Annotated in this window: 34 protein-coding genes and 2 pseudogenes (2 of these 36 running past the window's edge); 18 read left to right on the top strand and 18 right to left on the bottom strand. The window is 59.2% G+C overall.

All coding sequences use genetic code 11. The annotated features are described in order from the left end of the window. From xylA to ACIOYV_RS15295, 5 genes are all read left to right on the top strand, one after another. Nucleotides 1-941, top strand: the 3' portion of a protein-coding gene (gene xylA / locus ACIOYV_RS15315) for a xylose isomerase (RefSeq protein WP_401324728.1). 376 nt of this gene lie to the left of the window's left edge; 941 of the gene's 1,317 nt are visible here — the last part of the coding sequence; its start codon lies off the left edge, out of view; it ends in the stop codon at nt 939-941. Between the two features lie 149 nt (nt 942-1,090). Beyond that, nucleotides 1,091-2,092, top strand: a complete 1,002-nt coding sequence (xylF, locus tag ACIOYV_RS15310; protein WP_054055029.1) for a D-xylose ABC transporter substrate-binding protein — start codon at nt 1,091-1,093, stop codon at nt 2,090-2,092. 166 nt (nt 2,093-2,258) lie between these two features. Further along, nucleotides 2,259-3,815, top strand: coding sequence for a D-xylose ABC transporter ATP-binding protein (xylG, locus tag ACIOYV_RS15305; RefSeq protein ID WP_401324726.1), 1,557 nt, complete (start codon nt 2,259-2,261; stop codon nt 3,813-3,815). Beyond that, nucleotides 3,816-4,952, top strand: a complete 1,137-nt coding sequence (locus tag ACIOYV_RS15300) for a sugar ABC transporter permease (protein ID WP_163909527.1) — start codon at nt 3,816-3,818, stop codon at nt 4,950-4,952. Between the two features lie 105 nt (nt 4,953-5,057). After that, nucleotides 5,058-5,594 carry an AAA family ATPase gene (locus tag ACIOYV_RS15295; RefSeq protein WP_401324725.1) on the top strand — a complete coding sequence of 179 codons (537 nt, stop codon included), beginning with the start codon at nt 5,058-5,060 and terminating at the stop codon, nt 5,592-5,594. Nucleotides 5,595-5,756: 162 nt separating this feature from the next. Here the strand turns inward: ACIOYV_RS15295 and ACIOYV_RS15290 are convergent, their stop codons facing one another. Then, nucleotides 5,757-17,639, bottom strand: a complete 11,883-nt coding sequence (locus tag ACIOYV_RS15290) for a peroxidase family protein (RefSeq protein WP_401324723.1) — start codon at nt 17,637-17,639, stop codon at nt 5,757-5,759. Nucleotides 17,640-18,332: 693 nt separating this feature from the next. Here ACIOYV_RS15290 and ACIOYV_RS15285 point away from each other — a divergent pair. From ACIOYV_RS15285 to ACIOYV_RS15270, 4 genes are all read left to right on the top strand, one after another. After that, nucleotides 18,333-20,069: a type I secretion system permease/ATPase gene (locus ACIOYV_RS15285; protein ID WP_401324721.1), complete on the top strand. Its 1,737-nt coding sequence runs from the start codon at nt 18,333-18,335 to the stop codon at nt 20,067-20,069. A gap of 6 nt (nt 20,070-20,075) precedes the next feature. Next, complete coding sequence (locus ACIOYV_RS15280) at nt 20,076-21,416, top strand: HlyD family type I secretion periplasmic adaptor subunit (RefSeq protein ID WP_163909523.1); 1,341 nt, start codon at nt 20,076-20,078, stop codon at nt 21,414-21,416. A 1-nt stretch (nt 21,417) separates the two neighbouring features. Continuing rightward, complete coding sequence (locus ACIOYV_RS15275) at nt 21,418-22,746, top strand: TolC family outer membrane protein (RefSeq protein WP_401324719.1); 1,329 nt, start codon at nt 21,418-21,420, stop codon at nt 22,744-22,746. A gap of 488 nt (nt 22,747-23,234) precedes the next feature. Then, nucleotides 23,235-26,258 (top strand): Ig-like domain-containing protein, encoded by a 3,024-nt coding sequence (locus ACIOYV_RS15270; protein WP_401324783.1) that lies wholly within the window; start codon nt 23,235-23,237, stop codon nt 26,256-26,258. Nucleotides 26,259-26,992: 734 nt separating this feature from the next. Here ACIOYV_RS15270 and ACIOYV_RS15265 read toward each other — a convergent pair. The 3 genes and pseudogenes from ACIOYV_RS15265 to ACIOYV_RS15255 form a co-directional block, all read right to left on the bottom strand. Then, nucleotides 26,993-27,460: a hypothetical protein gene (locus ACIOYV_RS15265; protein WP_401324718.1), complete on the bottom strand. Its 468-nt coding sequence runs from the start codon at nt 27,458-27,460 to the stop codon at nt 26,993-26,995. Nucleotides 27,461-27,733: 273 nt separating this feature from the next. Beyond that, nucleotides 27,734-29,269, bottom strand: coding sequence for a diguanylate cyclase (locus ACIOYV_RS15260; protein ID WP_401324717.1), 1,536 nt, complete (start codon nt 29,267-29,269; stop codon nt 27,734-27,736). Nucleotides 29,270-29,522: 253 nt separating this feature from the next. Then, nucleotides 29,523-29,740 (bottom strand): annotated as a pseudogene (locus ACIOYV_RS15255) (transposase); the annotation flags it as partial. 140 nt (nt 29,741-29,880) lie between these two features. Here ACIOYV_RS15255 and ACIOYV_RS15250 point away from each other — a divergent pair. Beyond that, nucleotides 29,881-30,363, top strand: coding sequence for a GNAT family N-acetyltransferase (locus ACIOYV_RS15250; protein ID WP_401324716.1), 483 nt, complete (start codon nt 29,881-29,883; stop codon nt 30,361-30,363). A 321-nt stretch (nt 30,364-30,684) separates the two neighbouring features. Then, a complete protein-coding gene (locus tag ACIOYV_RS15245) occupies nt 30,685-31,701 on the top strand; it encodes a LecA/PA-IL family lectin (protein ID WP_401324714.1) in 1,017 nt (338 codons plus the stop codon). Nucleotides 31,702-31,892: 191 nt separating this feature from the next. Here ACIOYV_RS15245 and ACIOYV_RS15240 read toward each other — a convergent pair whose 3' ends face one another. The 4 genes from ACIOYV_RS15240 to ACIOYV_RS15225 all read right to left on the bottom strand — a co-directional run bounded on the left by ACIOYV_RS15240 (nt 31,893) and on the right by ACIOYV_RS15225 (nt 34,471). After that, nucleotides 31,893-32,321 carry an ester cyclase gene (locus ACIOYV_RS15240; RefSeq protein ID WP_401324712.1) on the bottom strand — a complete coding sequence of 143 codons (429 nt, stop codon included), beginning with the start codon at nt 32,319-32,321 and terminating at the stop codon, nt 31,893-31,895. A 49-nt stretch (nt 32,322-32,370) separates the two neighbouring features. Further along, on the bottom strand, nt 32,371-32,781 hold the full coding sequence (locus tag ACIOYV_RS15235; protein WP_401324710.1) for a nuclear transport factor 2 family protein: 411 nt from the start codon (nt 32,779-32,781) through the stop codon (nt 32,371-32,373). Nucleotides 32,782-32,844: 63 nt separating this feature from the next. Then, nucleotides 32,845-33,465 carry an NADPH-dependent F420 reductase gene (locus tag ACIOYV_RS15230; RefSeq protein ID WP_401324708.1) on the bottom strand — a complete coding sequence of 207 codons (621 nt, stop codon included), beginning with the start codon at nt 33,463-33,465 and terminating at the stop codon, nt 32,845-32,847. A 67-nt stretch (nt 33,466-33,532) separates the two neighbouring features. Beyond that, the gene (locus ACIOYV_RS15225) at nt 33,533-34,471 is read right to left on the bottom strand and encodes an SDR family oxidoreductase (protein ID WP_401324706.1); all 939 of its coding nucleotides are present in this window, start codon (nt 34,469-34,471) and stop codon (nt 33,533-33,535) included. A gap of 171 nt (nt 34,472-34,642) precedes the next feature. Here ACIOYV_RS15225 and ACIOYV_RS15220 point away from each other — a divergent pair, with 171 nt between their 5' ends. Next, nucleotides 34,643-35,095, top strand: a complete 453-nt coding sequence (locus tag ACIOYV_RS15220) for a winged helix-turn-helix transcriptional regulator (RefSeq protein WP_401324704.1) — start codon at nt 34,643-34,645, stop codon at nt 35,093-35,095. 161 nt (nt 35,096-35,256) lie between these two features. Further along, on the top strand, nt 35,257-36,087 hold the full coding sequence (locus ACIOYV_RS15215) for an alpha/beta fold hydrolase (RefSeq protein WP_401324703.1): 831 nt from the start codon (nt 35,257-35,259) through the stop codon (nt 36,085-36,087). Nucleotides 36,088-36,186: 99 nt separating this feature from the next. Here ACIOYV_RS15215 and ACIOYV_RS15210 read toward each other — a convergent pair whose 3' ends face one another. Then, a complete protein-coding gene (locus ACIOYV_RS15210) occupies nt 36,187-39,276 on the bottom strand; it encodes an efflux RND transporter permease subunit (protein WP_401324701.1) in 3,090 nt (1,029 codons plus the stop codon). Beyond that, nucleotides 39,273-40,382 (bottom strand): efflux RND transporter periplasmic adaptor subunit, encoded by a 1,110-nt coding sequence (locus ACIOYV_RS15205; protein WP_401324700.1) that lies wholly within the window; start codon nt 40,380-40,382, stop codon nt 39,273-39,275. Before ACIOYV_RS15205 ends, ACIOYV_RS15210 begins: the two co-directional genes overlap by 4 nt. Nucleotides 40,383-40,597: 215 nt before the next feature. Between ACIOYV_RS15205 and ACIOYV_RS15200 the strand changes: the two genes are divergently transcribed. Beyond that, complete coding sequence (locus ACIOYV_RS15200) at nt 40,598-42,055, top strand: efflux transporter outer membrane subunit (RefSeq protein WP_401324698.1); 1,458 nt, start codon at nt 40,598-40,600, stop codon at nt 42,053-42,055. Between the two features lie 91 nt (nt 42,056-42,146). On the opposite strand, the pseudogene ACIOYV_RS15195 reads toward ACIOYV_RS15200, so the two are convergent. From ACIOYV_RS15195 to ACIOYV_RS15185, 3 genes and pseudogenes are all read right to left on the bottom strand, one after another. Continuing rightward, nucleotides 42,147-43,417 (bottom strand): annotated as a pseudogene (locus ACIOYV_RS15195) (OmpP1/FadL family transporter). A 193-nt stretch (nt 43,418-43,610) separates the two neighbouring features. Then, the gene (locus tag ACIOYV_RS15190) at nt 43,611-44,237 is read right to left on the bottom strand and encodes a TetR/AcrR family transcriptional regulator (RefSeq protein ID WP_163909508.1); all 627 of its coding nucleotides are present in this window, start codon (nt 44,235-44,237) and stop codon (nt 43,611-43,613) included. A gap of 135 nt (nt 44,238-44,372) precedes the next feature. Beyond that, nucleotides 44,373-45,299, bottom strand: a complete 927-nt coding sequence (locus ACIOYV_RS15185) for a Gfo/Idh/MocA family protein (protein WP_401324696.1) — start codon at nt 45,297-45,299, stop codon at nt 44,373-44,375. A 153-nt stretch (nt 45,300-45,452) separates the two neighbouring features. On the opposite strand from ACIOYV_RS15185, the gene ACIOYV_RS15180 reads away from it, so the two are divergent. Both ACIOYV_RS15180 and proP read left to right on the top strand, forming a co-directional pair. Then, entirely contained in the window at nt 45,453-46,358 is a 906-nt protein-coding gene (locus tag ACIOYV_RS15180; protein WP_401324781.1) for a bestrophin family protein, read from the top strand. Between the two features lie 116 nt (nt 46,359-46,474). After that, nucleotides 46,475-47,977 (top strand): glycine betaine/L-proline transporter ProP, encoded by a 1,503-nt coding sequence (proP, locus tag ACIOYV_RS15175; protein WP_401324695.1) that lies wholly within the window; start codon nt 46,475-46,477, stop codon nt 47,975-47,977. A gap of 125 nt (nt 47,978-48,102) precedes the next feature. Here proP and ACIOYV_RS15170 read toward each other — a convergent pair whose 3' ends face one another. Beyond that, a complete protein-coding gene (locus tag ACIOYV_RS15170; protein ID WP_401324780.1) occupies nt 48,103-48,558 on the bottom strand; it encodes a hypothetical protein in 456 nt (151 codons plus the stop codon). Between the two features lie 293 nt (nt 48,559-48,851). Then, complete coding sequence (locus ACIOYV_RS15165; RefSeq protein ID WP_401324694.1) at nt 48,852-51,755, bottom strand: EAL domain-containing protein; 2,904 nt, start codon at nt 51,753-51,755, stop codon at nt 48,852-48,854. Between the two features lie 230 nt (nt 51,756-51,985). Here ACIOYV_RS15165 and ACIOYV_RS15160 point away from each other — a divergent pair, with 230 nt between their 5' ends. Then, complete coding sequence (locus ACIOYV_RS15160) at nt 51,986-52,657, top strand: class I SAM-dependent methyltransferase (RefSeq protein ID WP_401324693.1); 672 nt, start codon at nt 51,986-51,988, stop codon at nt 52,655-52,657. 10 nt (nt 52,658-52,667) lie between these two features. On the opposite strand, the gene ACIOYV_RS15155 is transcribed toward ACIOYV_RS15160, so the two are convergent. Next, nucleotides 52,668-53,705 carry a GGDEF domain-containing protein gene (locus tag ACIOYV_RS15155; RefSeq protein ID WP_401324692.1) on the bottom strand — a complete coding sequence of 346 codons (1,038 nt, stop codon included), beginning with the start codon at nt 53,703-53,705 and terminating at the stop codon, nt 52,668-52,670. 313 nt (nt 53,706-54,018) lie between these two features. Here ACIOYV_RS15155 and ACIOYV_RS15150 point away from each other — a divergent pair, with 313 nt between their 5' ends. Continuing rightward, the gene (locus tag ACIOYV_RS15150) at nt 54,019-55,524 is read left to right on the top strand and encodes a methyl-accepting chemotaxis protein (protein ID WP_401324779.1); all 1,506 of its coding nucleotides are present in this window, start codon (nt 54,019-54,021) and stop codon (nt 55,522-55,524) included. A gap of 129 nt (nt 55,525-55,653) precedes the next feature. On the opposite strand, the gene ACIOYV_RS15145 is transcribed toward ACIOYV_RS15150, so the two are convergent. Then, a complete protein-coding gene (locus ACIOYV_RS15145) occupies nt 55,654-56,667 on the bottom strand; it encodes a GlxA family transcriptional regulator (protein ID WP_401324690.1) in 1,014 nt (337 codons plus the stop codon). 427 nt (nt 56,668-57,094) lie between these two features. Continuing rightward, nucleotides 57,095-57,671, bottom strand: partial view of an MFS transporter gene (locus ACIOYV_RS15140; protein ID WP_401324688.1) — the final stretch only. The gene runs 827 nt beyond the window's last position; 577 of the gene's 1,404 nt are visible here — the last part of the coding sequence; its start codon lies off the right edge, out of view — the gene reads right to left on this strand; it ends in the stop codon at nt 57,095-57,097.

Raw genomic sequence — 57,671 nt, 5'->3', positions numbered from 1 at the left:
AGCGACACCAGGAAGAAAGCGGGATCAAGTTGCTGTGGGGCACCGCCAACTGCTTCAGCAATCCGCGCTTTGCCGCCGGCGCCGCCAGCAACCCGGACCCGGAAGTGTTTGCCTTCGCCGCTGCCCAGGTCTTCAGCGCGATGAACGCGACCCAACGCCTGAAAGGCTCCAACTACGTGTTGTGGGGCGGTCGCGAAGGCTACGAAACCCTGCTCAATACCGACTTGAAACGTGAACGCGAACAACTGGGCCGCTTCATGCGCATGGTGGTCGAGCACAAGCACAAGATCGGTTTCAAAGGCGACCTGCTGATCGAACCCAAGCCGCAGGAGCCGACCAAGCACCAATACGATTACGACAGCGCCACCGTGTTTGGCTTTCTCCAGCAGTTCGGCCTGGAAAAGGAAATCAAGGTCAACATCGAAGCCAACCACGCGACCCTGGCCGGTCATAGCTTTCATCACGAGATTGCGACGGCGGTCTCGCTGGGGATTTTCGGCAGCATCGACGCCAACCGTGGCGATCCGCAAAACGGCTGGGACACCGATCAATTCCCCAACAGCGTCGAAGAAATGACCCTGGCCACCTATGAAATTCTCAAGGCCGGCGGGTTCAAGAATGGCGGGTACAACTTCGACTCCAAGGTGCGCCGCCAGAGCCTCGACGAGATCGATCTGTTCCATGGTCATGTCGGCGCAATGGACGTCCTCGCCCTGTCTCTGGAGCGGGCTGCCGCCATGGTCCAGAACGATCAGCTTCAACTGCTCAAGGATCAACGCTACGCCGGCTGGCAGCAGCCATTCGGGCAAGCGGTGCTGACGGGTGAGTTCAATCTCCAGTCATTGGCCGAACATGCCTTCGCCAACGAACTGAATCCGCAGGCCGTCAGCGGCAGGCAGGAAATGCTAGAAAACGTCGTCAACCGGTTCATCTATCGCTAATCGCCAACGGAGTCTGCGGGCGCAACAACGCTGTGACATTCGCACGACAAATCTGTGTCCGCTGCGTCTGCCGATTCTCTACAGTTCTACCAGCCCGAGACTCATCGTCAGGCAGTGTCTTTCAAACAAAAATAAAAGGACGCACCACCATGAAGAATGTAAAACGCGCGCTATTGGCCAGCGCCCTGGCGCTGCTGTCGCTGCCAGTAATGGCCGATGCTGCCCACCCGAAAATCGGCTTCTCCATTGATGACCTGCGGCTGGAACGCTGGTCGCGTGACCGCGATTACTTCGTTGCGGCGGCGGAGAAAATGGACGCCAAGGTCTTCGTACAGTCGGCCGATGCCAACGAGCAAAAGCAGATCTCGCAAATCGAAAACCTCATCTCCCGTGGCGTCGATGTGATCGTCATCGTGCCGTTCAACGCCACGGTCCTGACCAACGCGGTGGCCGAAGCGAAGAAAGCCGGGATCAAGGTCGTGTCCTATGACCGCCTGATACTCAACGCGGATATCGACGCCTACATTTCCTTCGATAACGAAAAGGTCGGCGAGATGCAGGCCAGCGGCGTGCTGCACGCAGCGCCCAAGGGTAATTACTTTCTGCTCGGCGGTGCGCCCACCGACAACAACGCAAAAGTCCTGCGCGAAGGTCAGATGAAAGTGCTGCAACCGGCCATCGACAAGGGCGATATCAAGATCGTCGGCCAACAATGGGTGAAGGAATGGAACCCTACCGAAGCGCTGAGCATTGTTGAAAACGCCTTGACCCGCAACGACAACAAAATCGACGGTATCGTCGCCTCCAACGACGCCACCGCAGGCGGCGCCATCCAGGCACTGGCGGCTCAGCAACTGGCCGGCAAGGTGCCGATTTCCGGGCAGGACGCAGACCTGGCAGCGGTCAAGCGAGTGATCGCCGGCACGCAAACCATGACCGTGTACAAACCGCTCAAACTCATCGCCTCCGAAGCCGCCAAGCTCTCGGTGCAACTGGCGCGTAACGAGAAACCCGCCTACAGCTCGCAGTACGACAACGGCAGCAAAAAAGTCGACACCATCCTGCTCACTCCGACTCCGTTGACCAAGGACAACATCGACTTGCTGGAACAGGACGGGTTCTACACCAAGGCGCAGATTGCCGGGCAGTGACCAAGGCATCAATCCCTGGTTATTCGTAACCCCTTGTGGGAGCGAGCCTGCTCGCGAAGACGGTGGTTCAGCCTGCATCGCGATTGAATGTGCTGACGCCTTCGCGAGCAGGCTCGCTCCCACAAAGATTAGTGCCATGTGAGTCTTTGTTATACGAGCCCTCTCCATGTCCGACTATCTGCTGCAAATGAACGGTATCGTCAAAACCTTCGGCGGTGTCAAAGCGCTCAATGGCATCGACATCAAGGTCAAGCCGGGTGAGTGCGTCGGGCTGTGCGGCGAGAATGGCGCCGGCAAGTCCACGCTGATGAAAATCCTCTCTGCGGTCTACCCCTATGGCACCTGGGACGGTGAAATTCTCTGGGAAGGTCAACCGCTCAAGGCGCAATCGATCAGCGAAACGGAAGCTGCCGGTATCGTCATCATTCACCAGGAACTGACGCTGGTTCCCGACCTGTCGGTGGCCGAGAACATTTTCATGGGCCATGAACTGACGCTGCCCGGCGGGCGGATGAATTACCCGGCGATGATCCACCACGCCGAAGCCCTGATGCGTGAATTGAAAGTGCCGGACATGAACGTATCGCTGCCGGTTTCGCAGTACGGCGGCGGCTATCAGCAACTGGTGGAAATCGCCAAGGCCCTGAACAAACACGCGCGCCTGCTGATCCTCGACGAGCCTTCATCGGCCCTCACCCGTTCGGAAATCGAGGTGCTGCTGGACATCATCCGCGACCTCAAAGCCAAGGGCGTTGCGTGTGTCTACATCTCCCACAAGCTCGATGAAGTGGCCGCCGTGTGCGACACCATTTCGGTGATCCGTGACGGCAAACACATCGCCACGACCGCCATGGCCGACATGGATATTCCACAGATCATCACCCAGATGGTCGGACGGGAAATGAGCAACCTCTACCCCACCGAGCCGCACGACATTGGCGAGGTGATTTTCGAGGCGCGTCACATCACCTGCTACGACGTCGACAACCCCCGACGCAAACGGGTCGACGATATTTCGTTCAGCCTCAAGCGCGGGGAAATCCTCGGCATCGCCGGGCTGGTCGGTGCAGGCCGCACCGAACTGGTGACAGCGCTGTTCGGCGCCTACCCCGGCCGCCACGAAGGCGAAGTCTGGCTGGACGGCCAACTCATCGACACCCGCACGCCGCTCAAGTCAATCCGTGCCGGCCTGTGCCTGGTGCCCGAGGACCGCAAGCGCCAGGGCATCATTCCAGACCTGGGCGTCGGCCAGAACATCACCCTGGCCGTGCTCGACAGTTACTCGAAACTGACCCGCATCGATGCCGAAGCCGAACTGGGCAGCATCGGTCGAGAAATTTCGCGCCTGCACCTCAAGACAGCGAGTCCGTTCCTGCCGATCACCAGTCTGTCCGGGGGCAATCAACAAAAAGCTGTATTGGCGAAGATGCTGCTGACCAAACCCCGGGTGCTGATTCTGGATGAGCCCACCCGAGGCGTGGATGTCGGCGCCAAGTACGAGATCTACAAGCTCATGGGGGCGCTAGCGGCCGAAGGCGTGTCGATCATCATGGTGTCATCGGAGCTGGCCGAAGTGCTCGGCGTTTCCGACCGCGTACTGGTGATCGGCGAAGGCCAGTTGCGTGGCGACTTCATCAACCACGGACTCACCCAGGAACAGCTACTCGCCGCCGCACTCAGCCAGCCTGATGGCCATAACAATAATGATCGGAAATCCGCGTAAATGAATCAGGTCAAACAACTCTTCACCCGATACAAAATGCTCGCGCTGGTGTTTGCCGTGGCGTTTATCTGGCTGTTCTTCAGTTGGCAGACCGAGGGCGGATTCCTCACACCGCGCAACCTCTCCAACCTGCTGCGCCAGATGTCCATTACCGGAATTCTCGCCTGCGGCATGGTGCTGGTCATCATCAGCGGCGAGATCGATTTGTCGGTCGGCTCATTGCTGGGCCTGCTCGGTGGCCTCGCGGCTATTCTCGACGTTGTCTACCACATACCGCTGCTGGCGAACCTGAGCCTTGTCGCCCTTTGCGGACTGCTGATCGGCCTCGCCAACGGCTACATGGCCGCCTACCTGCGCATTCCGTCGTTCATCGTCGGGCTGGGAGGCATGCTGGCTTTCCGGGGCATTTTGCTGGGGATTACCGGCGGCACGACCATCGCCCCGGTGTCGCCGGAACTCGTCTACATCGGCCAGGGTTATTTGCCCCACACGATCGGCACGGGCCTGGGCGTTCTGCTGTTTGCACTGACGCTGTTCCTGACTTGGAAACAACGGCGCAATCGCGCCCTTCACGGCCTGGCGGCACATTCACTGGTGCGTGACGTTGTACGCGTGCTGTTGATCGGCGCAGTACTGGCCGGCTTCGTCCAGACCCTCAACAGCTATGACGGCATTCCCGTGCCGGTCCTGCTTCTGCTGGTTCTACTGGGCGGTTTCAGCTACGTGACCAGCCAGACCGTCTTCGGCCGACGCGTGTATTCCGTGGGCAGCAACATGGAAGCGACACGCCTGTCCGGTATCAACGTGCAGGCCGTAAAGCTGTGGATTTTCGGGATCATGGGCGTGATGTGCGCCCTCGCCGGCGTGGTCAACACCGCGCGCCTGGCCGCCGGTTCACCCTCGGCCGGCAGCATGGGCGAACTCGATGCCATCGCCGCCTGCTTCATCGGCGGCACCTCCATGCGCGGCGGCTCCGGCACCGTCTACGGCGCCCTCCTCGGCGCGCTGGTCATCACCAGCCTGGACAACGGCATGTCCATGCTCGACGTCGACAGTTACTGGCAGATGATCGTCAAGGGCAGCATTCTGGTGTTGGCCGTGTGGGTGGATGTGAGCACTCGGACCGGGAGACGTTGATGCGCTGAGGATGAAGTGATCCGCGGCAGTTTGCTTCTGGTCAAACTTTAATTGCCCATGCAAAACCTGCACAATCGCCGGCTTTTTCTGTGACAGGACGTCCCCATGCAACGGATTGTTATTCTGGGCAATGCCGGTAGCGGCAAATCTACCCTCGCCCGCGCCTTGGGCAAGCGCCTCGACCTTCCCGTTGTGCACCTGGACACCCTATTCTGGGAGCCCGGCTGGGTCGAGCCCGATGCCGGGCAATTTCGCTTACGCGTCAGCGAAGCGATCGCCACGGATGCCTGGATTTGTGAGGGCAACTATGCCCGGCGCACATTCGACCTCCGCCTGCCCCGTGCCGACCTGATCATTTGGCTCGATACACCACGGCTCACCTGTTTCCCCCGGGTGATCATGCGCAGCATCATGAACCGCCCTCGCTCAGACCTTCCAGCAGGCTGCACAGAAAAGCTCGACCGGGCGTTCCTGACCTTCCTGAACTTCGTCTGGAATTTCGATCGCGGCTACCGCCCAGGTATCGATGCAGTGCGCCAAGCCATTGGCCCGCAGATTCCTACGGTGCATTTGCGGGGCAGGCGTCAGATTGATGCATTTCTAGGTAGCTTGCCTGCGGTGCCTGAGGCCTGCTTTGAATAGATGGCCCATCTCGGCCGGGCGCTCATTTGGCGGCCTCAGCGCATCGGGCCAGGAAATACGTGACAACCTTATTCAGGACGAGACAGGCAGATAAAAAAAGGGAGGGCATCCATTGCCCCCCCTCCTCTATGCACGCTCCCTGCAGTAATACCGATCAGAACCTCAACTAGCCAAAATGAAGTCCGAAGCAGTAACTGTCGTTGCGTCGGCCACCCCTATCAGGCGGATGGACTCAGCACCTGCGGAGCTGATCAAGGTATCCGCACCGACATCGGTGATGATGACGGTGGCGGCAAAGGTCCCAGCTGTGACGCCGAACGCGGAAATATCGAGCAGGTCCTGGCCACCCGCCGCGTTGGCATCGAAGTTGAAGATCTGATCGGCTCCGAAGCCCGCTGCGAACAGGAAGATATCGTTGCCATTGCCGGCGTCCATGAGGTCGTTGCCGGCACCACCCGTGACTGTATCGCTGCCAGCACCGCCATCGATCGAGTCATTGCCGATGCCACCCAACAAGGTGTCGTTACCGACACCACCGAGCAGCGTGTCGTTGCCATCGCCACCCTGAAGCAGGTCGGTGCCGAGGCCGCCATCCAGAACGTCATTACCCAGCCCGCCCAGCAGCGTGTCGTTGCCAATGTCACCATTCAAGGTATCGATCCCGTCACCGCCGTCGAGGCTATCATCGCCACTTCCGCCGTTCAGGGTATCGGTGCCAATGCCACCCAGCAGTTGGTCGTCACCGGCGTCGCCATTGAGCGTGTCGTTGCCGGCGTTGCCCGTGAGGATGTCGTTGCCGCTGTCGCCACTGAGGGTGTCATTACCGGCCCCACCGGTGATGACGTTGTTCAACACGTTGCCGTTGCCGACGAAGTTGCCGACGCCGGTAAAGGTCAGGTTTTCGACGTTGGCGCTGAGTGTGTAGCTGGCCTGCGATGCCTGCACGGTATCCGTACCGCCACCGGCCGCTTCTACCACCGCGTCTGCGGTTGCATCGACGATGTAGGTGTCGTTGCCGGCGCCCCCAACCAACTGGTCGGTGCCTGCACCGCCATTGAGGACGTCGTTGCCGGCCCCGCCGGTGAGGGTGTTGGCCAGCGCATTACCGGTGCCGGTGAAGTTGCCGACGCCGGTGAAGGTCAGGTTCTCGACGTTGGCACCCAGCAGGTAGCTGGCCAGACTGGTTTGCACCAGATCGGTACCGCCTCCCACCGCCTCGATGACGCTGTCACCGACGTTGTCGACCACAAAGGTGTCGTTGCCGACACCGCCGTTCATGACATCCGCGCCGAGCCCGCCATTGAGGATGTCGTTGCCGCTATCGCCATTGAGGGTGTCATTGCCGGCACCGCCGATGATGACGTTGTTCAACGCGTTGCCGTTGCCGACGAAGTTGCCGACGCCGGTAAAGGTCAGGTTTTCGAGGTTGGCACCCAGCGTGTAGCTGGCCAGCGCCGTCTGCACGGTATCCGTACCGCCACCCGCCGCTTCAACCACCACGTCCGCTACAACATCGACGACGTAGGTATCGTTGCCGGTTCCCCCAACCATCTGGTCTGCACCCGCACCGCCATTGAGCACGTCGTTACCGGCTCCGCCGGTGAGGGTGTTGGCCAGCGCATTACCGGTACCGGTGAAGTTGCCGGCGCCGGTATAGGTCAGGTTTTCGACGTTGGCACCCAGTACGTAGCTGGCCAGGCTGGTTTGCACCAGATCGGTCCCGCCACCCAGCGCCTCGGTGACCGTGTCACCCGCGTTATCGACCACAAAGGTGTCATTGCCGGTACCACCGTTCATGGCATCGGCGCCGAGCCCACCGTTAAGGATGTCGTTGCCGTCCCCGCCACTGAGCACGTCGTTACCGACCCCGCCGATAATGGTGTTGGCCAGCGCATTACCGGTACCGGTGAAGTTGCCGGTTCCGGTGTAGGTGAGGTTTTCGACGTTGGCACCGAGCACGTAGCTGGCCAGGCTGGTTTGCACCAGATCGGTCCCGCCATTCAGCGCCTCGGTGACCGTGTCACCGACGTTGTCGACCACAAAGGTGTCGTTGCCGGCACCGCCGTTCATGGCATCTGCGCCGAGCCCACCGTTGAGGGTATCGTTGCCGTCCCCGCCACTGAGGACGTCGTTACCGACCCCGCCGGTGAGGGTGTTGTCCAGCGCATTACCGGTACCGGTGAAACTGGCGACTCCGGTATAGGTCAGGTTTTCGACGGCGGCACCGAGGGCGTAGCTGGCCAGACTGGTTTGCACCAGATCGGTCCCGCCACCCACCGCTTCGATGACCGTGTCACCGACGTTGTCGACCACAAAGGTGTCGTTGCCGGCACCGCCGTTCATGGCGTCCGCGCCGAGCCCACCGTTGAGGGTGTCGTTGCCGTCCTCGCCATTGAGGATGTCGTTGCCGTCTCCGCCGTTGAGAGTGTCGTTGCCTGTGCCGCCAAACAACTGGTCAATGCCGCCCAGACCATTGAGCGTATCGTTCCCGCCCAGGCCACTCAGCACATCGGCACCCGCGCCACCGGTGAGCGTTTCCCCCAGAGCGGTACCCACTAGCACCACGCCAGGCGGCAGCGTAACGGCGGCGGTTGCCGCAGAGGTCACCGTCTCCAGCGTGCCGAAGCCATCGGTATAGCGCACGATCACCCGCAGTTGCAGATTGTTCTGCGCCACACCCGGGGTGAACGTCGCAGCGGTCGCTCCGGTGATGCTGGTGAAGGACGTGCCGGTCCCTTGCTGCCATTGGAAGGTGAAGGTGCCCAACCCATCCGCATCGGCAATCCCGGCCGTCAGCGCGGTCAGCACCTGCCCTTCTTCAGGCGTCGTGTCGCTGATCAGCAACGCGCCTGTCGGTGCATCGTTGACGTTGGCCACCGGGTCCGAAGGGTCGGACGCGATGCTTTCGGCCACACCGAAGTCATCCACGTAACTGACCACCACGCGCACCTGATCGCCGACCTGATCCTGGCCAAGCGTGAACGTGCTCCCGGTGGCGCCGGCGATGTTGACGAAGCTGACCCCATTGGTCGCCTGCCACTGGTAGGTGAACTGCGGATTGTTGAGGCCATCAAGGTCGATGATGCTCGACGGGTCAGCGGTCAACAGTTGGTTCTGCACCAAAAGCCCGTTGATGGTCGGCCCTGCGGTCGGCGTGCTGTTCCCCGACGAGTCGATGATCTCCAGTGTGCCCTTGGCATCCTGATACACCGCCCTGACGCGGATGTTCAGGCCCGCCACATCGTCCGCCACCCGGTAGGTGGTGCCAGTTGCACGCGAAGCTTCGCCGGCGGCAACCACGGTGATGTCTTCATAGATGCCGGTGCCAGGAATGTTTTCGACCTGCCAGTAGTAAGCCACCGCACCGGTTACCGCGCCGGTTGGATTGGCCAGGCTCTGGTTGTCCGCATCGTGTACCGCCCGATTGCTGACGCGCAGCAACTGGCCGGCGACAGGCGTATCGTCACGCAGACCGGTAGCATCGTCGAGAATCGCCAGATGACCCGATGGGCCTTCGTTCAAGGCGGTACCCACTCCGGACTCTTGCGCCAGGTCAGAGAACTGCAGACGCTCGATGCCCGTCAGTCGATCGACGCCATCACGCCCCGCCACCAGGTCGGTCACGATAACGGTGTCGCCCTGGACTTCGACAAGGTATTCCGTCGAATTACCGGAGAACAACGCGGTGTCGTAGCGGTCATTGCCGGTCAGAATCTCCCGCACGATGACCAACTGGCCTGGGTTGTAAGTACCGTTCAGCATGAACGGCACCATCGGCTCCATGCTGTCGAACGTGGCGATTTCCGGGCCGGTGCCATCGTTGTTCGCCCGCACGCTGATGCGCACGTTCAGCCACTTGTCACCATCGATGATGTCGTCACCACCGCGACCTTCGATAAGGTCGCTGCCGCTGCCACCGAGGATGATGTTGCCGCCGTCGAAGAACGTCGCTCCGGCAGGCAACAGATCAGCCAGGCCGTTGATCAGGTTGATGTTGGTCAGCACACTGCCGGTCGCTCCTGCGCCGGGTAGCGAGGTTGCGTCTTCGTTATCGCCGCGCAGGAAGTCACCGTGCGCCGAACCCGACAGACCTTCCATGATGTCGAAACGCACGAGCGCCGAGGCACCCGATCCCGGCACCGGAGGTACATCGAAAAAACGGTCGGTGAAATCGATGGAAACGCCTTGGGCGAGGCCTTTGAAGGTTGCCCAGTCATAGCCGGAACCGCCAATATAGCGATCGCCGAGGCCGAGACTGCCGACCATGATGTCGTCGCCGCCTTCGCCGTTGAACTTGTCGTTCTCGTTACCGCCGATGAACACATCGTGGCCGATGACAGGGTCGTTGCCGAGCGGGTCGAAGTTGTCGCCAGGTGCACCGTCCGAGGTGCCCTTCTCGATCCAGTCGTCGCCTTCGTTACCCATGTCCTGTTCGTTGGCTTTGCTGCCCAGGATGAAGTCGTTGCCCTGGCCACCAATGGCCTCGGAAGCGTCCTCGCCAGTCACGATGAAGTCATTGCCAAAGCCGCCAATGATCAGGTTGATGCCGTTACCACCGTGCAGCACATCGTTGCCGTCGCCGCCCTGGATGTTATCGTCGCCGCCACGGTCGCTGATGATGTCGTCGCCGGCGCCACCGCGTAGCTGGTCATTACCGTCACCGCCTTCGATGCGATCGTTGCCGCCGTCACCCCAGACCGTGTCATCGCCCTCACTGGCGATGAGGATGTCTGCGCTGTTGGTGCCGCCCAGCACGATGTGCTCGCCACCCGAGTACCGGATGTAGTTGGCGTCCGGTCCTGCGGTCAGCGGGTTGTCGCGGAACACCACCTGCTCGCCGTGCTCACCCAGTGGATCGGCGCTGCCCAGGCCATCGTTGAACTGCTTGCTCTGGTCCCTTTCCAGATAGAACCCCGGGTCCGAGAACACCAGGCCTGGCAAGTGCGTGGCCGAGGTGTTGGCCATGATCAACTTGGCGAACGAGTTGCTTTCCAGCTCGGCATTCATCGACAGGCCGGAGGTACGCTCCAGATAATAGAAACGGTCGCCGTCCTGCAGTTTTTCCATCTGGTTCTCGAACACGAAATTGAAGGTCGAGCCGAGCATGCCGCCGAACGGCGTTTTCTCTTCGGCCAGGCCGCCAATCCAGAGGTCGATGGCATCGACACCCGTCACAGTCACACCCTTCAGATCGTCGACAGTCCCCAGCACACCGTCCTTGCCGGCACGCGTCACGTTGGCCCAAGTGCCAGTGCCGTTGAGGAAGTCCATGCGGTCAACCGGCGCACCCGTACCGCCGAAAACCAGCGCCATGGCAGCATCGCGTTTGGCTTCCAGGGTGGTCGCGGCCGTGATCGTGCCATGCGTGCCATAGGCCGCGATGAAGTTGATCAACGACTCCGGATGCTTGAGGTGTTGGACCAGGTCGACCCAGCTGGTGTAAGGCTTGAGTTGGGTATCACCGGTCTGGCTGTAGATGTCGCGGCGGATCGCGTTGAGTGAGGGAATCCCCACGTCGCGGCCACGGGCAATGTTGATCGCCGGCAGGTCGAGTGGCAGGCCGAGCAGGTTATTGCGCAGCGCCTCGGTCACGAACTCGTCGATTTCGTTACCGGCTTGCCGAGTCACCCCTCGGATGATCGCACTGGTCGCATCCTCTGGCGTCACGCCACTGGCGGCGTACGCCAACGGGTTGAGGAACGCCGCGATCAAGCCCAGTTGCTGATCGGGATCAGCGCTGCTCGGATCGCCCACCACGTTGAAATCGACATCGTAGCGATCGACGGTCTCGGTCAGCATCGAGTGGCCAAACCGGTACACGGTGTGGGCGAACTCGGCGACGATCGAGGCATCGAGGTCGACGTCATAGACCTGGGTCGGTGCAAAGAACAGGTCGACTCTGGGCTGGATGGTTCGTGCAAACTCCTCGAACACCAGGTGCTGATATTGCATCTCGGTGCCGAACTTGGCCGCCTGGAACAAGCGCTCGCCATTCCACACCAACGCATCGATTTCAGCCTGGTTGGCTGGCAACACGCTCACCGGATTGATCAGCCACTCGTTGAGGAAGGCCACGTCATGCGAATCGAGCACGGTGTCCTTGGTCTGCGCAACCAGCCGATTGTGCTCGGCGTGGAAGATCGCATGCACGGCGGTCAGGCCGATGTTCTCGTTGACCCGGCCGTCGCCGGCGATGTAGTGCGCATCCAGCAGTTCGTTGTCGTAAGCCAGGTTAGCCCCGGTCTGCGGATTGAACGGCACTGCATTGCCAGCGACATTATCCGCGTCAGGAACAAGTACGCCACCGCTGAACACCGGCGCCGCATTGTTGTTGATGTCAACGAGGAACTGATGCCCGGTGCGCACAGCATTGGTCAGGCTGATGGGGGCCAGCGGATTGCCTTCGACGAGAACGTCATCCGCGGTGCCGCCAAGACCGTCGAGCCCCTTCATCACGACCATCGGGAAGCCGTTTGGCCCCTTGATGAAATTGCCATAGGCGTCGGTCGCCAACAGCGGTGCGTTATCGACATCGGCATCGGTAAGGCGGATACCCAGGATGTCGTTGGCTTGCGCCTTGACCACCTTCCAGGTCGCCATGCCACCGATTTCAGTGTCGTCCGCAGTTCCGTACTTGCCATCCGCCCCCAGGTCACGGTTGGTGATCAGCCTGCCGGTCGCGATGGGGCCGTCGTCGGTCAGTACATAACCGCGCAGGAACACCTGGTGCGAAGGATGCGAGCTGTAGGTCTGGTTCTGGTCCACGAACGGCGTGGTGGTGTTGGTGTGTTCATGGATGTCGTCGGCCGTGCCGAGCACGCCATCCGCCCCTGGCTGGTTTGTCGCGCGAGTCAGCACCATGAAATTGGTGTGGCCGCCGGGTACATACAGCGGATCATCCGGTTGCAGCGGAATGTAGACGGTGCCCGAACCACCCTTGGTGAGCAGGTCCAGACCATGGTCGAAGAACTGCCCGAAGAAGGTCATCCAGGCGTTGAACGGCGCGGACAACCCCGCATCCGCGGCGGTGTTCTCGAACAGGTACACATCGTGGTCATCGGCAGTACCGAATTGACCATCCATGCCAGGGCTGGCGACGATTCGTACGCCATCCTTGAGCACATCGTCGTTACCGCTCCCCACTACGCCGTAGTTGAGCACACCGTCCGCGCCCGGGTCGTAAGCCGTGGCATAGGCCGCCGGGTTGTTCGACGTCTGGTCGACGATCAGGTTACTGATGGTGCGCGGCTGCGAGTCAAACACAGCGCCGCTGTTCTGCGCATACGACGATCCCGGGATGGCCGGCGAGCCGGGGCCGAAGAAGCCGGCAGGAGCACCCTCTGCCGGATTGAAGACCGGATCGGTCAAGCGCGGGAAGGTGTTATCGGCGGCACCAAACTCGGTGTGGTTGTTGCCGTTGAGGTTCATCAGGTTGTTGTTCGATCCATCGACCGACCGCAGACCCAACGGTGCGCGGATATTCGGGATCAGCGAAAGGATGTCCTGTCCGGCCGCGTCAGCCTCGGCAATCTTGATCTGATCAAGAATGAAGTTGAGGTCGGAGCGGACCATGTGAAGGCCCTCGCCACCCGCGGTTGCATCGACGACAGGTGCCTGCGCCACCGGCACGACCGGCGCGCCGGGAACCACCACGGACGTCGGTTGCGAGAACACCACTTCCGTCGTGCCATGACCGTCCTGGTAGATCGCCTTGACCCGCAATGACAACCCGGCGAGATCCGGAGAGACCTTGAACGAAGTGCCGTCAGCACTCTGGAACGCCAGGTCACCGGCAGGCAGCAGGATGATGTCCTCGAACACGCCAGTGCCTGGATCGGCCTCGAACTGCCAGTAGTAGGACACCGAGGAATTGTTCAGAGTCCCCCCGACGTTGTTGGCATCGGTCACCCCGGCCACGCTGACGGTCAGCATGTCGCCCACCGTAATCGCCCCGCCGTTTGCATCGGCAATGGTCGGTCTGCCAACCGGTTGCGCATTAAGCCCCGGCACCAGCACTCGCTGGCCATCGGCGAATTGCAGACGTTCGATATGCAGCAGGGTATCGGTGCCGTCGCGAGCCACGTCGGTATCCGTCACCGTCCAGACATCGTCCGACAGATCCGCCGTGCCGCGGGTGTTCTGAGTCACCACATACTCGGACTGAAGCCCGGAGAAAATCGCGGTGTCGAAAGCCGCCCCGCCCGTCGAGGTACCGGGCAGGATTTCCCGCACGGCCTTGAGCTGACCCGGGTTATAGGTGCGGTCCAGCATGAACGGAATCATGTCGACCATGCTGTCGAAGCTGGCGATCTCGGGCCCGGTATGGTTGACATCACCAGGGGCATAGACCGCAATTCTGACGTTGATCCATTTGTCGCCGTCGATCAGATCATCGCCACCGCGGCCCTCGATCAGGTCGCTGCCATTGCCACCGAGGATGATGTTACCCGTGGCAAAGCCTGTGGTCGGCAGCCCGGCATCGGACAGGAACTGCGCCAGTCCGCGGATCAACGCGACATTGGTCAGCGCGCTGCCCGTGGTGCCACCGTGGTTGATGATCGTGTCGGCATCGACATTATCGCCTCTGAGCACATCGGCGAACTTCGAACCGGACAAGCCTTCGACCTCGGCAAACCGGTCGAGGATCGAGGCCGGCGATGCGCCGACCGGATTGAACACCCCGGTGTTCTGGTTTGGCGCATTGCCGTGTGGCTGGGCCAGCGCGGCCAGGGCCAGGTCAGCGGTGACACCGACCTTGTCATTTTTGTAGGTTATCCAGTCGAAGCCGGACATGCCTTCCATCTTGTCCTGGGCATCGCTGCCGACAAAGATGTCATCGCCACCCTCGCCGATCATTTCGTCGAAGCCACCGCCACCGACAAAGATGTCGTTGCCGATCGTATCGTCAGCGAGCAACGGCGCAGCGTTATCGCCAGGCGCACCGTCCTGGGTTCCCTTCTCGATCCAGTCATCACCTTCGTTGCCGGTCGGTGGCAGGTTGGTCTTGGCTCCGAGGATGAAGTCGTCGCCCTGGCCGCCAAACGTGGTGCTGATATCTTCGGTGGTGATGATGAAGTCCTGCCCATCGCCACCCAGGATCAGGTTGCCTGCAACCCCCATGCTACCGGCCACGATCACGTCGTTGCCGGCATTACCTTCCAGACGGTTGTCGCCGAACGAGTCGGTGATGATGTCATCGCCCGCGCCACCCAGTACCGCATCGTTCCCGGCGCCACCTTCGAGACGGTCGTTGCCGCCGTCGCCGTAAAGGGTGTCATCGCCGTCACCGGAGATGATGATGTCATTGCCGGCGGTGCCGCCGAGGACGACATGGTCTTCACCGGTGTATTGCAGATAATTGCTGTCCGCGCCAACGGTGTCGGGGTTGTTGCGGATCACCAGCGGCACGATTTCCACGCCGTTGATCATGAGTCCGCCAGTCGGGTCGGCCTTGCCGTCCAATCCAAGGTTGGTGAACTGATCGGCCTGATTCACTTCAAGGGTGAACGTCGGCGTCAGGAACACGGTGTTCGACAGGTGGGTGACATCGGTGTTGAGCATCATCAACTTGGCAAAGGAGTTGTTCTCCAGCTCGGTGCCGAAGTTCAGGCCCGCGGTACGCGACAGGTAGTAGAAGCGGTCGCCGTTCTGCAACGCCTCCATCTGGGTTTCGAACACGAAGTTGAACGTCGAGCCGAGCATGCCGCCGAACGGCATTTTCTGCTCGGCGAGGCCACCGACCCAGAAGTCGACATCGTCGAGCCCCGTGATCGTCACACCCGTCACGTCGTCGGCAGTCCCCATCAGCCCGTCCTTGCCGGCCAGCGTTACGTTCGCATAGGCACCGGTGCTGTTGAGGAAGCTCAGGCGGTCAGCCGGTGAACCGGCACCACCGAATACCAGCGCCAAGGCCGCAGCGCGTTTGTCGGCCAGTGTGGTCGCCGCTGTAATCGTGTCATGCGTGCCATAGGCCGCGATGAAGTTGACCAGCGACTCGGGGTGCTTGAGGTGGTCCGCAAAGTCAGCCCAACTGATGTACGGTTTGAGTTGGCTGTCGCCGGTTGATGCGTACATCTCACGACGCGCTTCATTCAACGTGGGGATGCCCGTGTCGCGGCCACGCGCCATGTTCAGGGCCGGCAAATCGAGCGGCAGACCGAGCAGATTGTTACGCAAGGCTTCGGTGACGAACTCGTCGATCTCGTTGCCGAGCTGGCGGGTCACACCGCGAATGATTGCCCCTGCCGCTTCGTCCGGTGTCGCCCCGCTGCCGGCGAACGCCAGCGGGTTGAGGAAGGCCGCGATCAATCCCATTTGCGAGTCCGGGTTGTTCGGGTCAGTGAGCAGCGGATTGAATTCGGGGTCGAAGCGATCGACGGTCTCGGTCAACATCGAGTGACCGAAGCGATACACCACGTGGGCGAACTCGGCGAGGATGGCCGGGTTGATCGAGGTGTCATACCCGTTGGGTGCAAGGAATTCGTCGATCTGCGGTTGAATGGTCCGCGCGAACTCCTCGAACACCAGGTGTTGGTACTGCATCTCGGTGCCGAACTTGGCGGCCTGGAACAGGCGTTCGCCGTCCCACACCAACGCCGCGATGCCGGCGGGTGTAGTCGGAATCGCGGTCACGTCAACCGCCAGCCACTCATTGAGGAAGGCCAGATCGCCAGCGGCAAGGAGGGTGTCCTTGGTTTGCTGGACCAGGCGGTTGTGTTCGGAGTGGAACACATGGTGCACGGAGGTCAGGCCGATGTTCTCGTTCACCCGGCCGTCGCCGGCAATGTAGTGAGCGTCGAGCAGTTCGTTGTCGTAGGTCAGGTTGTTGCCGCCCGCGCCAACCGGCTGCGCATTGCCGATATCGTCGTCAGCATCCGCCTGCAGAACCCCGCCAACGACTACCGGCGCGGCATTGTGGGCGATGTCGTCGAGGAAGCCATGCCCGGCGCTCACTGCGCTGGCCAGACTGATCGGCGCATCCCGGTTGCCTTCGACCAGTTGCGTGACGTCATCAGCTGTCCCGGCGATACCGTCAGCACCGTTACTGACGCGCATCACCACCTGCGGCATGCCGCTCGGCCCCCGGATGAAGTTGCCATACGCATCGGTTGCCAGCAGCGGCACGCTGTGCACATCGGCGTCGGTCAGGTTGATGCCAAGAATGTCACGGGCCTGGGCCTTGACCACGGCCCAGGTCGCCATGCCGCCATTGGTGCCATCGCCATCATCGGCCGTGCCGAACTTGCCATCGGCGCCGAGATCGCGGTTGGTAATCAAGCGTCCCGTTGCAATAGGGTCACCTGCCGCGTTCAGGGCGTATTCGCGCAGGAACACCTGATGCGAAGGGTGCGAGCTGTAAGTCTGGCTTTGGTCCACGAACGGCGAGGTGGTGTTGGGCTGGCCATCATCGGCAGTGCCGAGTATTCCGTCCGCGCCGGGGGTATGCACTGCACGTGGCAACACCATGAAATTGGTCGGGCTGCCCGGCACGTACAACGGATCGTCCGGCAGCAGCGGAATAAACACGAAGTCGGTGCTGCTCTTGGTGACCAGGTCGAGGCCGTGATCGAAGAACTGGCCGAAGAAGGTCATCCACGAGTTGAAGCCGGCGGTCAGACCCGCGTCCGGCGATTCGTTGGGGATGAAGAACACTTCCTTGTCATCGGCTGTGCCAAACACGCCATCCAGACCGGGACTGATCACCGGGTCGGCGCCGCCGTTCGCCGCAACCGCGGCCGGGTTGTTGGCTGTCTGGTCGTTGATCAGGTTACTGATGATCCGTGGCTGTGGGTCGACCACATTCCCCGGCGCGGCATAGGCCGCTCGATACTGGGCATCCAGCACGCGCAGGAAGGAGTTGTCCGCCGCGCCAAACTCGCTTTGCCCGGCGACCAGGTTGTTGTAGCTGCCATCGACGGTTCGCAGGCCGAAAGGCACCTGACTATTGGGGAGCAAATCACTGAGGCTGGCGCCGTTGGAATGCGCTTCTGCGATGAAAATTTGCTTGAGGATAAATTCCAGGTCTGTCTTGTTGAAATTGGCCATTGCGGTGTCCTCGATCGATTGGGAGAAAAGCACGGGACGATGAAACCCTCCCACGCCCAGTCAGGTGCTGGCTTGCGCAGTTCGTTGGTTCGGTTGTTTGGCGAGAGCAGGCGTGGATCAGGCAAAGCCGTCCCCAGCGCCCGGCAAGGCGCGCCTGGAATTCGCGAAATGTAAGGTCGCTGAGCGATTAGGCAGAGCGATTCCGGGCCGCTGGTGGGCCATGGAATCGGGAAGTCGAGGCGAACTTCCTGAACAGCTCCGTCACGGTGCTACAGAACGAAATGATCAACATGCCGTGCTCCTTCAGGACAACCGTGCCTTGCACTTTCGAAGCGATGGCAAGCTTCAGACGGGCGCCCTTGAAGATGACTAAAGTTCCATAGCCATACGATGTCAATATTACGACGTAAAAAAAGTCTATTGGTATTTGGTGCCACAACTTACTGTTCTTTAAAGAGTTATAGAAATTCAGAAGAACAGCTAGAGCGAAATGTTATTTCAAACTGTATCGCTAGAGAAACAAACGCCACCTACGCTGCTGCATGTGAACATAAAAATTTATGGAACTTTTTCAAGAACGCTATCGCTTGTGTCCACGAGAAGCATTCGCAACTACATCTATGGTTAGCGACGACATTTGCTGCTGCTTTTTTGCCGCAAGCACAACCGACTTTTTCGGTGAGGGTCTTTCAAATGCACAAACTCTCGAGTACCCGATCCGAACTGGCTGAAGCTATTTTTCGCCTGCGTCGCAGTTTTTATTCGCTGGCAGGGTTCAGCGGCATCATCAACGTCATGATGTTGACGCCTGCCGTGTACATGCTTCAGGTGTATGACCGGGCCTTGGTGAGTCGCAACGTCACGACATTGACGATGTTGACCTTGCTGGTGATAGGGCTGTTCTTGCTGATGTCCACGCTGGAGATGGTCCGCACACGCGTGTTGATCCGGGTCGGCAACTGCCTGGACATGGACCTCAACCGACGCATCTTCACGGCTGCGTTCGAGCGCAACCTGAGCCGTGCCGGAGGCAATCCGGCCCAGGCCCTGCAAGATCTCGCGCAAGTTCGTCAGTTCCTCGCCGGCAATTCCCTGTTCGCTTTTTTCGATGCGCCCTGGACGCCGATGTACCTGCTGGTCGCCTATCTGATCCACCCGCTGCTCGGACTGGTCACCCTGATCGGCTCGCTGATCCTGGTGTTTCTGGCCTACCTCACCGAAAAGGCGACGCAAAAGCCGCTGGCTGAAGCCAATCAGGCCGCCCTCTCCTCAGCCTGCTACGCCAACAACAATCTGCGCAACGCCGAGGTCATCGAGGCCATGGGCATGCTGCCGTCGATTGGCAAGCGCTGGTACCAAAGCCATTTGCGCATCCTGGAAATGCAGACCCTGGCCTCCGACCGTGCCGCACTGATCAGCAGCACCGGGCGCTTCGTGCGTATCACGTTGCAGTCGCTGATCCTCGGCGCCGGCGCACTGCTGGCGATCGAAGGCAAGATCACCCCCGGGATGATGATTGCTTGCTCGATCCTCACCGGTCGGGCGCTGGCCCCGGTGGAACAAGTCATCGCGTCGTGGAAGCAACTGCTCGGTTGCCGTTCGGCCTGGGGCCGGCTCAACGAGATGCTTGAAGACTATCCGCGCCGGCCACCCAGCATGTCGCTGCAGCGGCCGCTTGGCATGCTGGCGGTGGAGAATGTGTATGCCGGCGCCCCGGGCACCGGCAACACGATTCTGCGCGGGGTGAGCTTCAACATCTCGCCCGGCGAAAGTCTTGGCATTATCGGCCCATCCGCCTCGGGCAAATCCACCCTCGCCCGCCTGCTGGTCGGCGTCTGGCCAGCGCAGGCCGGCAAGGTGCGCCTGGACGGCGCGGACATCTTCACCTGGAACAAGGGCGAACTTGGCCCCTGGCTCGGTTACCTGCCACAGGATGTGGAGCTGTTCGAGGGCACCATCGCCGATAACATCGCGCGCTTTGGCGAAGTGGACAGCGACGCGGTCATCCGCGCTGCAAGAGCGACGGGAGTGCACGAGATGATCCTGCGTTTTGCGCAAGGTTATGAGACCCGTCTGGGCACCGACGGCAGCCCGCTTTCCGGTGGCCAGAAGCAACGCATCGCCTTGGCCCGCGCGCTGTATGGAGAGCCCAATCTGATTGTGCTGGATGAGCCGAACGCCAACCTCGACGACGTCGGTGAAAAGGCCCTGGTCGATGCGCTGGCCCAACTCAAGGGCCGTGGCGCCACCGTCATCCTGATTTCCCACCGCCCCAACGTGCTTTGCGCCGTCGACAAGGTGCTGATGCTGCGCGACGGCGGCGTTCAGATGCTGGGCACACGTGAAGAAGTATTCGCAGCGCTGCGCAAGACCCATGTGATGCCTGCAGGCGCATCGACTCCGCTGGCCTCCGTCAAAGCACGGGAGTGACCGATCATGCAAATGACCCAACACATCGAAATGATTCACACCGACCCCAGAAACGTGGTGGATCTGGACGTCGGCAAACCCATGCGCAGAGGCATGTGGCTGGTACTCGCCGGCTTCGGCGGCTTCCTCCTGTGGTCCTGGCTGGCGCCGCTGGATGCCGGCGTGGTAGCGACAGGCACGGTGAAAGTCACCAGCAACCGCAAGGCCGTGCAGCATCTGAGCGGCGGCACGGTGGAGGCCATTTTTGTACGCGAAGGCGATACCGTGAAAAAAGGCCAGGAGCTGGTCCGCCTCGACTCGCTGCGTGCCGTTGCCGAACTGGGTGCGATCAGCGCTCAGTACATCGTCAGCAAGACGGTGGAAAACCGCCTGGAAGCGGAACGCGACGGCCGCAACGTGGTGAACTACGATCCCGAATTGCTCAAGCATTTCGGCAACGACCACCGCCTGGTCGCCGCCATGGATCTGCAACAACGTTTGCTCGATACCCGGCGCGCCGGCCTCGCTGGCGAAATCAGCATTCTGCAGGAAAACCTCGCAGCGTCGGCGGTGCAGCTCAAGGGTCTGCAGCAGGTCTATGGCGCCCGCGCCTCGCAGATCAACTTCCTCAGCCAGGAACTGCAAGGCACCCGCATGCTGGCAGCCGAAGGCTATGTGCCGCGCAACCGGCTGCTTGAGCTGGAACGCAGCAATGCCGACCTCTCCGCAGGCCAGGCCGAAAACCTCAATAACATCGCTCGCATACGCAGCCAGGCCACCGAAATAAAACTGCGCATCCTGCAGCGCCAGCATGATTACCAGAAGGAAGTCGAATCGCAGCTCACCGACACCGCCAAGGAAAACACCACCCTGGCCGACCGCTTGCGTGCGCTGGATTATGAAGTGACCCACACGGTGATTCGCTCGCCCATCGATGGCATGGTCCAGTCCCTGAGCATTGCGACCATCGGCGGGATCATTCAGCCCGGTTTCAAGATCATGGAAATCGTACCGGACAACGAACCGCTGCAGGTCGACGCGATGATTCCCGTACAGGCCATCGACAAGATGGTCCCCGGCCTGGCCGTGGACATTTCCTTCCCTGCCTTCAACCATGCCCGGACGCCCAACATTCCAGGCCGCGTGAAGACCATTTCCGCCGACCGCCTGCTCGATGAGGAAAGCAAGCAACCGTTCTATCTGGCCCAGGTAGAAGTCACGCCCGACGGCATGAGCCTGCTTGGCAGCAACCACATTCGTCCCGGCATGCCCGCCAGCGTCACCATCAAGACCGGCGAGCGCAACTTGATGAGCTATCTCCTCAAACCCATGCTCGAGCGAGTCGACAGCTCGTTCAAGGAGCAATGAAATGGACCGTCATTGCCTGATCTTCTGCCTGCTGGGGCTGTCCTTCCCGGCCAGCGCCATGGACCTCAAACAAGCCTGGGACCTGCTGCAATACCAAGGCCCCGTCTACCGCGCCGCCGTGCATGAAAAAGAGGCCGGCCTGGAAAATCGCGCCATTGGCCAGGCTGGCCTGCTACCGCAGATCAGCGCCTCGGCCTACGACAACAAGGTCAATGGCACCCAGCGCCAGAACGGCATCGAAAGGGATCTGGACTACGACTCCAAGGGCGCGAATGTGCGCTTGCGCCAGCCGCTGTTCAACAAACAGAAAATGGCCGAGTACCGCCAAGGTAAACAGCGTGCCGACTACAGCGTCGCAGTGTTCGATGCCAAGAGTCAGGACGCCGCGGTGCGCCTGGCCGAAAGCTATTTCGACGTACTCCTGGCCAGCGAAACCATCGTCCTCGCCAAGTCCAAACTGAGCGCCTTCGATGAACAACTCGCCTCGGCGAAACGGCGCATGGAACTGGGGGCCGGTACTGTCACCGACATCGACGAATCGGTCGCTCGCCGCGACCTCGCCGAAGCCGAGCTGATCGAAGCTCAGGACAACCTGATCAATGCGCGTCGCAAGCTTGAGGAACACATCGGAGAAACACCCGAATCGCTGACCACCTTGCGTCCGGGCTTCGACACCCCACCGCTGCTACCGAGCAACCTGCAGGACTGGCTGATCAAGGCTCAGACCGATAGCCCGCTGATCCATGCGCGCCGCCATAGCAGCGACCTCGCTGAAGAAGAAGTGAAGCGCGCCAAGGCGGGACACTGGCCGACACTGGATTTCGTTGCCGGCTACACGGCAGGCGACAGCCAATCAATCTCCGAACTCAATCAACGCAACCGCTACGGCTCAATCGGACTGGAAGTCAATATCCCGCTGTACAACGGTGGCGGCACCAGCGCACTGACACGCCAAGCCAGCGCCAATAGTTACAAGGCCCTGGACGAACTCGACGCCACGCGACAAGAAGTCATCTCCGGAACCACCCGCGAGTATGCCGGCATCCACAGCGGCGCCAAACGTATTCATGCGCTGGAGCGGGCCGTGGAGTCCAACGAACGCTCACTGACGTCGACACGCAAGGGTTTCAAGGAAGGCGGCACCAGCACCAATTCGGACGTCCTCAATGCTCAGGAGCTGCTCTTCGTTGCGCAACACGATCTGTTCGAGGCCAAGTTGCGCTACTTGATGTCGCGTCTGCGCCTGGCCTCTTCGGTGGGCAGTCTGGGCGACGACGATATCGACCAGATCAACAACTACCTTGGCCCGGAACTGCTGGTCACGAACTGACATTCGCCTGTCGACCGGTCGAGCCAAATGAGGGCCGACCGGCGCCCCCACTTTTGGGTAACTTTGATTCATCAAATCCCGCCGCTCATCACCCTCCCCCCTAAACCACTCTCTACGTTCTGGCACTGATGAAATAGCACTCACAGTGGTTGAAAGGCTGATTTTTTACTGTCGAAAACGGGCAATTACCCTTCCCACAAACGGGGCACTACACCCACCACAAATGGGGAGTTTCAACCGTATTTGAGGAACCTCACCCACCCTATATTTCGATCACTTGTCACACTCATAGCCGCCGGTCAATGAAACTGAACTTTTCCGTCTCGCTGCTGTAATGGCTCGTTTGTTGCTCCACCCCTTGTACCCGCATTAGCTGTCGCCCCGAACATGGAGACGGCGGGGCATCACGCGAGGGGTGAAAAATGAAACGCGCAAAAACACCATGCACTTCAATCGTCTTGTTGCGCAGGTCCAGCCTGCCCTATGCGATGCTCCTTACGCTCAACACCGCCAATGCCGTGCCGCTCGACGATGTCAGCCAGCCGCCCCCGACGGACCCCTCGGCGTATACCAACCCGCCCGCCGACCCTGCGGCAGCGCTGGAAGCCTTGAAAACAATGCCGCCGACCAACCAGGGCGCGATTGCCCTGCCCAACGGCGCATTCGGTGACCGCAACACCCCACGCGCGGACAACGCGCTGCCGCCGGCCCTGCAAACCTCGTTCAAAATTCCCACCAACGGCAAACCCAGCCCGTTGTTCGGGGCGCAGCCCTACACCCAGCAACTGTTGCTGATGGAGGAGTTCGGCACGGAAAAACTCGACCCGACCCTGCCCGCACCGACACTGACCTTCCCTGTGCCCCTTGCCGGCCCGGCACCACAGCAGGACCCGGACAGCATCGCTCGCAGCGGCCCGTCGAGTGCGGCACTGGAAGCTTTCATGCGCCAGCCCGGGCTGTATCCGTTTCCAGCGCAATTCTCCAACGTGCTGGATCGCAACCCCTGGAAATCGCAGATTGAAGCCTTCCTCAACCGCCACCCGGTAGGTTCGCCGGCCGAAGGTCGTCCGCCAGGAAAAGGCTGGTCGCATCAGCGCTGGAACGAGTTCTACCCGCAGGTTGCCTTCAAAACCGTGCAAGCCGGTGCCAAACTCAACGGTGGCATGCGCGACCGCCGACAAATGCACAACTACGCCGTCGGTGAGTTCGGGCCTGGCGGGCTCTACTACCAGACCTCGGACATCCCGACCACCACGGGCACCACCAAAGGCATCGACACCCGTTTTCACCCCAAAATGCCGATTCAGAACCACAAGGCGCTATGGACCTTCGACGGCACCTTTCCAACAAAACTGCTGATGGTGCGCTATGGCCAACCGGTGTTGATGCGTCACTACAACGCGCTGCCGATCGACCCTTCCGCCAACATGGGTTTCGGCCTGCACACCCTCAGCACCCACGAACACAACGGCCACAACCCGGCCGAAAGCGACGGCTATACCAACGCGTTTTTCTTTCCGGGGCAGTACTACGACTATCGCTGGCCAATGCAACTGGCCGGCTACGACACCATCAACACCAAGGCTGAAGATCCTCGCGCGGCGTTCCCCTGCGCGCCGGGCGAAACCCTGTTCGTCAACGACGCCACCCCGGGCCTGAAGACCTGCAACAACGGCACCATCAAGATTCGAGGCGACTGGCGCGAGACCATGAGCACTCACTGGTTCCACGACCACATGCTCGATTTCACCGCGCAGAACGTCTACAAGGGCAACGCGGTGATGATGAATTACTACAGCGCCCTCGATCGCGGCAACGAGGCGGTCGAGGACGGCGTCAACCTGCGCCTGCCCAGCGGTTCGGCGCTGCCCTGGGGCAACCGCGACTATGACGTCAACATCATGGTGGCCGACAAGGCTTGGGATAAGAACGGCCAACTGTGGTTCAACCCGTTCAACACCGACGGCTTTCTCGGTGATCAGATCCTGGTCAACTGGCAGTATCAGCCGCGCCTGAACGTGCGTGCTCGCAGCTATCGTTTCCGCATCCTCAACGGCTCGGTGTCGCGCTACTTCAGGATCGCGCTGGTGCGTGAAATCGCCGGCACCGGCGGCGAATTCCCCGGACCGGCAGGCTCCGGCGTGTCTTATGCGCGCGTGCCCTTCCACATGATCGGCAACGACGGAAACCTCATGGAACACGCCGTGCCGTTCGACGGCAGCATGGACCTGGACGGCGACGGCGACCTGCAGGACCACAACGCTATCCTGCCGACCCAAGGCATTGCCGAGCGTTACGACATCATCGTCAACTTCGCGAAAAACGGGATCAAGACTGGCGACAAACTGTACTTCGTCAATCTGATGGTGCACCAGGGCGGGAGGGGGCCGGAGATGGATCCGATAAGCCTGGCCGACGTACTGTCCGGGAAGTACAAAGCGGTGCTCAAGCTGGGGAGCAAAGGACTGGAATGGGACAACGGCGACCCGGTGGTGGGCAAATTCATGCAAATGGTGGTGCAGCCTTACAGCGGCACGGATGTGAGCATGAACCCTGCCGAATACGAGCCGGCCAAACCGGGCAAGGTGGCGGGTAAAATCATGATTCCGCTGACCCTCAACCGTGACGATCCGACGGTGCAGGCCAAACTCAAACTGGCGCGGCATCGCGAGTTCATCTTCGGTCGCTCCGATGGCACCGACGAAGCACCCTGGACCATCAAGACCGACGGCGGTTTTGGCTATCAGATGGACTCACGGCGAATCAGCGCCGCTCCGCAACTGGCCAACGGTCCGACGGATGCCGGGTACTCCGGCGACGGCACCCTCGAGGTGTGGAAAATCAGGAACGGCGGCAACGGCTGGAACCACCCGGTGCACGTGCACTTCGAAGAAGGCATCGTCCTCAACCGCGACGGCAAGGCGCCGCCGGAATGGGAAAAATGGGCGCGCAAGGACGTCTATCGCATTGGCGAGGGCATCGACAGTTCAGTGGATGTCGAAATGGCGATCCGCTTCCGCGAGTTCGCCGGGACCTACATGGAGCACTGCCACAACACCCAGCATGAGGACACTTCGATGCTGCTGCGCTGGGATATCGAAAGGCCCGGCCAGTTCCAGTTGATGCCAACACCCCTGCCCGGCTGGGACGGCGTCACCTATGTGAACTCGGCGGCGTTGCCGACCTTCCGCACGGGCGAAGGCGAAAACAAAAAACCGGTCGCCAAACCCGACAGCGCCACCAACAGAGACGGCAAACCGCTGACCATCAATATCCTGGCCAACGACTCCGACCCTGACGGTAATGTGCCACTTAAAGTGGTGGGTCTGACGCAACCGAGCGCCGGCAAGGGCACGGTCACAGTCAGCACCGACGGCCTACGTGTGATCTACACGCCACCGTCCACAATCGCTGCGTCGTTCGTCGCCAGCTTTACCTATCAAGCCAGCGATACCAAGGGCGCGCTATCGACACCGGCGACGGTGACCGTGGCGGTCTCGGCACCCCGGTAACACGCTGACATGACCGCAACGCCGCAGCCCTGCTCAGGAATTGCCTGAAGGGCTGTTCGCGGCGTGGCAGGTTGTGTTCCTGAACGGAAATCTCAATCGCTCGATAGCTGCCTTTCATGGGGCAGCTATCGATTCTTGCCATTCGCGATCGGCAGCATTCAGTCCGGAATTTCAAGAACGGTCAGCTCAGGCTTATCGTTCATCACCGGGACGAAAATTCGGAGAGCGCCTCCTGAACCAACTTGAAAATGCTTCCCCCACGTCAGAGGAAACATCCCCTTAAACGGGCTTTATTTACCCCAACTTTATAGCGAAAGAGGCCCATAAAATGGGTTACAACGGCAGAACTTATAAGCTTTTAAAATTTGGCATAGAGCTTGCTGAATGTTAACCAAGCACATTAATCAAGAACGTCAAGTTGATTGAGCCGGGTCAGCGGTACTCCCAAGCCACCTGCATTCAATGGTTAATAAAATGCTAAGCCCCAAGTCCGCCGCTCATAGTACTTTGCTACTTTATGGAGTGACCATCATGCCCCATGAGTCGATAACGCTTACGTCTTTGCTCATACTTCTCATTTTTACTCTTGGGGTAGGCTGGAATCTCATCATTTTTTTATTCGATTAGGAATAAGCGGTAAGTACTGAACCCTTCCGACTGCCTTGATGCCCTCTATGGCCGTTTGCTTCCCATCGTGGAAGACAGCAATCGGGCAGAAGCGGACGCTCGTTCAGTTAATTCCAAACACCCATCGATAGTGCGCCGCAGTACATGGCGGTGGTGCACACGATAACTTGGGCAATCATGAAACCGAAGCCGGCTCCCAGAAACGCAACGCCCGCGACTATCCATGGCAAGCTCGTATTTACACGGAACCTCAACAACCAAGCCGAAACACTTGTGCCGACGACCATCCCTGGGACAGAAAATAAATGACCCAACCCAACGAGACCGCCATCACGACCCGCGCTGGATACGATCGCCATGTAGACCAGAAGAGTGACAACCGCTGCGGCTGTTGTTCCAGTTAGAAACAGGGCCCGAGAACGTAGAATCAAGCCTGGAAGCAACATTACCACTGGCATTCCAATGAGATACCAGAAGCCTAAGTAGAGCGTGCTGCCAGCACTGTATGCGTAAACGAGAACGAGAGTGATCAGAACCATTGAACAGACTAGATCATCCCTAAATCCCATTTTCATTCCCTTGCCTCGCTTTCAGCGTCGTTATTGTTGAAATAGATTAGCTGACGGCGAGGTCTTCGTTCCGTTGCCCGCTATGGGTCGATGACGCCTGTCGTCACCGGCAGCAATGGGTCGATTTCAGCCCTTACCCAAAGGGCTGATTTGGGTTGTCTTCTGCCGGTCATTACCAGGGGACGTGCTGGACAACGGGATGATGACCTGAAGGCAGAGCGTGGCTGCGAAGCTGTCGAGTTTTGGCTTTTGCGCAGTGACATCCGGGTAGCCGATCTGCTACCTATCTGCAAGTTGGACTTGATCTCTACCACTTGATTTTGCACTGTACATCGCGGTATCGGCACGCCGAATGAAGGCGTCGAACGATTCTGATGGAATCCACGTTGCAACGCCGAAGCTACAAGTCGCCTGTCCAATATCATCAAATGGTTCGGTGCTTATTAGAGCTCGAAGTTTTTCTGCCAGCAGCCTTGTATCGTTCAGTTCGCTATCCGGGCAGATCAATGCAAACTCTTCTCCGCCTGTTCTGCACAGCAGATCGGTTTTGCGTGTTGCCGAACGTATTCGTGCGCACAACGACTTCAGAACGTTATCACCACACTGATGGCCCCAGCGGTCGTTGATGTGTTTGAAGTGATCGACATCAAACATGATCAGCGACAGAGGGCGGTATTGCACGTTAGCCTCGATGAGCAGGCGCTCCATCAACTCTTCGAAGTATCGACGGTTATAGACTCCGGTCAGGTGATCGGTAATGTTCAACAAACGCAAATCTTGCGTGCGTTCATCAACCAGCGAGAGCGCGCGGGCGCGCTGCGTAATCAGCAAGTACACCATCAAGGTCAGCAGCAGTGTCAACCCTGCTCCGAACACGATAATCAGGCCGATGGACAGTGCGTAGCTGTTGGCGACCAGAAATGTTGAGCTGGGTCTAAACTGGATCAAGTAATTTTGGTCGGCTACTTTCAGCAACCGCTGCGTGTGCAGCGCTGAAGGGGCAGCAGGGGCCAAGCTCTGATAAATGTTTTCCGCTTGATGCTGCGTGCCGATCAATGAAAGCGTCACGTTCAGTCGTTGCAGACTTGGTAATGGAATGCCTTGTTCCATCAAAGAAGCCAAGCGTACGCTGGAGACAACGAACCCCTGCAAATTATCACCGTTCAATGGAACCTCAGGGGACTCGTGGAATACAGGAGCAACAAAGAAAACCCCCGACTGCCCATTGGTCATTTTCAACGGTTCCGACACAACTATTTGACGTGTTTCTCGTGCCTTGCTCATCAAGGCTTGGCGACCCGGGCGAGCCATAACATCCATGCCGGGTATGATCTTTACGTCATCGCGCTTCAATAAGTAGAGCAATATCCAGTGTTCCGGCCGGCTGGCGAGGGGGACTCTTTCGCCGGTGACGGGATTAATTTCATGATATGAAAAATCACTGGTGCCGTTGAGAAGCGCCTTGGCGCGAAATGCTTGTAGATCCTTCTCTAAAATCTTTGGCACCCAGCTATAGGCTTCGTCCTCTCCAACCAGTGGCGTAACGAATCCCAGAAACTCCTTTTCAGTGACATCGTCGGCGTTGATAAAGAAACGCCTCACAACGTCTAATTTCAAGACCTGAGTATTAAAGCGCCGTTGCAGGCGACTAAATCTTTCGTCGACCTCAAGTTGAAAAGCAACGCTAACGGTACGCTGCTCTGACCCTAAGAACAGAATCAGCACCAGGAACGTGACGGCCACCCCAGCCAGGCACACCAAACCGCAAAGAGTCACGTCTGATGCTTTGAGTACGCTCTGACGAGTAGACATCATTTTGTGTTCCTTGCTCATCGCCAAAAACAGTGTGCAGTGACCTGGAGTACTTTTGGAGTATCGGCACGCTTGTCGTTATCTTTATGAATCAGGCGGTAGAGAAAGGGGCTTATATGAACGATTCCAACCAGTTAACGGCTCAAATCTCGAGCGGTCGTGGCAAATGGGATTGCGAACAGTTATAGGCACGTTCGCCGCCCCTGCGCAGTCTTCGGGCCGATGGGTTACGTCAGCCAATCGCCATCTGCACGTTGTAACCGACGACTCCCGTACCGCGCAGGATCGCGGGATGGTAAGCAGGTCGGCCAGTATCGGCTGGAATGACACCTTCAAAACCCAGATGCATTAGGTCGAGTTCGTCGACGAAGACGTCGACTACGCGCACCGGATTGGTATCGCTCACGTGGTCGTCGAGGCTCTCGGGAAGTAAGGTACTTTGACTCGATGTTCACCTTGAATGAAGCGTTTCACTGGCTTCCCCTGTAAATGAATGAGACAGCCCTTCATTCATATTTGAGATGGATGTCTGAGTTCGACGGTGAAGCCAAACTGGGAACCACATATCAGGCTCTCTATACTGGCCTCCCAGGATGGTAGTTGGAGCGCCAAATATGCCCGTCACACCCAATCAAAATTCCCCAATCATTTTGGTCCTAGCTCAACAAAGCGACTTGGATAATCTTGTAGCCATTCGAATTGAGGCCATGCGCGAAAGTCTGGAGCGTGTTGGGCGATTTGATCCAGTGCGCGCGCGCGAGCGGTTTCTTAGCGGTTTTGAAGCTCGCAACACACGCTATATCGAGGTATCTGGAGAGAGGGTTGGTTTTGTAGTGGTCAAGCATCACCACAATGAACTCTTGCTCGACCACTTGTATGTTAGACCGACCGCGCAAGGATCAGGTGTAGGGTCTGCTGTTCTCACTCAGATTTTCAAAGAGGCGGATGCGGCTGCGCTCCCTATTAAAGTTGGTGCACTCAAAGAAAGCGCTTCGAATCGCTTTTATACCCGCCATGGCTTCCAATTCATCGAAAGCAGTGAATTCGACAATTATTATGTTCGTCAGAGTGTTCCGGCGATCGGCCCGGCTTGCTAGCTGGATGTGATGCACCTCGACGTACGTTTTTACACACTCTGGGCCGAAAGGGACCGCTCATGAACGACCTCTTTCGGCCAAGAGCGGTCAGTCATGGACGGTTGCTTTCGGTAATTTTTTGACAGATTACTCTCACCCTCTATAGTCAGTCCGCGACCTGCGGGAAGGAATCCCAAGCCGTCAGAATGAGCATGGAGCTAGGCCGGTTCGTATCTTTTAACGTGGGTTCCTTCACTAGTGAGTACGCAGGTCACAACGTGGCGAACGTTGTTGCATCCCCGCAATTGGCAGGGAAATCACTTTTGAAAAAGGAGCTTCACAATGTCTCAATCCGATACCTGGTCCGGCACAGTCGATGCAAAGCTGGAGAGCGGCAAAAAGACAGGTTTCAAGGTTAAGAAGGGAGACGTAATTACGATCATCGCCTCGGGGTGGGTAGAGCGTGGCTCAGGAAGGGCCTACGGTCCTCAAGGGGATGAGAGTCTCGTTGGTTCGTACAAGCCTGCCGGGTTGGTCTATCCGGACGGACTTGTCGGTGCACTGCTGATGAAGATCGGCGATGACTATCTCACTCCGGTCAATACCGGCGTGTTCCGCTGGACAGTACCGACCGACGGAGAACTCACCTTTCTCATCAATGATTTGGCTGGAGATTACGGGAACAACAGCGGCTCATTCAACGTCAGCGTAGAGAAGAAAACGCTCACCACTGAGCCGACAGCTGATGTGCTCAAATACGGCGACAAAGTCCGCTTTCTAAACGGTTATGCCAATTGGAACGGCGGCTATCTCTCTGTCTATGACAGCTCCAAAGAGGTGGGCGCCAAGTATGATGTTGTGTCCGTTCTCTCACCAGAAAAAGAAGGCCCCATCGACACCTGGTTGGTCGGATCCGCAACGGGCAAGCCAGACGGTGACAGGGTGCGCTCTGGCGATACCATCAGGCTATTGAATCTGTACGGAGACGGCCCGGGATACAGCGACAAAAACGGTGGCGGCTATCTCGATACGAACAATCACGCCACTTCACCAGAGCTTTACAATGTCTCCACAGCGGAAAAGGCGAACCGCGGCGTTGAAAAAACCGGTCATAAAACTCTCGATTGGGTCGTAATGTACGGTGCTGTCGGCTCACAGATCTATATCGGAGACCCGATCAGCCTCCGGAACGAATACAACAATTCTCAAGGTGGATATCTAGATACCTGTAATCATTTCGCCGGAAGAAAGACCATTGGTTATCACGTCTATACAAACCGCTCGCCGAACAGGGCCGGCGTCGGCACCGGAAGCTGGAAGGTACTGCGGGCCATAACATCTGGCCCGACAGCTCGATAGGCGGTGGTCTAGTCTCCACAAAACGTTTATTACCATCCACAACTGATTCAAGCGACCCCTTGGTGACAAGGGGTCAACCAACTTCGGGCCGCTACTAATCATCGAATTCGTGGAGATCAGACCGCACCGCACGCCGAGCGCGCCCTCGCCTCCATAGAAGCAAAACCTGATGCGCCCCCCAACTCCACTCATCAGCCGCCAACAAGCCCAAGTTGCTGCTGCATGACGGAAGCCGCGTTGTAGCAATTAAACGAGATGACCTTGCCACCCTCCAGGTGAAAAACGTCACAGCACGGAACATCGATTGTCTTGCCCGTTGGAGCGACAGGCCCTGAGGGAAGTGTCAGCTCTCCTTTATGCGTGCCCCGAATGGCGAGTTCGACGACTACGACATTCTCCGCGACGTAGATGTTGAATAGCTCGCGGTGAACATCAGGGAATGCACTTGCGAAGGCGTCGATAGCGTCGCCAATCGCCTGCCCGCGCAACGTCATGCCGGTAGGAATGTCGCGCATGTATCCTTCTTTCGAGAAGAAGGAGACGAACTTCGCGATGTCTTTTCCGCTTCCCTCCCCGGCGGCGTACAGTTCTGTGACGATTTGTTTATTGTTAAACATCATCAATCCTCCACGTAGTGGTTACAGACTAAGTTGGCGCTGTAGCCGCTGTTCAACGGCTGGCGTTCGCCTCGGAAGCGCGGGCCAGTGCTTGCGTATCGATATATTCCCGGATGTGCGTCAGCTTTCCATTGCGCACGGTAATGGCGAAGACCCAGTCGTCCTCCCATGTCTTGTTCGTCGCTTTAATTTTCCCGCTGGCGAAACCGAGGACCAAGACTCGGTCGCCCTGAGCTACGAATTCGCGGGGCTCCAGGAGTGATGTTTCCATCGTTTCGGATTGGGTCTTGAACAAATTCGCCAATCCGGCGTGCCCGCGGTGTGTGCCGGCCAGCGGCCATTTCTCGCCGGGAATGACCCACTCGATATCTTCGGCAAACAACGCCAGCAAACCTTGCCCGTCGCCGCGGCCGATGGCTGCAAACGCATCCTTCACAATCTGGACATTCTCTTGCTCGTTCATCGAAATCTCTCCGTTTCTCTGACGTCTGATCACGACGTCATGGACCTGAGGGGTGTCGGCGATTCAGCCGATATCGACGTTCAAGGCGATGTCCCAACTGCCGGCACCGTTTTTCGCCAGGCCGATCATCATCAGGCCGAGCGCCTCGAGCGTCTGGGCCATGTGCAGGCCGCCGACATCCAGCGGGCGCAGCCCGATATTCTCGATGAACGTCGAAACGCGCGCCTTGGCATCGGGATCGTCGGCGGCAATGAATGCGTCGAGGCGCCCGCCCTTGGCTAGAACGTGGCCGAAGAGCGTGTTGAGCGCCTTCACGACATGCGCGCCGGCGGGGGCGATTTTGGCGATTTCCTGTGCACCCGAACTTCCGGCCGGAGAGACGAGGCCCGTGAGGTCCGGGGAGGCTGTGTTGGTGATGTCGATGATCACTTTGCCGTCGAGCGCGTCCCCGTAGTCGGCCACCACCGATGCAGCACCGGTGTACGGCACGGCGAGGATGACGATGTCGCCTTCCGGCGCGGCCCCGTAGATTCCAGTGGTCGCGCCAGCGGCGAGTTTGTCGGCCAGCGCCTGCGCCTTGGCCGGGTCGCGGCTGATCACCTCAACGGTATGTCCGGCTTTGGCGGTACGACCGGCAATCGCCGCGGCCATGCCGCCCGAGCCGATAATGCTGATAGTGCTCATGGGTATTTTCCTCGTGAAATTGTTGTCCGCCGGGCCAGTGGCGACCCGGTTGCCTGCTCGACTCGAATCAGTCGGCAGGGAAGTAATGACCGTTATCCAGGTCCTCGAGCAGGCCGGGCTGAGCAGGCTTCCATCCGAGGGTCTGGCGGGTGATGAGGTTGGACGCCGGCAGGTCCAGCGTGACCATATTCGCGAGGAACCCGAAGTACCCCGGCAGCATCAGTACGTCCGCGGGAATGCTCACGGCCGGCATGCCCAGACGGCTGCCAATGGCCTCGGCGATCTCGCGGAAGCGGATGCCCTCGCCTTCAATCCCGTGCCAGGACTTGCCAGCGGGACCTTTCTCCAGCGCGAGGCGGAACAACGAGGCGAGGTCGCGGGCGTGCACGGCCGGCCACAGGTTCGCGCCATCTGCGGGGTAGCCGATGACGCCCTTCTCCTTCGCGAGCCCGATCAGCAGCGTGAGGAAGCCGGCATCGGTCGTGCTGTGCGCGATCGGAGGAATACGCACGACCGACGACCGCACGCCCTGCTCCGCGAGGCCGATCACCGTGGTTTCCACGACGTTACGCACCCGCAAGGTGCCTTTGTACTGGTCGCCGCCGGGAAGAGCCGGGTCCTCCTCGGTGGCTGGCCGGCCGAGGTTTTCCCACCCCGGCGAGCCAATGCTCCCGGACACGACCAGCGGCTTTCCGGTGCCGGCGAGTGCCTCGCCGTACGCGAGCATGATCTGGCGCTCCGCGACCGCCACGGCGTGAATGCCGCCGGAGGGAAGCAGGTCTTGCCGGTGCGCGACGTGGATCACGCCGTCTGATTCCGACGCTGCCGACTTGAGCACGTCGAGGTCGGAAATGTCTCCGCGACGCACCTTGGCGCCGAGTGCGGACAGCGCCGCCGCGGACTCGTCGGACCGGGCCAGGCCGGTGACTTCGTGGCCGGCGGCGATAAGGTCGGGGATGATGTACGAACCGATATGGCCGGTTCCGCCAGTGACTAAAACGTGCATGTTAAGGCTCCATGTGCGGGATGTGATGCGAGAAAGAGTGATGCGGGAACGCTCAGCCGGGATGGCTGACGTCGATTGAGAATGTAAAACCATGCTGGTCTCTTCACTTGCAAAAAGCAAGCAATCAGTCAAATTTTACTTGCAGCATGCAAGCGATGCTAAGATCCCGCCATGAAGAAAACTCTTAAAGAAGACATTCGATCCCATTGCGCGGTGAACTACGGCGTGGAGATCTTCGGCGACCGCTGGTCGCTCTTGATCATTCGCGACATCGTTTTTGTTGGAAAGAAAACCTATGGCGATTTCCTGAAATCGGAAGAGGGAATCGCGACCAATGTTCTGGCTTCCCGACTGGCCTTTCTTGAGGAGCAAGGCGTTCTCTCGAAGGCGCCCAACCCCGACGACAAGCGCAAGGATTTCTACACGCTGACCGAGAAGGGCCTGGACCTTATTCCTGTTGTGATCAGCATCGTGCTGTGGAGCGCGAAGCATGATTCGAAGTCGTACGTGCGGCGCCAAGAGGATTTGATTGCTCGATTGAGCCAAAACCCCATGCAGGCGAGCGAAGAAGTGAAGGCGCTGGTCCGCAGTGGCGGGTGCATCTTTCCTGAGAACGGGGAATGAACAACGCGGCAACCGCGCCCTGCCCCACCCATCGCTTCAAAGCCCCCTTCCCCATCCGTCTTCTACACTGACCAAGCCCGCGCGTGCCCCTTGGCGCACGACTGCGGGCTCACTGCCTTTTGCATGCCCCACACCCACCAAAACGCGAGGGGACACACGCCATGAACTCAATTACGACCAAAGACGGCACGCAGATTTTCTACAAGGACTGGGGGCCGAAAGACGCGACGCCCATTGTGTTTCACCACGGCTGGCCGTTGAGCGCGGATGACTGGGACAACCAGATGATGTTCTTCCTGCTCAAAGGCTTCCGGGTGATCGCCCACGACCGTCGCGGGCACGGACGCTCGACCCAGACCTGGGAAGGCAATGAAATGGACACCTACACCGCCGATGTCATCGAGCTGACCGATGCGCTCGACCTCAAGGGTGCGATCCATGTCGGTCACTCGACCGGTGGCGGTGAAGTCGCACGCTACGCAGCCCGAGCCAAACCGGGACGGGTGGCCAAGGCTGTGCTGATCAGCGCGGTTCCGCCGATCATGGTCAAGTCAGAAAAGAACCCCGGCGGGTTACCCCTGGAAGTGTTCGACGGGTTCCGTGCGGCATTGGTCGCCAGTCGTGCGCAGTTTTACGTGGACGTGCCGGCGGGGCCTTTCTATGGATTCAATCGGCCTGGCGCCAAGGTCTCGCAAGGCGTCATCGATAATTGGTGGCGGCAAGGCATGATGGGCGGTGCGAAAGCGCATTACGATTGCATCAAGGCGTTTTCCGAGACCGACTTCACCGAAGACCTGAAGGCGATTCAGGTGCCGACACTGGTCATGCACGGAGAGGATGACCAGATCGTGCCGTTCGCCGACTCGGCGCCGTTGTCGGCCAAACTGCTGAAGCAGCCGACACTCAAGACCTACCCCGGCTTCCCGCACGGGATGCCGACGACGAATGCGGATCAGATCAACGCCGATCTGCTGGCGTTTATTCGCGGCTGAAGATAAGGGGACAGATTTATTTTCGAAGGAAATAGATCTGCCCCTTTTTGCTTTGAACGGTGAGAGAACGGTTGGCGTCCTCTCATCCCGCCTCGCGCGCTACGTCGGATTTGCTGTTTCAGTGCGCCCCTTATCGTCAGGACGGATCTTGAACCAGATGGAGTACATCGCCGGCAGGAACACCAGCGTCATGATGGTGCCAACGAACGTGCCTCCAATAAGGGTGTAGGCCAGCGTCCCCCAAAAGACCGAGTGTGTCAGCGGAATGAACGCCAGGATCGCGGCGAGTGCTGTCAACAGTACCGGGCGGGCACGTTGTACCGTGGCTTCGACCACTGCGTGAAACGGGTCCAGCCCTTCTTGCGCGTTGTGATGGATTTGCCCAATCAGAATCAGCGTATTGCGCATCAAAATACCCGAAAGAGCGATCAGACCAACCAGCGCGTTAATACCAAACGGCTGCTGGAAGATCAGCAGTGTCGGCACCACGCCAATCAACCCCAGAGGTGAAGTGAGGAACACCATGATCATTGCCGAGATCGAACGAACCTGCAGGATGATGACCAGCAGCGTCATGGCAATCATGATCGGGAACAACGGCAACATTGCTTTACCGGCCTTGCCCGACTCCTCGATTGCACCCGCCTGCTCAATCCGGTAGCCGCCAGGCAGCTTGTCGATGACTGGCTGCAACTCTTTCATGATCACACTCGAGACGTCCGGTGGCTGCAAACCTTCGGCAATGTCACCGCGCACGGTGATGGTCGGTGTGCGGTCACGACGGCGCAGAATCGGATCTTCCATGCGCACATCGACCGCGCCCACCTGAGACAACGGAATCCGCTGACCCGCCGTACCGACCAGCGTAAAGCCTTCTATCTTGGCGGGGTCGAGCCGGATATCACCCGCTGCGCGACCCACCACCTGGACCGAGCGAATGTCCTCACGAACCGCAGTGATCGGCACTCCGGCCAGCAGGAACTGCAATTGCTGCGCGACTGAGTTTGACGTCAACCCCACCGCTTCCAGGCGATCCTGATCCAACGCGAAATGCAGCGTCGGCGTCAGCGGTCCCCAATCGGTGTTGACGGTTCTCATCATCGGGCTCGACTGCAACACGTCCTGTACCTGGCCCGCAATCTCGCGCAACGTTGACGGATCCGGCCCCATTACCCGATAGGCAACAGGGAATGGCGAATACGGACCAAACACAAGCTGAGTCACCCTGACCCGCGCTTCCGGGGCAATTCCCTCAGCAACTGCCTCGCGGATACGAAACTTGAGGGCCTCACGCGCCTCCTGGCTGTCTGTCAGCACCACAATCTTGGCGAAAGACGGATCAGGGAGTTCCGGCGCCATCGCCAGATAGAAACGCGGCGCGCCTTGCCCGATATAAGCGGTGACGATTTTTGCCTCCCCCTGCTGTTGCAACCAGGCCTCTATCTTGCCGGTGGTGGCGCTGGTCTGCTCAATGGAGGTGCCATAAGGCATTTGCACTTCAATCAATACTTCTGGACGGTCCGAGGTCGGGAAGAACTGTTTCTTGACCAGGCTCATGCCGAGGATCGCCACAACAAACGAAGCGATAACAGTGCCAGCCACCAGCCATTTGCGAGCGATGACCCGCGTCAAAATCCGGCGGAAACGGTTGTAGTGAGGCGTGTTGTAAATAGCCGCGTGACCACCCTCGACCTTCTTGATGTCCGGCAACATCTTCACGCCCAGGTACGGGGTAAAAGCGACCGCAACCACCCAGGAGGCAATCAGGGCAATGCCCACGATCCAGAACATGTTGCTGGTGTACTCGCCGGCAGTCGACTGCGCGAAGCCGTTGGGCATGAAGCCGATAGCGGTCACCAGCGTACCGGAGAGCATCGGCGCGGCGGTATGACTCCAGGCGTACGCGGAAGCTTTGATGCGGTCGTAGCCCTCCTCCATTTTCACCACCATCATTTCGATAGCAATGATGGCGTCGTCCACCAGCAGTCCGAGCGCCAGAATCAACGAGCCGAGGGTAATACGGTCAAAGTTCTTTCCTGTGGCCGCCATCACCACAAACACCACCGCCAACGTCAACGGCACAGCCGCAGCGACCACTACGCCGACACGCCAGCCCATGCTGAGAAAGCACACAAGCATCACCACCAGCAGCGCGACGAAGAATTTGACCATGAACTCGCCGACGGCCGAACTGATATTCACCGATTGATCGGTGACCTTGGAGAGCGTCATACCCAACGGCATGCCTTGATTTATCTTGACCGTCTCCGCGTCCAGCGCCTTGCCCAGGTCGAGACCGTTCCAGCCCTCGCGCATCACGATCCCCAGCAACAAGGCCTCTTCACCGTTATTGCGCACAAGAAAGGTTGCGGGATCTTCATAACCACGTTCAATCGTCGCCACGTCAGAGAGTTTGAGCGTGCGCCCCTGAACGGCAATAGGCGTGTCACGAATCTTCTGCACCTTATCGAAGGCACCATCCAGCCGCAGGAAGACCTGAGGCCCATTGGTTTCGATGGAACCGGCGGGCGTGAGCACGTTTTGATTGTTCAGCGCGGCAAAGATGTCCTGTGGAGAAATGCCCAAGGTGGCCAGCCGATCATGCGAAAAGGAAACAAAGATACGTTCGGGCTGCTCCCCGATAATGTTGACCTTCTTTACGCCTGGCACATGTAACAATTGTTGGCGCAACGACTCCGCATCACGCACCAACAGTCGCTGAGGCTCGCCTTTGGCTTTCAGGGCAAACAGCGCAAAGGTCACGTCCGAAAACTCGTCGTTGACCATTGGCCCGATGACTCCCGCTGGCAGCTTGCGTGCCTCATCGTCGAGCTTTTTACGCGCCTGATAGAACTCCTCCTGCACTTGCGAGGGCGGCGTGCTATCGAGCAGTGACACCATCGTGAAGGCGAGGCCAGGACGGGTGTAGGTTTCCGAGCGGTCGTACCACTTCAGTTCTTGCAGGCGTTTTTCGAGTGGCTCTGCGACCTGATCCTGCATCTCCTGCGCCGTGGCGCCCGGCCAGGCAGTAATGACTGTTAACTGCTTGACCGTAAACGGAGGATCTTCCGCACGGCCCAGTTGAAAGAACGACAAGATGCCCGCGACGGCAATCAGGAAAATCAGAAACACCGTGATGGAGCGTTCACGAACGGCGATCGCAGAAAGATTGAAGCGACCTTCGCTCATGGACGACCCCCGGCAACTTTGGCGTCATCCTGTTGAGGCAATCTCACCTCTTCACCCTCGCGCAACAGGTGCGCACCTAACGCCACGATCTGCTCGCCGACCTTGAGATCGCCTGCGACTCGCGCCGAGTCGTCGCTCAAGCCCAAGACTTGAACAGGTCGCCAGGCCACCTTCGCCGGTGCGCCGACGATGACCCACACGCCAGTGCCTTTGCCCGGATCATAAACGGCAGCAATCGGCACTTGCATCGAATTCCCCTGCGCGGCGCCTTCAGCGATCCGAAGCGTGACCGTCGAACCTATCGGTGCATTGGCCAGCGCCCCCTCAAGCACGTACCGCGCCTCAAAGGTGCGGGTCATACGGTCGGCCGAGTCGGACAGCAGCCTCAGTTTCGCTGTAACTGCGCCCGTCGTGTTGCCATAAAGCGTCGCCTGCGCGGTGGATCCTGCTGCGGGACGCAACGTTTCTGGCAGGTGCACGATGGCTTCGCGCTGACCTGCCCGCGCCAGTCGGACCACGGGCTGCCCCGGGCTGACGACTTGCCCCGGTTCGGCGAGCGTCTCCACCACAACGCCGTCGGAATCGGCAAACAACACCGCGTAACCAGAAGCATTGCGGGCGACATCAGCCTGCGCTTCAGCGGCGCTGAGCTGCGCCTTCGCGGTATCCGCTGCGGCTTTGATCTGGTCGTAGGCCGATGCAGAAATAGCGCCTGCGGCGACCAGGTTGCGATATCGGGCCTCGTCATCGGCTGTCTGCTTGGCTCGGGCCCGAGCGGCTATGACTGACTCTTGCTGTGCACGCGCCTGCAATCCCAGGTCGATGGGGTCGAGGCGCATAAGTGGCTGACCACGTTTAACGGTTTGACCGGTATCAACCAGACGCTCAAGCACCTTGCCTGATACCCGAAAACCCAGGTCGCCCTGGACGCGAGCAGCCACGACTCCCGTGAAAGAACGCGAGGCGTCGGAGGAACCCTGGACCGCTACGGACCTGACCAGAGGAGCATGCGTGCGCGGATCTTCAACGGTGGATGAGTCGCCACACGCTGTCAGGACGAGAGGCAACAAGCAAGCGGCAATGGGGATAGGTCGAAGCCTGCGCATAGGTTCCCTTACTTAAAATAGGACGAGCGTCATATTCTCAGCTTGGTGACCATACGTGTCAATGGTCACGATACATGAAAAAAACAGCCTCCCACGTGATATTAAAACCTCACACAGCACTGTAAATATCAGGATTTATCTCAAATTACGTTAATTGACAGAATGTGACTGCTGAGTAATATGGTCACAAACATTCTCTTACTGAAGGAATCCCGATGCCTCCCCTCCGTCCAATTGCTCTTTTGGTCAGCGCCGGCTTGATGGCAGGTTGCGCGGTCGGTCCGGATTACCATCGTCCAGACGCTCCGCTGTCGGATCGTTACTTGGGTCAGCCTTCTGTCGAACAGCGGCCCGGCGCGACGCCAACCAGCCTTGTCGCCTGGTGGGAAGGCTTTGGTGATCCCGTGCTGACCGACTTCATCTCCAAGGCACTTGAGCAGAATCTGGACCTGGCACAGGCGTCGGCGCGAGTTACTCAGGCGCGGGCCGGACTCGGCGCTACCAATGCCGCGTTACTGCCCTCGGGGAATATCAGCGGCCAGGCCGCGCGCTCCTACCAGTCAATCGAGACGCCACTCGGCCAGGTGTTGAATTCAACACCAGGCTATGACCGGTACGGAAGTTCCTATGAGGTCAACCTCGATGCCAGCTGGGAGGCAGATGTCTTTGGCGGCCTGCGCCGTGGACGCGAGGCCGCTCTGGCCGAGTATCAGGCATCCCGAGCAGGCGTCGCGGCCACACGATTGGCCGTCGCAGCGCAGACCGCCGATATCTACATCACTGTCCGCGGATTGCAGGCTCGGCTGGACATAGCGAATCGACAAGTCAAAACGCAGCAGGAGCTACTGGAGAAAGTCCAATTGCTTTACAGCAAGGGGCTCGCCGCCAACTATCAGGTTCGTCAGACCGAGGGGACCTTGGCGCAGGTCCAAGCGACAGTACCGGCCCTGCAGACCGGTCTGGATGCGGCGATGAATGCACTGGATGTCATGCTCGGCACGCCGCCAGGCACCCACCGCACGCAACTTGCAATGGCGGCGAGCATCCCTGTGGCGCCGCCGTTAAAGGCGATGGGAACGCCGGCTGATTTGCTGCGCCGCAGACCGGACCTGATGGTGGCTGAGCGCCGTCTTGCGGCCTCAAACGCACGCATCGGGGAGGCGATTGCCGAGTACTACCCGAAGTTCTCCCTTAGCGCATTGCTGGGCAGTGCCACCGCTGTATCCGCAGGCAATCTTTTTACCGGCGGCGCCAGCCAATCGGCGGGCGTACTGGGACTGCGCTGGAGGCTCTTCGACTTCGGTCGCATAAACGCCCAGATCGACCAGGCCAAGGGACAGGAAGCCGAAACCCTGGCTGCTTACCGTCAATCTGTTCTGCGTGCTACCGAGGATGTCGAGAACGCACTCTCCTCACTGGTGAATCGCGAATCTCAAGCAACCACTCTCGCCGGGGGAGAGGCGTCCCTGACACAAGCTCGACAATCGTCGTTCATCGCCTATGAGAAAGGCACGGCCAGCCTGATCGATGTCCTGCACGCTGACGAGACGCTGCTGCAGGCTTCCGATGCGCGGGCACAAGCACGAACGGAATCTGCACGAGCGGCGGTAGCGGCATTCAAATCACTCGGAGGTGGCTGGCAACCTTGGGATGTCGCAGTAACAAGTCGATGAAGCTTGAGGGGGAAAGACCCGAGATTTGCTCTTAAAGGTCGGGAGGCAACGCGTGCTCCCGACCGGGCGTCTATCGTGCAACAGCACTCAATTAGAAGCGGTAACTCACAGAAGTCCCAAGCCCGCTCGCACTGTTTTTATATTTGGCACTGTATGCACCTCTGGTCGCCGAGGTGTCGTTGATCTGAACGCTCTCCTCCCACAGGTAGGAATAAGCGACATCTATCGTGACATTGTCCGCCGGCGTCCAGCCCGCACCGAAGCTGACAACCTTGCGGTCGCCCGTGGGAATACGTGGTCCCCGATTGGTGTTATTGGTCGGCGACTGGTCAACTGAAAAGCCTGCGCGAAGTACCCATTGGTTGTTCAGTTGATACGCCGTCCCGATAGCGTGAGCCCACGTATCGTGCCAATTCTGCTCTTCGGTAATGGTGCCCAACGCGCCGCTCAACACAGGGGGCAAACCAGTGTTTTCGATGGTTAACTCCTTGAAGCGACTCCAGCGAGTCCAGGTGCTCCCCAAGTAGACGGTCCAGTCGTTGTTGAGCTGATGAGTCACCGAGAAATCCACGGACTCTGGGGTATCCACATCCAGCGAAGAGTCATAACTGCGGCCACTGACCCCCAAAACGCTGAAGATGCCGTCAGTGACCTTGGTCTTGGCATCCAGTTTATAACTGACCTTGGAATGGTAGGTCATGCCCAAACGGGTTCGGTCTGTCGCCTGCACCAGAATGCCGGCGTTGAAACCGAGGGCCGTGTCGTCACCCGTGCTTTTGAGTTTTCCGTCATTGCGACCAGGGCTAAGTGGATTGGGCACCATCCCGGATAGCTCACCGCTGATTCGGTTGATGGTCGGACCGAACCCGATCGAAACTCTGTCGTTGAAGGCATAGCTGATGGTGGCTGGAACGTAAGGGTCGTGACCTCGCTTTTGTTGGCGTAGTAACGCCCGGCGAAACCGCTGCCATAGTCTGTGATCAGACCAAAAGGTACATAAAACCCTACACCGAACGCCCAATGCTCATCGATGGGTTTGACGTAGTAACCCATCGGCACGGTGGTGGTTGGCACCATGTCGCCGTCTTCCTGGCCGCCGAATGTACTCCGGGTGTGGCTGATGCCGGACTTGGCAAAAAGCGTCGCAGCTCCCACGCTGATCTGCTCTCTTTTCAAACGAGACATTCCCGCAGGGTTACCGAATACCGTGCTCGCATCTTCAGCAGAGGAGGAGCGACCGGCAAACCCCGAACCCATCCCGCTGATGCTCTGTTCATTCAGAGCAAAGCCGCTTGCAAGAACGTTTGAGGATGCGAGCACGACAGCAAGGCCAAGTGGACTCTTGAGCACTGTTTTTTTCATTGTTTGAACTCTATGGGATCACTGAGATGACGCAGTAGATGCGACGGACCACCATATTTATTCATGTGACCAATTCAGTCAATGGTCACAATACAGATAAACAAATGCCCTTCGCCGGAGGGACGAAGGGCCAAGTGAAAGCGTTTGATGATCTGTTGCTTACCCGGGGATGCCGTAAACCTTTAGCCGAAGGTCACGGCATGAGGCTACGCAAGATGAGGTTGGAGGTGAGCATGGGCGCTTCCTCGACGAAATCGAGGTTGTATTGCAGCAGCAAGGGATTGACGAAGGGCCGCAACGCGAGATGTATCGCTTCTACTGTTTCATCCAGCGGAGTCTTGCGTTCAAATTCGCCAACCTCTCGCCCCTCCCGAACGATTTGCGACACGAAGCTTTTGATCTGTGCGTCATAAGCCTGCGTACTGGGCCAGCTTTCCGCCGCCGCGAACGCTGCTATGTCATAGAGTTTGCGGTCGTTGAAGAACAGATTCACGCCTGTAGCAATAACTGTTTTGACCAAACGTCGAAAGCGCTCCGTCGGCGACAGGCCTTCGACATTGATCGCCTGCTCCACTGCCGCGACGATTTCTGCCAGGCAATTAGCGCAGATGGCCTCACCGATTGCTTGTTTGGAATCAAAGAATTTGTAGATGTAAGCCTTGGAAAACCCGATGGCCTTGGCCAGGTCGGAAACCGTGGTTTTGCTGTAGCCGTATTGGCTGAAGTGCTCGTTGGCCGCCGCGACAATCTGGTCTCGAATGTCGTGATCGGCTGGGCCACGGGTGCTGGGCGAAGATGAAGATATTGATGGCTGATTCATAGGAACAGCTTACTCATCCTGTCGACGACTGACAACTTGTGACCGATCAGCTACGCAGTCACAAAACAAGCCTCTCAACGCGTTCGGCTGAGCGCCTCGTCACCAGCCCGACGCGCTCGTTGCCCGTAACGACTACTAATCGTAAAACGCCTCAACCAACACCCGACTCCCCACAAAAAAACTATCCGCAACCAACCGCAACGGCTGCAAGTCCAGGTCACTGGCCTTGTCACCAATCAACTGCTGAAAATGCCGATACACCGCCGCGTACTCACCCTCCTCCGACACCGCTTGGCGCACGCCGTCGATACTCAACAGCGCACCACCGTTGTCCAGGCGCAGCACGCCTTCGGTGCAGCGAATCTCGATGCTCCAGAGTTCGTCATGGCCGTGGTCAAAGTCGAACTCCGCGCGGATATCGAGCTGGCGCGCGTCGGACATTTTGATGTCCGCAGCAATCGGCGACTGGCAGTTGTTGGGGACGCGCAGTTCGGCGGATTCGACAAACAGCGGCGACGGCAGCAGATGAGTAACTATCGACAAGGCATTGATGCCCGGATCGAAAACGCCCAGGCCACCGGGCTGCCAGATCCACGCCTGACCGGGGTGCCATTTGCGTACGTCTTCCTTCCAGTCGATCTGCACGCTTTGCAAGGTGCGGGTCGCCAGCCAGTCGCGGGCGGCTTCGATGCCGGGCGCGTAGCGCGAATGCCAGGCGAACAAACCACTGACGCCTTGTTCCGCGACCTGATTCACCAGCGCCATTGCTTCGCCCAAAGTGGCGCACGGCGGTTTTTCCACCAGCACATGTTTGCCCGCGGCCAGCGCCTGCTGCACCAGGGCGAAGCGGCCTTGCGGCGGTGTGCAAAACGCAATCGCATCGACGTGCGGGCCGTTTTCCAACAGCTCGCCCAGGGACTTGAAGTTCTCAACCCCGGCGCACGGTTGGCCTTGGGTGGCGACAGACACTAACTGGAACGCGGGATTGGCATGGATCGCGGGGACGTGTTGATCCTGGGCAATCTTGCCGTAGCCCACCAGACCGAGACGGATCGGTTGCATCAATGACTCCTGATTGTTTTTCTTATCTTGATAAGCGAACGCGCAAGATTACACCTCTCGGATCATTGATCGCAGCCCCCACCGAACCTTTACCCGGCAACTACCGTCCGAGTTAGAGCGTTAATGCCAAACACTCCGCTGCGAGGTCGCCGCTTGAAAGCCGCTGTCATCAAAAAATACCGCCTGATCATCAAGACCATGGGCTATGTGGGCTGGGCCCTGTTCTGGTTATTGCTGTGGGATATCGCCGTCACCGTGGACTTCATGCTGTTTCTCGACAGCAAGATCACCTTGCCGCTGATGCCTTTGACGTTGCTGGGTTCGGCGTTGGTGGTGCTGATCAGTTTTCGCAACAGCAGTGCCTACAATCGCTGGTGGGAAGCGCGCACGTTGTGGGGCGCGATGGTCAATAACTCCCGCAGCTTTGCGCGGCAAGTCCTGACGTTGCTGGATGACCGGGGTAACGAGGTCAATCCGATGAAGGCCACCCTGCTGCGGCGCCACGTGGCGTATGTGAATTGCCTGGCGGCGCACCTACGGGGTCAGCCGTGCCCGGACGAGATACGCGCGTTTATTCCCGCCGAAGAGTTCGCGCGCAGCGGCACCACCAATAATTTTTCCAACGACATTCTCAACGGAACGGCGGCGTTGCTGGCCCAGGAATACAAGGCCGAGCGCCTGGACAGTATTCGCCTGGCACGGCTCGAATCGACCCTGGTTGACCTGTCCAACAGCCAGGGCGGCATGGAGCGAATTGCCAACACGCCACTGCCCTACCCTTACGTGTATTTTCCACGGCTGTTTATTTCGCTGTTTTGCCTGATTGTGCCGGTGGGGCTGGTCGAGTCCCTGGGTTGGTTTACTCCGCTGGCCTCGACGGTGGTGGGCTTCATGCTGCTGGCCATCGAACGCATCGGCACCGATCTGCAAAGCCCGTTTCGCGACAGCGAGCACCAGATCCAGATGGAAGCCCTGTGCGAAACCATCGAGAAAAACCTGCAATCGATGCAGCGTGATTCGTTGCATGGCGATCGACTTGCGACCCCCGCTATCGCCTAGCGCTGATAAAAAAAGCGCCGGGCGGTGAATTATTCAGTGTCCTCATGTATCTGAACCAAAGAGTACGTGCCATTAAAACAATGGCAATGAAATGGATCAGCGACAGAGTAACTCGGATGAAATCACGCAAAAAAACCGTCAATCCGATCGGATTGGAAGACATCACCATTGTCGACGACGCCAAGATGCGCAAGGCGATCACCGCCGCCGCACTGGGCAATGCCATGGAATGGTTCGACTTCGGCGTCTATGGCTTTGTCGCCTATGTGCTCGGCAAGGTGTTCTTTCCCGATGCGTCCCCCAGCGTGCAGATGATTGCCGCGCTGGCGACCTTCTCGGTGCCGTTCCTGATCCGTCCTTTGGGCGGTCTGTTCTTCGGCGCATTGGGCGACAAATACGGGCGACAGAAGGTCCTCGCGGCCACCATCGTGATCATGTCCCTCAGCACCTTCGCCATCGGGCTGATTCCCTCCTATGCCTCGATTGGCATCTGGGCGCCGATCCTGCTGTTGCTGGCCAAGATGGCCCAAGGTTTCTCGGTCGGCGGCGAATACACCGGCGCCTCGATCTTCGTCGCCGAATATGCCCCAGACCGCAAGCGCGGTTTTCTCGGGAGTTGGCTGGACTTCGGCTCGATTGCCGGCTTCGTCCTCGGCGCGGGCTTGGTGGTGATGATTTCTGCGGTAATCGGCGAAGAGAAATTCCAGGAGTGGGGCTGGCGCTTGCCGTTCTTCCTCGCCCTGCCCCTGGGCATGATCGGCCTCTATTTGCGTAACGCACTCGAAGAGACGCCGGCATTCCAGCAGCACGTCGAAAAGCTTGAGCAAGGCGACCGTGAAGGTCTGGCGCGCGGCCCGAAAGTGTCGTTCAAGGAAGTGGCGACCAAGCACTGGCGCAGCCTGATGACCTGCATCGGCGTGGTGGCCGTGACCAACGTCACCTACTACATGCTGCTCACCTACATGCCGAGCTACCTCTCGCACAACCTGCACTACAGCGAAAATCGCGGCGTGTTGATCATCATCGCGATCATGGTCGGCATGTTGTTCGTGCAGCCTTTGATTGGCTTTATCAGCGACAAGATTGGCCGCCGGCCCTTCATCCTGTTTGGCAGCATCGCGCTCTTCTGCCTGGCGATTCCGGCCTTCATGCTGATCAACAGCGGCAAGCTGGGGCTGATTTTCTCCGGTCTGCTGATCATCGCCGTGGTGCTCAATTTCTTCATCGGCGTGATGGCTTCGACCCTGCCGGCGATGTTCCCCACCCACATCCGCTATAGCGCGCTGGCCAGTGCGTTCAACGTCTCGGTGCTGATCGCAGGCCTGACCCCGACTCTGGTGGCGTGGCTGGTGGAAAGCACCAACAACCTGTACATGCCGGCGTACTACTTGATGGTGATCGCCATTGTGGGTCTGGTGACTGGTATCACCATGAAAGAAACCGCCAACATGCCCCTGCGCGGCGCGGCCCCGGCGGCCTCCGACTTAGAGGAAGCGAAGGAACTGCTGCAAGAGCATGAAGACAATATCGAACAGAAGATCGAAGACATCGACGCTGAAATCGCCGTGTTGGAGGCCAAGCGCAAGAATCTGGTGCAACAGCATCCGCGCATTGAGTGACATCCGGTCAACCCGCACGTGTCCTATCGGCAATGGTGCGTTGGCTGGGGCGGCGGGTGTAGGCGCACGTTTAATCACACGAGGTGAATTGAACGCACGCCTACTTCATACAACGAACAGCTTACTCAATGCGTGATGGCTTCACATTCAGTGCGCTGCTCGCTGTTGGAGATCGAGTTGCAATTGCTTCTGCCTCCGCCTGCCTTGGCATTGCAGTAAGCGCGCTGGTCACTGTCGCTGATGCTGTTGCAATTGCTGCGGCCGCCGCCGCTTTCTGCATTGCAGGTGGCGCGCAGGGCGGAGTCGGAGATCGAGTTGCAATTGCTGCTGCCTCCACCGGCCTTGGCATTGCAGTAAGCGCGTTGGTCACTGTCGCTGATGCTGTTGCAATTGCTGCGGCCGCCGCCGCTTTCTGCATTGCAGGTGGCGCGCAGGTCGGAGTTGGAAATCGAATTGCATTTGCTGCTGTCTCTATCCGCCCTGGCATCGCAGTAAGCACGCTGATCACTGTCACTTAGGCTGTTGCAGCCGGCAAAGGCATAACCGCTAAGCATCAACAGCATCGCAACAATAATTCTCATCACTCTCTTCCCTGGTTTTCCGGGAAACAGCCCGGCACTGTCTGGCCCTGTAGGACGCGCGCTGCAAGGCGCATGTCAAATTGACACTACTGTTTAGAATAGTTCCCTTACTGCGGACGAAATAGCCATGTGGAAGCAATCACACGACTTGGTTGCGACCATTTCGCTTGGCTTGATAGTCCGCATCATCGGCACGCACCACCAGGTTTTCCACCGTGTCGTCCGCGCCGCAAGCCAAGCGCAAAAACCTGGTGCAACAGCACCCACGCATCGACTGACGGGGCGATCGGTCGTCAGCCCTGACGACCGATCAGCTCACTCGCCAACAACGCCGCCAACCCCATCGGCTTGGCAAAGTAATAACCCTGGGCCTGCCCCGCGCCCATTTCGCGCAGCAGGTCCAGGGTCGCTTCATCCTCGACACCTTCCGCCACCACACTCAGGTCCAGTGATTCGGCCATGCGCACAATCGCCCGGACGATTGCGCGGCTGCGCGGGCTGCTGGTCAGTTCGAGGATGAACGATTTGTCGATTTTCAAGCCACTGAAACGGTATTGATGCACGTAGCTCAGGGATGAAAACCCTGCGCCGAAATCATCCAGCACCACCGACATGCCGTTGTCGGCCAGTTGCTGCATGGTCAGTCGCGCAATCGCCGGCTCGGCGACCAGCGCACCCTCGGTCAATTCCAGGCAGATCCGCGACGGCGCGACCCCGTGTTGCGCCAGCAAGGCAAGCACGTCACTGGCGAAGTCCGGGCGCGTCATGCTGTAGCTGGAGCAGTTGACGTGCACCGGCGGCCAATTGGCGTGCTCGGGTTGTGCGAGGATCACCGCGATGCTGGTCAGCATGTACAAATCCAGTCGGCCGATCAGGCGCAATCCTTCGACATCCGGCAAAAACTCGCCCGGCGCGATCACCCGGCCGTCCGGCTGATGCCAGCGGATCAGCGCTTCGAGGGCCAGCAGTTCGCCGGTTTCAACGCTGACTATCGGCTGGAAATACGGCAGCAATTCGTTGGTGCGTTTGAGCGCGTTGCGCAACGCCCCTTCCCGTTCGACCTGGTCCGAAACTTCGCGGCGCACTTCCTGGTTGAACACCGCGTAACTGTCGCGCCCGGCACTCTTGACCCGGTACATCGCCGCATCGGCATCGCGCAACAAGTCAGCGGGCTCGTGATGGAACTGACTGTCAGCGCTGACAATGCCGATACTGCAAGATGAAAAAACCTGATGGCCATTGATGTTAAACGGCAGGTCAAACGCCACCAGGATCCGTTCGGCGATTTCGATCACCACCTCCAGCGGCGCCTCGGGCGCGAGCACCGAAAACTCATCGCCTCCCAACCGCGCGAGCATGTCGGTATCGCGCAGGCAACCGCGCAGACGCTGGGCAGCCTGCATCAACAGCAGGTCGCCGAAATGGTGGCCGAGGCTGTCGTTGACCATTTTGAAACGGTCGAGGTCGATGAACATCACGGCCAGGTGCCCGCCCTCGCTGCCGAACTGCGACCAGGCCTGACTAAGGCGCTGTTGCAGGTAGGTGCGGTTTGGCAGCCCGGTCAGCGCATCGTGGGAGTTTTCGTGTTGCAACTTGGCGTTGGCGTGATCGAGTTCGCGGGTACGGTTCTGCACCCGGGCTTCGAGCTTGAGGTTGGCGGCGTGGATCGCTTCAGCGGCGGTGCGGCGCGACAGGGCGGTGTCGATGTGTCGCGACACGAACGTCAGCAGTTCCTGATCGCGCAGGGTGTAGCGCACTTGCGAGGTATAGCTTTGCACCGCCAGCACGCCGCGCACCACATCGCCATCGAACAACGGGATGCCCAGCCAGGAATAGGATCGGTAGTAGACGTCGGCGGGTTCTATTTCAGCGTCCACCGTCAATCGATCAGCCTCATCGGCATCGATCAGGCAAGCTCGACGCTGACGGATCACGTACTCGGTCAAGCCCCGGCTGCCACGCCGTGCTACCGGGCGAACTGTTTGCCGCTCATCGACGTAATACGGAAAGGTCACTTCAGTTGTCGCGTCGTCGAACAGCGCAATGTAGAAGTTCTGCGCGAACAACAAATCACCGACGATGCCATGCAAGGTTTTAAACAACTCGGCCATGTCGCCGGGCTGGCTCGACAGTTCGGCGATCTGGAACAGCGCGCTCTGCAGATGTTCGGCGCGCTCCCGGTCGGCCACTTCCTGGCGCAAGGCGTCGTTGAGTGCCGAAAGCTCCAGGGTACGGCGCATCACCGTCTCTTCCAGGTCGGCGCGGTGCAGAATCCGGTCCAGCGCCATCGCCACGTGGCGGGCCACCACCAGGAACAGCGCGCGGTCTTCAGCGCTGTAGGCACGGGAAACGTCGTAGACCTGCATCGCCAGCATGCCAAACACGTCGTCCGAGGCATTTTTCAGCGGTGCGCCCATCCAGAACTCGGGACGATCGCCCACGCAGTAGAAACGCCCCTCGGCCTGAGCCGCGAGAATGCCCGCGGAGTCGATCAGCAACGGCTGGCCCGTGGTCAACACATAAGCGGTCAGCGACAGGTGCGCAGGGTCGAGGTATTCATAGTTTTCGGACTCCAGCGCTTCAACATCGATGATGTCGACGTAATACGGGTAGTCCATCTTGCCGGTGCGTGGGTCATATAGCGCGAGATAGAAGTTCTCGGCGTCGATCAGGCTGGCCAGTAGTTGGTGAACCCCCACCAGAAACACCGAGCGGTCGCGGGTCGAACTGGCCAGGTAAGTGATTTCATACAGCACGCGCTGGGTAATCTGCGCACGGGCCAGGGTATCGGTCTGGACCTGAATGCCCAGGCGCTGGGCAAATTCGTCGAGCGCCGGTTCTTCGGCATCGTCAATCGGTGCGAGCAACCAGCCGAGCACACTTTCGCCGCGACCGGTCGGCCAGCGGTGCAGGCGCCAGGTCTGGCAAAAGGCTTCAAAGTCTTCATTCGCAACGCTTGACGGCCACTGCACCCGCGGGTCGCCCTGCCCGACCAGATGCATTTGCTCACCGGCGCGATAAACCACCCAAGAAGTGGTATGCGCCCAGTTGCGTGCTGATTCCAGCAAATGTTCGATGGTATCCCCGTTGCCAGCGTAGGCCATGCCGAGCGTATCCACGTTCCCTTTTAGTTGAGAGGTGGTAACGCCGCAATCGTTCGATTGCCGCGCAGAGTCGGTCAATGGACGAAAACTCATTAGCGCTCCCTGGGCTAAAAAACTGGCGATACTTTCTTATTGAACACTAGCGATGTGCCAGTGATCTTTCCGTTTAAAGCTTATGGCAACTTTTATCAATAGTTTTATGCGCTTTAGTGCCAAGTATGGGACGGACGACGATTTATTCGCTAGTTATTGTTCAGCACCACCGCGTCCGCGCAAATCAACTTGTCCTATTCTTCATCCAACCAACCACTCTGGACATCAACATGCCCGCCCCGGAATCCACCCTTCTCGACAGTTGGCACCACAACGCCCAACCGTGGATTGATGCCATCCGCAACGGCACGATCGAAAGCCGCCTGCAGGTCACCGACCAGGCGATCCTGCTGGCGGTGCTAAGCCGTCAGCCTGAACGGGTTCTGGACCTCGGTTGCGGTGAGGGCTGGCTGTTGCGTGCATTGGCTGATCGAGCCATCGAGGCGGTCGGGGTGGATGGCGATGCGACGCTGGTCGAGGCGGCGCGAACGGCGGGTTCTTCGCAGGTGCGGGTGGCGAGCTATGAAGCGTTGGTGGAGGCGAAGATTGATATCGGCAGCGACTACGACCTGATCTGCGCCAACTTCGCCCTGTTGCACCAGGACATCATCCCGTTGCTCGCCGCCATGAACGCCCTGCTCGCCCCCGGTGGCGCGCTGGTGATCCAGACGCTGCATCCGTGGACGGCGGCGGCAGGCGATTATCAGGACGGCTGGCGCGAAGAGACGTTCGCCGGGTTCAAGGGCCAGTGGCAACCCATGCCGTGGTATTTCCGCACCTTGTCCAGTTGGCTGAATGCACTGGACATGGCTGGTTTTCGGCTGGTCGGCCTACAAGAACCGCAGCACCCGCAAAGTCCGGTGCCGCAGTCGTTGCTGTTGGTAGCTGAGCAACGGGGCTGAGCGCGGGCCATCACACGACTTGATTACGCCCATTGCGCTTGGCCTTGTACAGCGCATCATCAGCCCGAACCACCAGGCTTTCCACCGTATCGTTCGCATTGGCAAGGGCGACTCCGAACGACGCCGTCACCGTATCCAACACTTCATTGGTGCCGCGCGCCTTGATCCGCAGCGCCTGAATCTTCTGGCGCAGCAACTCGGCAACGTCACGGGCAGCCGAGAGGTCGGCGCAACCACGCAAGATCACGCAAAACTCTTCACCACCATAACGGGCCGCCAGGGCCTGGGGTGGCAGTGAGTTGCGCAGCACCTGCCCCACATGTTCAAGCACGCGGTCGCCCAGTGGATGGCCGTACTGATCATTGAATTGCTTGAAGTGATCGATATCCAGCATGACCAGCGCGACACCCTGCGCCTCGGTGCGCAGCGCTTGCTCCAGCACGCGGGAAAAGGTGTTGCGATTGAGCACTTGGGTCAGGCCGTCGAGCGTTGCGTCGAGTTGGGCTCGCTGCAGTTTATCGCGTAGGCTTTTGATCTCGTTTTGCGCCGAATGCAGTTGAGCGAGGAAGCGCTCTTGCTGATCGTGCATCGCCTGAGTGCTCTGTTGCAGCTCGATGAGGATGGTCGGCAATCGCTTGTCGTCCGGCTCTTCGAGCATTTCCAGGCATTGTCCGAGGCTGGCCTTGAAGTTGAGACTGCCACTGACGCTATGGGAGACGTCGCGCTCCATGCCATCAACCAGGTTGATCGCTTGCTGCTGGCCGGCGCGGGCATCTTCCAGTTCGTCGCGAATGATGAAGTCGCGGAACAACTTCGACGCAGATTCAGAGGGGAAATAGTCGAAGTCTTTGACCACCCGGTCCAGGTGACGATTGAGTTCCGGCTCCAGGCCTTTGCTGTAGGTGTACCAGAGCGCGTAGTGCACCGGATTCGGCGGAATATTGTGTCGCACCATGAGCGGCACGGCTTGTTTCAGCAACGCAGCCGCCTCGCGGTAGTCCTCTGGATACAGTGCTAAAGCAGTCGCATGCAGCTCTGATTGGCTCATGACTTCACTATTATTGGTTGTTATTGGCGATTGGCGCGGGAGCATAGCCTGACGTACATAAAACAGCCATCGCCCTGCTATAGCTGACCACAGTGGTAAATGTCCGGCGGGCTGATGCGCCAAAAAAGAAGCAGGCCTGCGTCACATCACGCATGTGCCTTTCCGACGGGGAACATGCCCTTGAAGGATTACCCGTTAACCGTTTACTTATTGCAGCCGATGCCTCTACCTCAGGGCATAGGAGCAATACCAGATGAGAAACAACCAACCAGTTACGCAGCGCGAGGTTGCCCTTGAACCTCAACAAAAACTCATCTCGACAACGGATGCACGAGGCGTCATCACGTACTGCAATGACGCCTTCGTCGATATCAGCGGTTTCAACAAGTCCGACCTGATCGGCGCGCCTCAAAACATCGTCCGTCACCCCGACGTGCCATCCGCCGTTTTTGCTCATATGTGGGGCGCGCTGAAGCAAGGCAAGCCGTGGATGGGCATCGTCAAGAATCGCTCCAAAAACGGCGACCACTACTGGGTCAACGCCTACGTCACGCCGATTTTCGAGGGGCGAGAGGTTGTGGGCTATGAATCGGTAAGGGTCAAGCCGACGGCCCAGCAGATCCGCCGCGCCGAAGCCCTCTATAAGCGCATCAGCCTGGGCAAGTCGGCCGTTCCGGGCAGAGATCAATGGCAACCCGTCCTGCTGGCCTGGTTGCCGGTTTTGACCATGGGCCTGGTGGGTGCACTGGGCGGCGTATTCCTCGGCATGCCGGGGGCGATCATGCTGGCTGTTGGAGTATCGGTGCCGCTTGGATTGTTCGTGTCGCGCCGACAAAACCGTGGGGCACTGCATTTGCTGGAAATGGCAGAAGCCTCAACCTGCGACGCATTGCTGGCCAAAATGTACAGCGATGAACGCGGGCCCCAGGCACGTCTTGAAACGGCGTTTGTCAGCCAGACCTCGCGGCTCAAGACGTGCCTCACCCGCCTGCAGGATACGGCTGAGCAACTGACCAGTCTGGCCGGCAGATCCGACGGCCTCGCCGCCGACAGTTCTCGTGGGCTTGACCGCCAGCGGGTCGAGACCGAGCAGGTGTCGACAGCGGTCAATCAGATGGCAGCCACCACCCAGGAAGTCGCCAGCCACGTTCAACGCACCGCAGACGCCACCCAGGAAGCCAATGTGCTGACCGGACGCGGCCGCGACGTAGCTCGCGACACCCGCGAAGCCATTCAGCGCCTCTCGGTGGTGGTGGGTGAAACCGGGTTGACGGTGGCGCAACTGGCCAAGGACAGCAATGAAATCGGCACGGTGGTTGACGTGATCAAGGGCATTGCCGATCAAACCAACCTGCTGGCGCTGAACGCCGCCATTGAAGCCGCGCGGGCAGGCGACATGGGTCGGGGCTTTGCGGTGGTCGCCGATGAAGTGCGTCAGTTGGCGCAGCGCACGACGCAATCCACGACGCAAATCCATGGGCTGATTTCCAAACTGCAGGTCTCGTCCAACAATGCGGTGAAATCCATGGAAAATGGTCGTCGCCAGGCCGAAGAAGGCGTGGCGTGGGTGCTGGAGGCCGACAAGGCATTGGTGGGAATCAGTGAAGCGGTGGCGAACATCACCGACATGACCACCCAGATCGCCGCCGCGACCGAAGAGCAAAGCGCCGTTGCCGAGGAAATCAGCCGCAACATCACCACCATCGCCAACCTGGCGGATCAAACATCTGAGCAAGCCAGGCATTCGGCAGAGCTCAGCAAGGAACTGACTCAGACCGCGAAAACCCAGTATTCACTGGTTGAGCGGTTTAACCGATAAAGCACAGAACCTGTGGGCGCAAACTTGCTCGCCAAAGCGGTGGATCAGTCAATGTTGATGTCGACTGGCATGACCCCTTCGCGAGCAGGCTCGCTGCCACAAGGGTGTATGGATGCCTGGGCTAGCTGCTTACTTGACCAACCGCGTTTCCTTGGACGGTCGGTAGCCAAAGTACGAGCTGTAGCATTTGCTGAAGTGGCTCGGCGACACAAAACCGCAAGCCACCAACACGTCCACCTGGGACAGTTCGGTGTGCTGCAGCAAGCGCCGCGCCTCGGTAATGCGCAGTTCCATGTAATAGCGTTGCGGCGTGGTGCCCAGTTGTTCCTTGAACAAACGCTCGAGTTGACGACGGGAACGACCGGCGTAAACCGCCAGTTGCTCCAGCTCCAGCGGTTCTTCGAGGTTGGCATCCATCAGCTTCACTACCTCGCGCAAGGGTGCGCTGACGCAGATATTTTCCGTCGGTTTGATGCGCCGGTAGCGGGATTCTTCGAAGGCCAGGATGTCTTCGATGCCTTCGACGAGTGCTTTGTCGTGCAAGCCTTTGATCCAGTCCAGCGCCATGTGAAAAGCCCCGGAAGGACTGGATGCCGTGAGCCGGTCGCGATCGATCACGTAGGGTTCGCTGGTGACTTGCGCGGCTTTGGCGATTTCCGCCAGTGCGGGGCGATGTTCGGGGTGGATGGCGCAACGGTAGCCGTCGAGCAAACCGGCGCTGCCGAGGAACCACGCGCCGTTCCACAATCCGGACAGGATTACGCCGTGGTCTGCCGCGCTTCTGAGCAGGTGGATCAACTCATCGCTGGCTTTGAGTTCGGTGCGGTAGCCGCCACAAATGACCAGCAGGTCCAGGTCTTGAATCGCGGCACCGTCGAAACGCGCATCGGGCCGGATGACCAGACCCAGGTCGCTGATAACTTCGCCATCGTGCAAACCGAACGTTCGGGTGGAAAACAACTTGGGGCGCAGCAAGTTCGCGGTGACGATCGTGTCCAGCGCTTGCGTGAAGGCCGGCAGTGAAAAATGCTCCAGCAACAAAAAGCCTGTGCGCGCCATGGGGACTGGCTCACCCGATTGCTCATTCAAATAGCGGAGATTTTTCCCCTTCATGCCTCCGCTGAATTGGCGTCGTTCGATCAAGGTCTGGGTTACTCGGTGATGAGGGCTGATAACCCCACATGCTAACCCCCAGACTGGTGTTCGGGCTATCGGGCTGAATCCCTGACCTTTCTTTTGATCTTTGTAGGAGCGAGGCTTGCCCGCGAAGAACGATGACGCGGTGTGTCAGGCCTGACGCCTTCGCGAGCAAGCTTCGCTCCTACAAGGGATTGGTGTTGGCCGCAAATCCTGAGACCAACATAAAACCAATGTGGGAGCGGGCTTGCTCGCGAAAGCGGTGTGTCAGATGGCAGAGTTTTCGGCTGGGCTGACGCCTTCGCGAGCAAGCCCGCTCCCACAAAGGGATCGGTGTTGGCCGCACATCCGGCGAACGACACCTAACCCATGTGGGAGCGAGCTTGCTCGCGATGACGGTGGTACAGCCACCTCGATCCAACTGAAGAACAGCTTACAGATCCGTAATTTCTTTATGCTGCGGCACCAGCGCTTTCATCACGCTCCACGCCACCAGATAGGCCAGTGCGCAGATGGCGAACATGATCATGTAGCCGGTGTGAATGTCGTTGATCGATTTGTAGTAGTCGAACACCCAACCGCCGATCTTGGTCATCACCACGCCGCCCAAACCACCGGCCATGCCGCCAATCCCGACCACCGACGCCACGGTTTTTTGCGGGAACATGTCGGACACGGTGGTGAAGATGTTGCACGACCACGCCTGGTGCGCCGACGCGCCCACACCGATCAACAGCACCGGCACCCAGAAGCTGATGTAGCCGAACGGTTGCGCCAGCAACACCAGCAGCGGGAACAGTGCAATCACCAGCATGGCTTTCATGCGACCGTCATACGGCTTGTCGCCGCGTGCCATGAAATAGCTCGGGAACCAGCCGCCGCCGATGCTGCCGACCATGGTCATGCTGTACAGCACCGCCAACGGAACCACGATATCCGGGCCTTTCATGCCGTATTGCGCCGACAGATAGGTCGGCAGCCAGAACAGGAAGAACCACCACACGCCATCG

The sequence above is a fragment of the Pseudomonas sp. NPDC087342 genome, assembly GCF_044744265.1.
Taxonomy (GTDB): Bacteria; Pseudomonadota; Gammaproteobacteria; order Pseudomonadales; family Pseudomonadaceae; genus Aquipseudomonas; species Aquipseudomonas nunensis.
The sequence above is the reverse complement of the archived record's forward strand: the minus strand, read 5'-3'. Positions and strand labels throughout refer to the sequence as shown.

Bases quoted from the DNA above. Each gene is read 5' to 3' on its own strand.
- ACIOYV_RS15165 (WP_401324694.1), bottom strand. From the start codon at position 51,755: ATGAGTTTTCGTCCATTGACCGACTCTGCGCGGCAATCGAACGATTGC.
- ACIOYV_RS15215 (WP_401324703.1), top strand. From the start codon at position 35,257: ATGAACTCAATTACGACCAAAGACGGCACGCAGATTTTCTACAAGGAC.
- ACIOYV_RS15190 (WP_163909508.1), bottom strand. From the start codon at position 44,237: ATGAATCAGCCATCAATATCTTCATCTTCGCCCAGCACCCGTGGCCCA.
- ACIOYV_RS15245 (WP_401324714.1), top strand. From the start codon at position 30,685: ATGTCTCAATCCGATACCTGGTCCGGCACAGTCGATGCAAAGCTGGAG.
- ACIOYV_RS15185 (WP_401324696.1), bottom strand. From the start codon at position 45,299: ATGCAACCGATCCGTCTCGGTCTGGTGGGCTACGGCAAGATTGCCCAG.
- ACIOYV_RS15300 (WP_163909527.1), top strand. From the start codon at position 3,816: ATGAATCAGGTCAAACAACTCTTCACCCGATACAAAATGCTCGCGCTG.
- ACIOYV_RS15265 (WP_401324718.1), bottom strand. From the start codon at position 27,460: ATGAAAATGGGATTTAGGGATGATCTAGTCTGTTCAATGGTTCTGATC.
- proP (WP_401324695.1), top strand. From the start codon at position 46,475: ATGAAATCACGCAAAAAAACCGTCAATCCGATCGGATTGGAAGACATC.
- ACIOYV_RS15210 (WP_401324701.1), bottom strand. From the start codon at position 39,276: ATGAGCGAAGGTCGCTTCAATCTTTCTGCGATCGCCGTTCGTGAACGC.
- xylF (WP_054055029.1), top strand. From the start codon at position 1,091: ATGAAGAATGTAAAACGCGCGCTATTGGCCAGCGCCCTGGCGCTGCTG.
- ACIOYV_RS15290 (WP_401324723.1), bottom strand. From the start codon at position 17,639: ATGGCCAATTTCAACAAGACAGACCTGGAATTTATCCTCAAGCAAATT.
- ACIOYV_RS15280 (WP_163909523.1), top strand. From the start codon at position 20,076: ATGCAAATGACCCAACACATCGAAATGATTCACACCGACCCCAGAAAC.
- ACIOYV_RS15260 (WP_401324717.1), bottom strand. From the start codon at position 29,269: ATGATGTCTACTCGTCAGAGCGTACTCAAAGCATCAGACGTGACTCTT.
- ACIOYV_RS15240 (WP_401324712.1), bottom strand. From the start codon at position 32,321: ATGATGTTTAACAATAAACAAATCGTCACAGAACTGTACGCCGCCGGG.
- ACIOYV_RS15275 (WP_401324719.1), top strand. From the start codon at position 21,418: ATGGACCGTCATTGCCTGATCTTCTGCCTGCTGGGGCTGTCCTTCCCG.
- ACIOYV_RS15235 (WP_401324710.1), bottom strand. From the start codon at position 32,781: ATGAACGAGCAAGAGAATGTCCAGATTGTGAAGGATGCGTTTGCAGCC.
- ACIOYV_RS15155 (WP_401324692.1), bottom strand. From the start codon at position 53,705: ATGAGCCAATCAGAGCTGCATGCGACTGCTTTAGCACTGTATCCAGAG.
- ACIOYV_RS15160 (WP_401324693.1), top strand. From the start codon at position 51,986: ATGCCCGCCCCGGAATCCACCCTTCTCGACAGTTGGCACCACAACGCC.
- ACIOYV_RS15285 (WP_401324721.1), top strand. From the start codon at position 18,333: ATGCACAAACTCTCGAGTACCCGATCCGAACTGGCTGAAGCTATTTTT.
- ACIOYV_RS15250 (WP_401324716.1), top strand. From the start codon at position 29,881: ATGCCCGTCACACCCAATCAAAATTCCCCAATCATTTTGGTCCTAGCT.
- ACIOYV_RS15170 (WP_401324780.1), bottom strand. From the start codon at position 48,558: ATGAGAATTATTGTTGCGATGCTGTTGATGCTTAGCGGTTATGCCTTT.
- xylG (WP_401324726.1), top strand. From the start codon at position 2,259: ATGTCCGACTATCTGCTGCAAATGAACGGTATCGTCAAAACCTTCGGC.
- ACIOYV_RS15270 (WP_401324783.1), top strand. From the start codon at position 23,235: ATGCTCCTTACGCTCAACACCGCCAATGCCGTGCCGCTCGACGATGTC.
- ACIOYV_RS15225 (WP_401324706.1), bottom strand. From the start codon at position 34,471: ATGCACGTTTTAGTCACTGGCGGAACCGGCCATATCGGTTCGTACATC.
- ACIOYV_RS15295 (WP_401324725.1), top strand. From the start codon at position 5,058: ATGCAACGGATTGTTATTCTGGGCAATGCCGGTAGCGGCAAATCTACC.
- ACIOYV_RS15220 (WP_401324704.1), top strand. From the start codon at position 34,643: ATGAAGAAAACTCTTAAAGAAGACATTCGATCCCATTGCGCGGTGAAC.
- ACIOYV_RS15200 (WP_401324698.1), top strand. From the start codon at position 40,598: ATGCCTCCCCTCCGTCCAATTGCTCTTTTGGTCAGCGCCGGCTTGATG.
- ACIOYV_RS15205 (WP_401324700.1), bottom strand. From the start codon at position 40,382: ATGCGCAGGCTTCGACCTATCCCCATTGCCGCTTGCTTGTTGCCTCTC.
- ACIOYV_RS15230 (WP_401324708.1), bottom strand. From the start codon at position 33,465: ATGAGCACTATCAGCATTATCGGCTCGGGCGGCATGGCCGCGGCGATT.